Raw genomic sequence first — 56,739 nt, forward strand, 5'->3', positions numbered from 1 at the left:
GGCTCATCGGGACCTTGGAGGAACCGAGCGCACCCGGTGCGCTGCTTGATCTGGCCCAGCTAATGGGCGAGGGAAACGCGGGCCATGCCCGCATCCCGGGCAAACACGGCGCCCCGCCGCAGGCCTTCGCGCTGGTCACCGTGGTGGTCCAGGACCGCCCCGGGCAGATCTCGGCGCTGCTGTCCGATATCGGTGCAGCGGGAATCAACGTGGAGGACCTGCGCATGGAACACTCGGCCGGCCACCAGGTGGGCCTCGTGGACGTCTCGGTCATCCCGGGACGCCGCCAAGAATTGATCGACGTGCTCACGGCACTCGAATGGAAGGTAGTGCAGTAATGGAACGACTCGTAATCGCGGTCGACGGACCCTCGGGCAGCGGCAAGTCCTCGGTCTCCAAGGAGACGGCGCGCCGATTGGACGCCGTCTATCTGGACACCGGCGCCATGTACCGGGCAGTGACCTGGCATGCGTTGGATGCCGGAACGGACCTGAGCGACGCAGCGGCGGTTGCCGATGCAGTGCGTGCCGCCGATCTGGAAATCAGCACGGACCCGGACCTCGAATCGGTGAAGATCCACGGTACCGATGTCACCGAGGCCATCCGCGAGCCGTTCGTCTCGGAGGCGGTTTCCGCCGTAGCCACCAATCTGGAGGCGCGTGCAGAACTGGTCCGCCGACAGCGCGAGATCATCGCGGCGAACCCGCGCATCGTTGCCGAGGGACGGGATATCACCACCGTGGTGGCCCCCGATGCCGACGCGCGGATCCTGCTCACGGCATCCGAGGAGGCGCGCATGCGCCGCCGCGGACTGCAGCTGGGTGGAACCCAGAGCGCGCAGGACCTGCAGCGCCAGGTCGTGGCCCGTGATGCAAAGGATTCGACAGTCTCGAGCTTCCTTATCGCTTCCGATGGGGTCGCCACCGTCGATTCCTCGGACCTGGACTTCGAGGAGACGGTGCAGGCTGTGCTTGCTGCCGTCACTGCGCAGTCCAACTAGTTTCCCCATGACGAGCGGCCACCGGTTCCAACCCTGGAACCGTCGGCCGCCCACCATGCTTAATGCTTGAATGTAAAGGTGCTTCCGCGTTAGGTGGGAGCGACAAACAAAGGAACCCCTCACCATGAGCGACAGCTCCTTCCCGGTCGACGGCGACGAGTACGTCCCGTCGGTCGAGGACAACATCGCCGAACGCCTGCTGGAAATCTCCGACGAGGATGCAGACCAGCGCGCTCAGTCCCTCCTTGTGGGTCTGGGCGACTACGAACTCGACGACGAAGACGCGGCTCTGCTGGCCCGCGGCGACGCCGAGTACGACGACGATGAGGACGAACTCATCCCCCCGGTGCTGGCCATCATCGGCCGCCCAAACGTGGGCAAGTCGACGCTGGTCAACCGAATCCTGGGCCGCCGCGAGGCAGTGGTCGAGGACGTTCCCGGCGTGACCCGCGACCGAGTGTCCTACCAGGCCGAATGGAACGGCCGTGATTTCACGGTCGTTGACACCGGTGGCTGGGAGCACGACGCCAAGGGCCTCCACGCCCGTGTCGCCGAGCAGGCCGAAATCGCCGCCGACGTCGCGGACGTGATCCTCTTCGTCGTCGATGCGCGCGTCGGGGCCACGGCCACCGACGAGGCAGTCGTGAAGATGCTGCGCAAGAAGAAGAAGCCGGTCCTGTTGGTCGCCAACAAGATCGATGACTTCAACCAGGAATCTGAAGCGGCAACACTCTGGGGCCTGGGCTTCGGACAGCCCTGGCCGGTTTCGGCGCTGCACGGCCGCGGCGCGGCCGACCTGCTCGACGAAGCCGTGTCAAAGATGCCCGAGCACTCGGCCTACGGCGGACTGATCCCACGTGGCGGCCCGCGCCGCATCGCGCTGATCGGTCGCCCGAATGTCGGCAAGTCCTCGCTGCTGAACAAGCTGGCCGGTTCCAACCGCGTCGTCGTCGACAACACCGCCGGCACCACCCGCGACCCGGTTGATGAGCTCGTGGAGCTTGGCGGACGCGTCTGGCGCTTCGTTGACACCGCAGGCATCCGCCGCCGCCAGCACATGGCTCACGGCTCGGACTACTACGCTTCGTTGCGCACCCAGTCCGCGCTGGACAAGGCGGAAGTGGCCGTCGTGCTGCTCGCCGTCGATGAGGTCCTTTCGGAGCAGGATGTGCGTATCCTGCAGATGACCATCGACTCGGGCCGCGCCCTGGTGATCGCCTTCAACAAGTGGGATCTGCTCGAAGAAGAGCGCCGCCGCTACCTGGAACGCGAAATCGACACCGACCTCAGCCACGTTGAGTGGGCGCCCACCGTGAACATCTCGGCAAAGACCGGCTGGCACAAGGACAAGCTCGTCCCGGCATTGGATCGCGCCCTGGAATCGTGGGACAAGCGGATCTCCACAGGCAAGCTGAACACCTTCCTCGGTGAGCTCGTCGCGGCGCACCCGCACCCGTTGCGTGGTGGCAAGCAGCCGCGCATCCTGTTCGGTACGCAGGTCTCCTCGCGTCCGCCACGTTTTGTGCTGTTCACCACCGGTTTCCTCGATCCGGGCTACCGTCGATTCATCACCAGGCGCCTGCGTGAGACGTTTGGCTTCGATGGCACGCCGATCGAGGTCTCGATGCGCGTGCGTGAAAAGCGGGCGCGTAAAAAGTAGTCCCGAAAGTGGGGTAAGCTTCTCACGGAGCTTTTCGCAGACGGCACCCGCACGCAAGTGATCGGGAGAACGGCTGCGAAAACCACCGGGCTATGGCGCAGCTTGGTAGCGCGCCTGACTGGGGGTCAGGAGGCCGTGGGTTCGAATCCCGCTAGCCCGACCGGTGGAAACCCCGGGAAATTACGGAATGATCCGTGATTTCCCGGGGTTTTTCTGGTTTCCTGGAAAGACTGCCCCGTTTATACAAGGCCAGTGTTGTCCCCAGGGTCCCGGCGGCAGGACCTGGCGACGGAGTGCCGCTCATGGGCCCGGTACGTCGGGCCCATGAGCGGAGGCGGGCTGCCATGCGCGGATATGGGCGGTGACAACGCCTTTGCGACGTCCGGCGTGTCCGGCTGGTGGTGGCATAGGTCACGTTCGGGCCTGGCCTCGGGTGTGTGCATGATCCGCTGGCACGCCAGGACCGGAGCCGGGGGAGTCGTCTAGCACTAGCCTCCGGTGTTTGCCGAATGCGGATAACCTTAATGCTGTGCCGAGCGAGCGCCGGCGGCAACGAATAGCGGAGGATCATGGACTTCACGGCAATCGACTTCGAGACGGCCAATAGGCAACGCGGATCCGTGTGTGCCGTGGGCATTACCCAGGTGCGGGGTGGACGAATTGTCGAAACCGTCGAATGGCTGGTGGTTCCCCCGACCGGTCTGACTGCGTTCGAGGACATCAACATCTCGATCCATGGCATCACTCCGGAAATGGCGGCCACCGGCAGCTCCTGGACGGACTCGCTCTCGCGGATCGGCGATCTGGCCGGTGATGGGCCGCTTGTTGCATTCAATGTCCCCTTTGACCGCTCAGTCATGAAGGGTTCAAGTGAGATGACGGGCCTGTCACCGCTGGCGAACCCCTGGCACTGCGCGCTCGAGCTTTCCCGCAGGCATCTGACTCTTGATTCATACAAGCTGAACGTCGTTGGCGGGTTCCTGGGCGTCGACGCCTTCGAGCACCACCAGGCCGGCGCGGATGCACTGGCCTGTGCCCAGGTCGTGCTCGCGCTGTCCGACAGGCTACGGCAGCCGACGTTGGCTGGGCTGTGGCCCGACGCGGGGCCGGCTCCCGCGCCCGTGGACAACGGGGCCTCGAAGTTCTTTGGCCGTGGCTACAGCTCGAAGGTTTCCGACCTTCCGGCGGCCAATCCGGCGGCCTCCCCGAGCCACCCGCTCTTCGGACAACACGTCATCTTTACCGGAGACTTGAAGTCCATGGGTCGATGGGAGGCGATGGAGGCGGCAGCGCGGTGTGGCGCCCATAACGGCGCGGGCGTCACGAAGAAGACCACTGTGTTGGTCGTCTGTGGTGTGACCGGATTCGCCCCGGGTTACGACCCGGCCCGTGGTTCTTCCAAGGAGCGAAAGGCGCAGGCGTACCGGGACAAGGGGCAGGACATCGTGATGATCACCGAGGACGACTTCCTGTTGCTTACCGCCATCTGAGGCTACCTGTGGCTGCTATCGTGCGGACGAGCCGTCGTTCTCCTCGGGGAGCCACGACAATGGTGAGTCGTTCCCGGATTCGGCCTGAGCATCGCCTGCAGCGACCGGGGTCGTGGGCGCGGTCGCTGCAGGGGAACCGGAAACCGGCTTCTCGGAATTCCTGCGGTCAGCATGATCGACGAGGTTCCGGGCCTGCTTCAGTTCCTTGAGCTTCTTGCCGCGGGATCGCCAGACCTCCCAGGCGATTGCCGCGGCAATGAACATCATCGCGGCGGCAATGGCGGCGCCCAGGCTCCATCCGGGGAACCACGTCGCATCGTTGTCAATCATGTTTCTGGCCTTGAGCGCGGAGGCGGAATTGCTGGCGTAGATGCCAAGAGTCAGCAGGTTGGGTGTCGCCAGCAGAACGGCGGCGCCGAGGATGACTGCTTTCCATGGCCAACTGATCTTCCGGTGGCGCGCTTGCCACAGGAGCAGTAGCGGTACGAAGGTAAAGACGAAACCGTAGAAAAGTCCAAGCAGCAAGCCGGTACCCAGATCGCCGTTGGCTTGGCTCTTGATGGTGGTCGCCCACCAGGTCTGAAGGAAAGTTGGGAGGATGACGTAGGTGGCCACTGCCACTGCCACCCCGGCGATGCCAAGCCCGATGCGCAGCCCCCAGCGCGGGGTGGGGAGCGTTTCGGTGGTGACGACTACTTTTTCTGGTCCTGCCGTTGGTGATTCGCTCATGGGGGCATCATCCCACGACAGGACAAGATTCAGTGGTCCAACTTCATGAAATGAGCGACAACCGGGCATGGGTATGTAGGCTAATGTTGTAGTAGAGGTTGAGTCCGCCTGTTCCCCCAAGGGGATCGGTCCAACCGACAAGCAAAGATGTTGAAAAAGCGGGAGGAAACAGGCATGGCTGGAGAGCACGAGGCACGTCTGGCAAATGGTCATGACGAGCCCGCAACGGAGACGACCGGCATCGCACTGCCGCCCGTTGTACATGCTCCGACGGCTCAGTATGCCTTGAGCGCCGAAGAACGGGCAGCTATTTCCGCCCTTCCGGCTGGTTCGGCACTGCTGATCGCCCATTCGGGCCCCAATCAGGGAGCCCGCTTCCTGCTGGACCAGGACATTACCCAGGCCGGACGCCATCCGGACGTCGATGTTTTCCTCGACGACGTCACCGTATCCCGCAAGCACGCCCAGTTCCGCCGCACCGCGGAGGGGTTCGTCCTGGTCGATTCTGGCAGCCTGAACGGCACTTACGTCAATCAGGACCGCGTCGACTCGGTGCGCCTAGCCAACGGCGCCGAGGTGCAGATCGGCAAATTCCGCCTAACGTTCTATGTCGGTTCGCCGCAGCCGAGCGCTGCCACCGGAGACTAGCGGGACGGTCAGTGACTTCCACCGCTCATACCCGCAGACTGACGGCACTGGGTGCCGAGCCAGTCCGCCTCGCCGCTCTGAATATCGGCGAGGTACTTTCCGAGCTCAACGGCGACTTCCCGCAGATCACCGCATCGAAGATTCGTTTCCTCGAGGAAAAGGGGCTCATCACCCCGCAGCGGACCTCCGCGGGATACCGCAAGTACCTGCCAGGGGACGTGGGCAGGTTGCGCTTCATTCTGGGCTTGCAGCGGGACCAGTACCTACCACTGAAGGTCATCAAGGATCACCTTGATGCAGTGGATCGAGGTGAGGCGCCCGAGCAGCTGCCCGGTGGAGTGGCGTTGGCTCCGCGAGGCGTCACCGATGCGATGGCGCAGAAGATCGCCGGCCACAGCCGCCCGTTGACCCGGGCGGAGCTGCAGGGGTCAACTGGAGCCAGCGCTGAGCTGATCGCCGACCTGCTCTCCTTCGGTATGATCGCCGAGGAAAACGACCGTTTCGGTGAACACGCCCAGCGGATTACCGAGGCCAGCGCCAAGCTTGCCGCACACGGTATCGAGCCTCGCCACCTTCGCGCCTTCCGCGCCGCCGCTGATCGTGAACTCGGGCTGGTGGAACGCGCAGTGGCTCCTTTGAGCGCACGCCGCGACGTCGCGTCCCGAGCCCGCGCGGCCGATACGGCCCGCGAGATCACCGATGCCTGCATGGCGCTTCACGGCGCACTGGTCAACGGTGCGATCGCCAAGCTCGATCACTAGCCCGATGCGCCCGGAACGGGCGCGGAAAGGAATGGATCATGCGTGAACTGGAAATCGTCGGCGTTCGCATTGAACTGCCGTCGAATCAGCCGCTCGTGCTGCTGAAGGAGGTTGACGGACCCCGTCATCTTCCGATCTGGATCGGCGCCCCGGAAGCCTCCGCTATCGCGATGAGCCAGCAGGGCATTGAGCCGCCGCGACCCATGACGCACGACCTGCTCATCAACGTACTGCAGGCCCTGGGCAAACCACTGCTGCGCGCCGAACTTATCTCCGTCGAGGACACCATCTTCAAGGCCAGCCTGGTCTTCGCCGACGGCGTGAGTGTTGATGCGCGCGCCTCGGATGCGGTGGCCCTGGTACTGCGGGCCGGTTGCCCGCTGCTCTGCGCCGAGGAAGTGCTTGCCGATGCCGGCGTCCTGGTGGGTAACGGCGGGGAATCGGTCGATGGTGAAGAGGAGAGGATCCGCGAGTTCCGCGAATTCCTTGACGACGTCGAGCCCGAGGATTTCGAAACCTGATCCGCTGCGTCTGCGACACGCCCTCAAGTTAAGCTTGAAGGTCTTTGACCTTGCCCCGAAGTGGCCGTACCGTCGAAACATAGGTTTCCCACTGTGCGCGGGATACTGACCGGCACCCTTTCCCGCCGGGCGGCCCCTCGTTACACTTCCCTTTGGGGAGGCTTCAAGCAAGGAGATTCACATGAATCCCATAGGTGATCAATCCCGGTCGGTTCCGGTCCGCACCGGAACAAAGAGCGGCAACACCCAGGGACTGCTCTTCACCGAGGATCTGCCGGTCCTTGACGAGGATGCGGGCTACCGCGGTCCGATCGTCTGCAAGGCGGCTGGAATCACCTACCGCCAGCTCGACTACTGGGCACGTACCGGACTCGTGGAGCCGGCCGTGCGCGGAGCCAAGGGCTCCGGATCGCAGCGCCTTTATGGCTTCCGTGACATCCTGGTGCTCAAGGTCGTCAAGCGGCTGTTGGATACGGGAGTCTCGCTGCAGCAGATCCGCACCGCCGTCAGCCACCTGCGTGAGCATGGTGTTGAGGATCTGGCCCAGATCACCCTGATGAGCGACGGGGCGTCGGTCTACGAGTGCACCTCGGCCGATGAGGTCATCGACCTGGTCCAGGGTGGACAGGGAGTATTCGGCATTGCTGTGGGCAGGGTGTGGCGCGAGGTCGAGGGAAGCCTCTCGCAGCTGCCCAGCGAGCACGCCGAGACGTTCCCCGAGGACGAGCTGGCCATGCGCCGGGCCGCCAAGAAGAACGCCAGCTGATACCGAACGGCAACCTTAGGGCATCGAAAACCCCGGCAAACCGAACCGGTTTGCCGGTGATTTTTCGTTGCCCACCCATGAACAGATGAGCCCTGCTATCAATTCATGGGTGGGCGGAAGGCCGAAGTTCATGGCATGCGGCTTCCCGTCCGAGGCACAGGTGAAATGCTCGGAATCCGTGGGAAAAGTCAGGAAATTTCTGGCTGGCGTTTCCAGCCTTGCCCAGTGGATGACTGTTGGAGCCTGAGCCGGTGCCATTGACCCGCGTGAGGGCTGGTCCCGCAACGAGAGTGCCGAAGCCGCTGGAGCGTCGGTGGGCAATAACGGAACGCCGACGAGCAGCTGCCGTGGAAGATCAGTCGCGGGCCGGTCGGCTGCGCTTGGAACCGGTATCGACTAGGTTCGCCAGCAGGTCATCGAAGTGCCCCGCCGTGGTTCGGGCACCTTTGCCAGGCCACTGGTGCACCGAGTAGGCGGCACCTTGGATCTGCTGCCATTCGGACATTTCCGGCAGCTCGGGCTTAAGCAGTGCCGAACCGAACATGGTGCGCATTTCGTTCAGCCGGTAGGTGTGCTCGGCGGAATCCTTGCGGACGCGGTTTGCCACGACGTCGACTGCGCCGAGGTCGGGTGCGAACTCCTTGCGGAACAGTTCCAGCGCGCGTTGGGTGCGCTCGGTACCGGCGACGGAGAAGAGGCTGGGTTCCGCTACGAGCAGGACCCGGTTGCTGGCGGTCCAGGCAATGCGGGTCAGGCCGTTGAGGGAAGGCGGGCAATCGATGAGCACCAGGGCGTAGCCCGAGGTGCGGGCCAGCAGCTGGGACAGGCGACGCAGGTCGCGTGCGCGGAGGTCGGGGCGGTCGTAGATACCCGAATAGGCTCCTCCGACTGCCACGTCGAGGACCGGAACGCGAGTCAGCGAGGCCTTGTCGGCGGCCTTCGACTGCCAGGCGCTTGGCGCGATGTTTGCGGCGATATCGCCCCGACGGCCCTTCTTGAGGAGGTGGCCGATGGTTTCGCGAGAGTCTGCGCTGACGCCCAGTCCGGTACTGGCATCCGCGTGCGGATCCAGATCGATCACCAGGGTGGGTATGCCTGCGGCCAACGCGGCCGATGCGAGCCCCAAGGTGACTGAGGTCTTACCCACGCCACCCTTCAAGCTGCTGATGCTCACTACCTGCACGGAACGGACCACGTCCTTTTCTGCTTCACTAACCTCATCGACCCTCGAATGGTTCCCCTCATATCATAATCGGGTGGCCAGCCGTTCGCTGACACTTGCCCCCGGGATGGCGTTTCCCTATCGGGTCGAAGTGTTTCTTCGACTCAATGAAAGATTTTAGACTGTGTGCCACGCCACGGTAGGGTTCATTTTGGGTCGCCGACATGGCCGTGCGCCCGGCGGACGCGGATCATGCCTATGAAGCCCGCGACGTCTCATCTTCATGAATTCGCAGGAGTCCCATGTTTTCGAAGATCCTGGTAGCCAACCGCGGTGAAATTGCCATTCGAGCCTTCCGTGCCGGCTATGAGCTGGGCGCAAAGACCGTGGCAGTCTATCCGTACGAAGACCGCAATTCGATCCACCGGCAAAAGGCCGACGAGGCCTACCGCATCGGTGAAGAGGGCCATCCCGTCCGCGCCTATTTGGATGTCGCGGAGGTGGTCCGGGTCGCCAAGGAATCCGGAGCCGATGCCATCTATCCCGGGTACGGATTCCTCTCAGAGAACCCCGACCTGGCCCAGGCTGCGGCCGATGCGGGCATCAAATTCATCGGCCCGCCGGCCTCAGTGCTCGAACTCACCGGCAACAAGGTCCAGGCGCTGAAGGCAGCACGGGCCGCCGGCATCCCGGTGCTGAACTCCTCCGAGCCCAGCGATGACGTCGAGTACCTGACCTCGGCTGCGGAGAAGATCGGCTTCCCGGTCTTCGTCAAGGCCGTGGCCGGCGGCGGCGGACGCGGCATGCGCCGGGTCGACACCCGTGAGATGCTCGCCGAATCCCTCGCAGCTGCCATGCGCGAGGCCGGAAGCGCGTTCGGGGACCCGACGGTCTTCCTGGAACAGGCAGTGCTCCGCCCGCGCCACATCGAGGTCCAGATCCTCGCCGATGAGCACGGAAACGTGGTCCACCTCTTCGAGCGCGACTGCTCGCTTCAGCGCCGCCATCAGAAGGTCATCGAGATCGCTCCGGCGCAGAACCTGGACGAGGGCATCCGCCAGGCCCTGTATGCCGACGCCGTGAAGTTTGCCAAGGCGATGAAATACCAGAATGCGGGCACCGTTGAATTCCTCGTCGACACGGTGGGGGAGCGCGCCGGACAACACGTGTTCATTGAGATGAACCCGCGCATCCAGGTCGAGCACACCGTCACCGAGGAAATCACCGACGTCGACCTGGTGCAAGCGCAGATGCGCATCGCGGCCGGTGCGAGTCTCGAGGACCTGGGTATCCGCCAGGACGAACTGAAGATCCGTGGCGTGGCACTGCAGTCGCGCATCACTACCGAGGATCCTGCGAACGGCTTCCGCCCGGATGTGGGAACCATCAATGTGTACCGCTCCGCCGGTGGTTCGGGCGTGCGCCTGGACGGTGGCACCATTTACACCGGCGCGGAGGTCTCACCGCACTTCGACTCGATGCTGGTCAAGCTGACCTGCCGTGGACGCGACTACCCCACGGCCGTGGCACGCGCCCGCCGGGCGCTGGCCGAATTCCGCGTCCGCGGCGTCACCACAAATATCCCGTTCCTGATGAACGTGCTAGCCGACCCGCAATTCATTGCCGGAAACGTGGCTACCGACTTCATCGATTCGCGACCGGACCTGCTCGAGGGAAACAAGTCCCAGGACCGCGGCACCAAGGCGCTCTCCTTCCTGGCCGACGTCACGGTGAACCGGCCCAACGGGCCGCGCATCGAGGGCATCGACCCGCGTCGAAAGCTTCCGGCCTTCCCGGGGGACAAGCTGTCCGAACCGGACCGCAGCCCCTTTGACGGTCCTTCCCAGCAGGAACCGGCGCCGGGTTGGCGCCAGCGACTGCTGGAGCTGGGCCCGGAAGGATTCGCCAAGGCGCTGCGCAACGAAACCGCAGTAGCGGTCACGGACACCACCTTCCGTGACGCACACCAGTCACTGCTGGCCACCCGCGTGCGCACCCGCGACCTGATCGCGGCGGCACCAGCCTACGCGCACATCATGCCGCAGCTGTTCTCGATGGAGGTCTGGGGCGGGGCAACCTACGACGTATCGCTGCGCTTCCTGGGCGAGGACCCGTGGAAGCGCCTCGATCTGCTGCGTGCCGAACTGCCGAACATCCCGCTGCAGATGCTGCTGCGCGGCCGCAACACGGTCGGCTACACACCGTACCCGACCGAGGTCACTGACGCCTTCGTGAAGGAGGCGGCGGCCAGCGGCATCGACATCTTCCGTATCTTCGACGCGCTGAACGACGTCTCGCAGATGGCCCCGGCGATCAAGGCGGTCCGGGAGACCGGTACCGCGGTGGCCGAGGTGGCGCTGTGCTACACCGGCAACCTGCTGGATCCGAACGAGGACCTGTACACGCTTGACTACTACCTGAACCTCGCACAGCAGATCGTCGACGCCGGGGCGCACATCCTGGCGATCAAGGACATGGCCGGGTTGCTGCGTCCGGCGGCCGCCGCGAAGCTGGTCCGTGCCCTGCGTGAGCGTTTCGATTTGCCGGTCCACCTGCACACGCACGACACGGCCGGCGGACAGCTGGCCACGCTCATGGCGGCGATCGACGCCGGGGTGGACGCGGTGGACGTCGCCGCGGCATCGATGGCCGGAACCACGTCCCAGCCCTCGTCCTCGGCACTGATTGCGGCACTGGAGAACACCGAGCGTGATACCGGTATCTCGCTGGAGGCTGCGGCATCGCTTGAGCCGTACTGGGAATCGGTGCGGGCCATGTACGCCCCGTTTGAATCGGGGCTGACCGCCCCGACAGGTCGGGTCTACCGGCACGAGATCCCCGGCGGGCAGCTCTCGAACCTGCGCCAGCAGGCCATCGCGCTGGGTCTGGGCGAGCGCTTCGAAGCCATCGAGGACATGTACACGGCGGCGAACAAGATCCTGGGCCGCTTGGTCAAGGTCACGCCCTCATCCAAGGTGGTCGGCGACCTGGCCCTGCAGCTGGTCGGCATGAATGTGGACCCGGCCGAGTTCGAGAAGGACCCGGCGTCCTTCGACATCCCGGACTCGGTGATCCAGTTCCTCTCCGGAGAGCTCGGCGATCCCCCAGGAGGCTGGCCGGAGCCGTTCCGGTCCAAGGCGCTCGAGGGCCGCGTCGTACGCCCGGGTGCGGAGGTGCTAGAGCCGGCTGACTCGGCCGCGCTGGCAGCCGATTCGGCGACGCGTCGGGCGACACTGAACCGGTTGCTCTTTGCCGGTCCGACCCGCGACTTCGAGGCAACGGTCGCCAGCTACGGCGACGTGTCCCCGTTGCATACCCGCGATTACCTCTATGGGTTGGTCAAGGGCAAGGAGCACGTGATCTCCCTGGGCAAGGGCGTGCGCCTCCTGGTCACCCTGCAGGCCGTTTCCGAGCCCGATGAAAAGGGCCTTCGTGCCGTGTTGTGCACGCTCAACGGGCAGATGCGCCAGCTGATGATCCGGGACAAGAACGTCCAGTCGACGGTCAAGGCGGCGGAGAAGGCCGACCCGGGAACCGCTGGCCATGTGGCTGCGCCGTTTGCCGGTGCCGTCTCGCCGACGGTCCAGGTCGGCGACGTGGTCCAGGTCGGCGACACGGTGGCGACGATAGAGGCGATGAAGATGGAAGCCGGAATCACCACCACCGTCGCCGGAACGGTCTCCCGGCTGGCCATTGCCGGCACCACCCCGGTGCAGGGCGGAGACCTGCTGATCGTCATCGACGAGGGCTAGTAATCGGCTGACAGCGAAGCGGGGGCGGGTGCCATATGGGGCCCGTCCCCCATCGTGTTAGGGTGCGGATGGACGACAGGACGCTGACGTCTTTTTTGAGTGAGGAAAGAATTGCGATCATTAGGTCCGACATGGCGTGGAATCAGATCCCGCCTGCGGAGGAACAACCCGGCCAAGACGGTGACCCCGGCAGCCGAGCCGGAAGCGCCCGCGCAGCCCGAGACGGCCTCCGAGCGGCCCGAAGCGCAGGCTGCTTCCCCGGTGGCGGAACGCCCGCGGGCCGAGGTGCGCGCCGCCGGCTCGCCGGGCACCACCGTCACCCGGGTCATTGCCGTGGTCTCCACCCGTCCCGGAAACGGGACGAGCACCGTCAGCTCATTGCTGGCGCGGCGCTATGACCCGGTGAACACGATCATCAACGAGGCGGGCCCCGGACTCACCCGGGCTGCCTTCACCGGAGCGTTGCAGGTCGCCGACGCCATCGTCCTGGTGACCTCGCCGGATCCCACCGAAACGCAGGCACTGAACGAGTCGCTGCAATGGTTGCGGGCCAACGGCCGTGGCCACCTAGTCGAACGCTGCGTCTTCGTGGTGAACCTCGGCGCCTCCGACGCAGCTCCCGGCCCGCTGGTGCTGCCGGCAGACCTGGACCGCCCGGTCATCGTGCTGCCGGTGGATCCGGCCCTTGGGCAGCTCGGCAGCGCCTCGCGCCAGCCGCGCCGCGCGACCCGCTCCGCCATCAACCAGCTCGGCAACGAGCTCAGCAACAGCATCCAGGAGAAATGACGTGACGCATTACGATTTGGCCATCATCGGTTCGGGCTCCGGGAACTCGGTGATCACCGGGTACTGGGACGATAAGAAGGTTGCCTTGATCGATGGCGGCATCTTTGGCGGGACCTGCCTGAACGTTGGTTGCATCCCCACCAAGATGTACGTCTACCCGGCGCAGCTCGCCGCCTCCGCGGCCGAGGCGAAGAAGCTCGGCGTGGACTTGGAGTTCAAGGGTGCAGACTGGGTCGGGATCCGCGACAGGATCTTCGGTCGCATCGATGCCATCTCCGAGGGCGGGCGCCGCTACCGCGACCTCGAGCTGGAGAACGTTGACCTGTACTCCGAATACGCGACTTTCACCGGCGAGAAGGAACTCACCATGGCGTCCGGAGCCGTCATCACGGCGGACAACATCGTAGTGGCCAGCGGGTCGCGCGCCGTGTTGCCCCAGGTGCGCGGGATCGACCTGCCCGGTGTGCACACCTCCGACACGATCATGCGCCTGGACGAGCTGCCCGAACGCATCGTGATAGTCGGTGGCGGTTACATCGCCTCCGAATTCGCTGCGGTGTTCTCCGGGCTGGGTTCGAGCGTCACCCAGGTGAACCGCTCCGGCGCGTTGATGCGCCACCAGGACGCCGACATTTCCACCGCGTTCACGAAGGCCGCCGCGGCGCGCTGGAACGTCGAACTCAACTCCCATTTGACCGGGATCCGGACAGCCGACCGCGGCCTGGTCGTGGAGTTCGAAGGAACCGACGGGAAAAAGCTGGAGCTGGTGGCCGACGTGGTGCTGGTGGCCGCGGGCCGGGTCCCGAACACCGATACCCTCGGCGTTGCGGGGATCGGGCTGGACCAGCGCGAGGATGGAACGCTGCTGGTCGATGAATACCAGCGCCTGCTGCGCGGCGGCGAGCCGGTTCCGGGTATGTTCGCGATGGGTGATGTGGCAAACCTGGAGCAGCTCAAGCACGTGGCGAACCGCGAGACCCGCGTGGTCGTCCACAACCTGGAAAATCCTTCGGACCTGCGTCCCATGGACCGCCGCGCGGTGGCTGCCGCAGTCTTCACCAACCCGCAGATCGCCACCGTCGGGCTCTCCGAGGCCGAGGCCCGGTTCGCGCACCCGGAACGCGAGCTGGCAGTGGCGATCCAGGAGTACGGTTCCACCGCCTACGGCTGGGCCATGGATGACACGGAAGGCTTCGTGAAGATCGTTGCGGACAAGCACACCGGTGAGATCCTGGGCGGGCACATCATGGGCCACGAGGCGTCGCTGCTCATCCAGCCGCTGATCCAGGCCATGGTCAACGGGACCACGGTGGCCCAGCTGGCCCGCGGCCCGTACTGGATCCACCCGGCGCTCACCGAGGTCGTGGAGAACGCGCTCTTGTCCCTGGGCGTCGATCCCCAAGCAGGCGACCCGCTGTAAGCGGGAACCGGCCATGCGAAAGGGCACGTACCGCAAGGTACGTGCCCTTTCGCGTTGAGGCCGGGCGTCAGGCGACCGGCTTGGAGTAGATCTCCTCCACGACCTGGCCGAAGTCCTTGAGCACCTGTGCGCGCTTGATCTTCATCGACGGGGTCAGGTGGCCGGAGTCCTCGGTGAAGTCGGTGGGCACGATGCGGAACTCCCGGATCGCCTCGGCCTGCGAGACTACCGTATTCGCCTTGGCCACCAGCACGGCGACGGCCTCCCGGACCTGCGGCAGTTCGGAGGCGCGGGCCACCGTGGTGTCGGCCGGCAGCTGGTGGCGCTCCAGCCAGCCCGGCAGCGCCTCGGCGTCGAGGGTGATCAGTGCGGAGATGAACGGGCGGGCATCGCCCACGACGACGCACTGGGAAATCAGCGCGTCCGAACGGATCTGGTCCTCGAGCATCGCCGGAACCACGTTCTTGCCGCTGGCCGTGACGATGATCTCCTTCTTGCGTCCGGTGATGCGCAGGAAGCCCTCGGCGTCGAGCTCGCCGATGTCGCCGGTGCGGAACCATCCGTCGACGAACGTCTCCTCGGCCAGATCCGGGCGATTGAAGTAGCCGCGCATCACGCAGGCGCCCTTGGCCAGGATCTCCCCGTCGTCGGCGATGCGCACCGCGTTGCCCGGCAGCGGGCGCCCCACTGAACCGATCTTGATCTTCTTCGGAGTGTTCACGGTGATCGGGGCGGTGGTCTCGGTCAGTCCGTAGCCCTCGAGGATCGTCAGCCCGATGCCGTGGAAGAAGTGGCCCAGGCGTTCACCCAGCGGTGCGCCGCCGGAAACGGCGTAGACGATCTCCCCGCCCATGGCGGCCCGGATCTTCTTGTAGAGCAGCACGTCGAAGAGCTGGTGCTTCAGGGTCAGGCCCAGCGGAACCTTGCCTGCTTCGGAGGCCCGGGACCAGGCGATGGCGGTGGCCGATGCCGCGTGGAAGATCTTGCCCTTGCCGCCGTCCTCTGCCTTGAGCATCGAGGAGTTGTAGACCTTCTCGAAGACGCGGGGCACGGCGAGGATGAAGGTCGGTTTGAACGACTGCAGGTCGGCCATCAGGTTCTTCACATCCGGGGTATGGCCGACGCGCACGCCGGCGCAGACGCAGAGCACCGAGATGTAGCGGGCGAAGACGTGGGCCAGGGGGAGGAACATGATGGTCGAGGCACCCTGGTGCACGCATTCGGGCAGGGCCACCGCAGCATTCTCGGAGAGCTCGACGAAGTTGCTGTGCATCAGCTCGCAGCCCTTGGGCCGCCCGGTGGTTCCGGAGGTGTAGATGATGGTGGCCAGGGAGTCCATTCCGGCCGACGTGCGGCGTTTTTCGAGCGCCTCGTCCGAGACGGTGGCGCCGGCCTCGCGCAGCGGATCCAGTCCGTTGCCGTCCATCTGCCAGAGGTGCTTGATCTCCGCCAGGCCCTCCTGATGGGCCGCCTGGCGGACCACGTTCTCATGCCGGGGGGCCTCGACAATGACGGCTGCCGCGCCGGAGTCGCCCAGGATCCACGCGACCTGGCTGGGGGAGGAAGTCTCGTAGACGGGAACCGAGACGCAGCCGGCGAACCAGATGGCGAAGTCGACCAGCGCCCATTCGTAGCGGGTGCTGGCCATCAGCCCTATGCGTGCCCCGGATTCGAGCCCGCTGGCGATCAGGCCCTTGGCGAGCAGGGAGGCGTCAGCTGCGAATTCCTTGGCCGAGACATCGGACCAGGTTCCGTCCTGGTTGGGCCGTGAAAAGAGCACGGGGTTCGATGTAGAAGTCGCGTGGCGCAGCACCAGGTCAGTAATATTCATCTGGGGTTGGTTGACTACCAGGGGTGGAACGCTGAATTCGCGCACTGCGACTCCTTCTCGAGGTAAGTGGCCCGTGGCGAACAGGTGAACTGCCCGGGCCATGAATCAATCCTAGTGGTTTAAGTCACACTTTATACTCATCGGTAACAAAAATTTTCGGCATACACCCGCAGGAGTAGGAATGCACGTGGAAAACGAGCTCGCCATTGGCATCGACATCGGCGGAACGAAGATCGCCGCGGGGCTGGTCGACGCCGAGGGGCGAGTGGTCGAGGAAGTGCGCCGTGCCACGCCGGGGCACGACGCCCGCGCCGTGGAGCGGACCGTTGCGGCGCTGGTCGCCGAGCTCGGAGCCCAGGCCCCCGGGGCTGCGGTGGGAGTCGGTGCAGCCGGCTGGATGGACCTCAGTGGTTCCACAGTGCTCTTCAGTCCGCATTTGGCCTGGCGCAACGAGCCGCTGCGCGCCCGGCTCGAGGAGATGGTGGGGCGCCGGGTCCTGCTGTGTAACGACGCGGATGCCGCAGGCTGGGCCGAGTACCGCTACGGCGCCGCGGCCGGGGAGTCCCATGCAGTGGTACTGACGCTGGGCACCGGCATCGGCGGGGCCATGGTCACCGACGGGGTGCTGCAGCGCGGACGTTTCGGGGTGGCGGGGGAGTTCGGCCACCAGACGCTGGTACACGAAGGGCACCGCTGCGCCTGTGGAAACCGTGGCTGCTGGGAGCAGTACGCCTCGGGCAACGCGCTGGGCAGGGAGGGGCGGGGCCTGTTGGCCGCCGGTTCACCGGTGGCCCATGCGCTGCGCGATGCCGCCGGTGGGAACGCCGACGCTGTGACCGGCGAGTTGGTGACCCGGCTCGCAGCGTCGGGCGATGCGGCGTGCCGCGACCTGCTGGTTGACGCCGGTCATTGGCTGGGCATCGGCATTGCGAACCTCGCGGCTGTGCTTGATCCCGGGATCGTCGTGATTGGCGGCGGTCTGGGGTCGGCCGCCCCGCTGCTGATCGACACGGCGGCGGACACCTACCGACGTACCCTTTCCGGGCGCAGCTACCGGCCGTTCGCCCGGGTCGTTCGAGCTGCCCTGGGTCCGGCCGCCGGGCTCATCGGTGCTGCCGACCTGGCCCGCCGTGCGCCCGCCGAAGATTAGACGGGGAAGGGGCCTGGTTAGATCCGGGCCCCGTCGTCCCCGTTGTCCGCGCGGTGCCGCGGCAGCTTCCACATCAGGAATCCCACAGACAGCAGGAACACTGCAATCAGCCCAATCCACAGTGGCGTCGGCGACCTCCGCAGGAACATCGCGGCGAGCAGCAACACGATAGGCGCACCGGTGGCGCCACACCAGGCCAGGACCAGCAGCGGGTTTCCGAAGCCCAGCGGCGGGGGATCTTCGGGAACGAACTCGCCGTCATCGGTATCGTCGACCTCGTAGTCGCGGGGACCGACGAGTGCCGGATGCATCCTGAAGACGCCCGGATCCACCGGGGTCGGGGTGGGGGGCGCCAGCGGTTCCGCCGGATCGGCCGGTCGGTCGGCCGTGGGATCGTCCTCCTCCAGACGCCGCACGAGGTCGGCCCATGCGGCGTCGTCTCCGGTGGGGTCGTGCGGGGTTTCGGCTGGATTTTGTTCAGGCACGTTCGGTCCCTCCCAGGGACTGGATGAATGAAATGGATCCGGCAAAGATCTCCTGTGCATCGTAGTCCAGTGTCGCCACATGGTAGCTGCGGGCCAGTCGCCTGATCGTCAAGGGGGCGGCCGGGCCCAGCCCGCTGCGCAGTGCCGCGATGCTGCTTTCCGGGACCACGTGGTCGGCATCCGAGCGGTACACCAGCACCGGGCAGGATATGCGCGGCAGTCGATCGATGGTGGCCCGGAACAGCTTGCCCAGCTGATGTACCCCGGCAACCGGCGTGCGGGAGTAGGCCCCCTCGCTTACCCCGGGCATCGCTATGTCATCGGCGATGGCGTTCACCGACGGCACCACGAAGCGCAGCACCCCGGCGAACTTGGCCGTCGCCTGGCCGAAGGTCAGCGCGGGGTTCACCAGTATTAGGCCGGCGGGGGAATGGGTGGCCGCCAGATACAGCGCCAGTGCCCCGCCCATGGACAATCCGCAGACGTACACCCGCGCATGGCGGGCTGCCAGCGCCTCGTATTCCCGGGCGACGGCGGCGACGATGTCGGTATAGGTAGTGGCGGCCAGATCCTGCCACCGGGTCCCGTGCCCCGGCAGCAGCGGCAGCGCAACGCTGTAGCCGGCGGCGGACAGCGCATCGGCCCAGGGGCGCATGCCCGACGGTCCAGCGGTGAACCCGTGGATGACCAGTACGGCCTCCCCATTGGAGCCCTGGTGCTTGAACGGAGTCTGGTCAAGGGCCGCGGCCCCGCCTGTGTCTTGCATTATCTGCCCCCATGAAGGGCCCGCGGGATAGGCCCGGGGCCGAGATATGCCTAAGGTTAGAGCCTAACCGACCCCGGGTACCAGCATCCGGTATCCCCACGACACCGACCCCGGAGGGGCGGAAGGCCAGCACATTGTTCTACTGGATCATGAAACGGTTGTTCATCGCACCGTTCGTCAACATCGTTTTCAGGCCCTGGGTCAAGGGTCTGGAGCGGATCCCTGCGCAGGGCGGCGCAATCCTGGCCAGCAACCACCTCTCCGTCTCCGACTCCATTTTCCTGCCTGTCGCCGTATCGCGCCCGGTGGTGTTCCTGGCCAAGAGCGACTACTTCACCGGCCGCGGCATCAAGGGCAGGGCGACGGCGCTGTTTTTCCGCCTCTCCAACCAGTTGCCGATGGACCGCTCCGGTGGCACCGCATCGGCGAATTCGCTGGGGGTCGGCGCCCAGGCGCTGCTCGACGGACAACTGCTGGGCATCTACCCCGAGGGCACGCGCAGCCCAGACGGCCGGCTGTATCGCGGGAAGCTCGGCGTCGCAAAGCTGGCATTGGAGACCGGTGTCCCGGTGATCCCCATCGCGATGATCGGCACCGACAAGGTGCAGCCGATCGGCAAGCGCCTGCCGAACATCCGCCGGGTGGGCATGATCGTCGGTGAACCGCTGGACTTCAGCAGGTACGCCGGGCTGGCCGAGGACCGCTTCGTGCAGCGTTCGGTGGCGGACGAGATCATGTACGCGATCATGCGGCTCTCCGGCCAGGAATACGCCGATACCTATGCGGCGACGGTCAAGGCGCGCATGGATGCCGAACGCCAGGCTGCCCGTCATGTCTCGAAACGCCGTCCGGGCAGGAAATCAGTTTCCGACTAGGACTTTGGCGCCCCGGGGTGGTAGCCCCGCCAGCAGCCCCGGTCATTGAGTGTTAACGTGGGTGCGCCCAGATGACGGGAGAAGTGCGGCACCACACGCAGGAGGTCTACGCTGGGAAGGTGACTCAGACTTCCTCCGCCCCCCTGTTCCCCGGCAGCTCGCCTGCCGGACCCGCCGTCGACCCGGATCTGGATCTCTGGCGCTCGCTGCCCATCGCCCAGCAGCCCAGCTGGAGTGGCACGCCTGCCTATGACTCGGCGATCGCCGAACTGGGCTCACGCCCACCGCTGGTCTTCGCCGGCGAGGTCGACGTCCTGCGGGAGCGCCTCGCGGCAGCGGCCAACGGCAAGGCCTTCCTGCTCCAGGGAGGGGATTGCGCCGAGACCTTCGACGGCGCCACTGCCGACAAGATCAGCGCCCGCGTGAAGACCATCCTGCAGATGTCCGTCGTGCTCACCTACGGCGCCTCGATGCCCGTGGTGAAGATGGGCCGCATGGCCGGGCAGTTCGCCAAGCCGCGCTCCTCCAACGACGAGACCCGCGACGGTGTCACGCTGCCGGCCTTCCGCGGCGACATCGTCAACGGTTACGACTTCACCCCCGAATCCCGGGCCCATGACCCGCAGCGCATGGTCCACGCGTACCACACCTCCGCCTCCACGCTGAACCTGATTCGTGCCTTCACCCAGGGTGGATTCGCCGACCTTCGTTCGGTGCACTCCTGGAACAAGGGCTTCACCTCCAACCCGGCACACAGCCGCTACGAACAGCTGGCCGGCGAGATCGACCGCGCCGTGCGCTTCATGAATGCCTGCGGAACCGACTTCGAGGCGCTCAAGCGCACCGAGTTCTTCGCCAGCCACGAGGCCCTGCTGCTTGACTACGAGCGCGCATTGACCCGCACCGATTCGCGGACCGGACAGCCATACGACACCTCCGGCCACTTCCTGTGGATCGGGGAGCGCACCCGCCAGCTGGACGGCGCCCACGTGGACTTCCTCTCGCGCGTGCGCAACCCGATCGGTGTGAAGCTCGGCCCGACGACGTCGCCGGACGATGCGCTGGCCCTGATCGAGAAGCTTGATCCGAACCGCGAACCAGGCCGCCTGACCTTCATCACCCGCATGGGCGCGAAGAACATCCGCGAGAAGCTGCCGAACCTGGTCGAGAAGGTCACCGCCTCCGGCGCCAAGGTGCTGTGGGTGACCGACCCGATGCATGGAAACACGGTCACCAGCGGCAACGGCTACAAGACCCGCAACTTCGACGACGTCATGGACGAGGTCCGCGGCTTCTTCGAGGTACACGACGCGCTGGGCACCTTCCCCGGTGGCCTGCACGTGGAGATGACCGGCGACGACGTGGCCGAGTGCCTCGGTGGAGCCGACCCGATCCGCCAGGAGCAGTTCGAGGACCTCTACGAGTCGGTCTGCGATCCGCGCTTGAATCACCGCCAGTCGCTGGAGATGGCCTTCTTGGTTTCCGGGGCCCTGGCCAAGCGCGGCGAAGCCAAGTAACCAGGCGCCGACCTCGACAGCCGCCGGCACCCGGAAGGGAGCAGGCGGCTGTTGCTGTTGTCGGATCCACTTCACCGCCAAGAGGGCCGCGTTCAGTGTCGATATGGCGTACGCCACGCATACGCAATGGCCGGGCGGTCAAGGTGGCGAAGGTATCTCGTTTCATGCTTGCCGGCGGCCTCGTCCGGGCGCTTAGCTCGTGTTCGGTCGACGGTCTGCTCTCGGCACACCACCGCATCCGCGCAGAAGTGCCGTAAAGGAGGCCTCTGCTGCCAATCGAAGCATCGTTTTCCCGGCCAGTCTGCCGGTGCCGGAGAACCTCGAATTGCTCGAGAGCTCGCTGCGGAACCTCACCGAGCAGATGCCGCTGGCCCTTTGCGCTCCGGAAGCTGCCGACGAGATCCGGAACGGCTGGAAGAAGTGCGTTCCCGTCAGCTCATGGCCGCTCACCGAGCCCGAAACCATCCTGGTCAACACCGTCAGGCGCATGGATCAGTCCGGGCCGGACGGATCGGCCCAGGGGTTCGAACTCGGTTACCGATCCGGCGGGAGCAACCACGCCATGACCAGTGTGCTGGGCGTCCGGTCCGCAGCCGCCGATTGTTCCTCCGGCGACTGATGCTCCCGGAGGGCTTCCCCCGGTGTTAAGCGGCGCGGCCGCCACGGGCGCTGAACTCGTGGACCTAGACGACGACCAGTCTGATTATCGATTTTTCGGGCGCCGTGCCCGATGCCGGATCCTGGGAGCGCACCGTCCCGAAGAACCCGCCCAGCAGCTTCTCTACCTCGACGGTGAAGCCCAGGCGTTCAAGTTCAGCCTTGGCTTCATCCAGCTGTTTGCCCTGGAAATTGGGGACTTCGATCATCTTCGGGCCCAACGAGAGCACATACTCGACGATGGAGCCCCGCTCGACCTTGCCTGCGGAGGGGGTCTGTGACAGCACGAGGCCGGCGGCCACCGTACCGTCGTTCGCCGGGGTGCCGGACTTGCCCTTCAAACCCGCCTTCTTCAGCGCTGCCATGGCCTGTTCTTCGGTGATCCCGCGCAATTCCGGGACCTTGACCGGCGCCGGTCCCTTGGACACCACCAGGTCAACGACCGAGGCCCGGCGCAGATCGGCACCGGCAGCTGGATCGGTGGAAATGATCAGGCCCTTGGCCACCTTCTCGGAGTACTTCCCGGTGGACGTGCCCGGCGCGAGGTTCACGGCGCCGAGGGCCTTGGGTGCGTCGGCGGATTCGGTCCCGCCAAGATTCGGTACTGAGAACAGCTCGGGGCCCTGCGAGACGATGACCTGGACCGGCTCGTAGCGCCTGATCACCGAACCGGCGACCGGGTCGGTGGAGACCACCAGACCGGTCTTGAACCGTTCGTCAAAGACCTTCTGGGTGTGCGACTTGATACCCAGAGCTGTCAGCTGCTCGATGGCGACGGTGGCGCTCTTTCCACCGAGTTGGGGCAGCTGAACCCGTGCTCCCGGTCCGAACCCGAAGAACAGGCTGGAGGCCGTGATCAGCACTGCCAGCAGGGCCAGGACGGTGCCTAGGATCCAGCGGCGACGGGTGGACATGCGCGGGGCCAGTGTTTCCGTGGGAATCTGGGCATCCTTCTTCCACCGCTTGTCGGCGGCGCGCTGCTCCCGCTTGGACGGCAGCGCAGCCAATTCGTCATGGACTTCCAGCTCCGTGTCCTCGGTGATCCGGCCGGTGTCGTCCGAGGACTGCGGCCTGAACCCCGGGAAGACCTCGGTCCGGTCCCGGCCAGCGGTCAACGGAGTCGTGGCGTCCGTGTCGATGGCAGCAAGCCCCGGGGGCAGTGGCGGTGGCGGTCCCAACACTGTGGTGCCAGCAGTATGTCCGTCGGCCATCGACAATGTCTTGTCACCGGCCTCCGCATCGACATGGATCACGGGTTCAGGGGGAGCCGCGGGGACCAGATCGGAAAGGGTGCCGAGCAGTTCGGAGTCGAAGTCGAGGTCGCCGGGATCCATGGTGGAGAGAATATGGCGGACCTCGCCCAGTAGCGCTTGGGCATCCTGGGGCCGGTTCTCTGGGTCTTTTTCGGTGCAGCAGCGCACTAGTTCGTCCAGGTCCGAGTGAAGGCCGGGGATCAGGCGCGATGGTGCCGGAACTTCGGAACCGACGTGCTGCAATGCGATCTGGAACTGGGATTCGCCGGTAAAGGGCTGGTGCCCGGTGAGCAGTTCGTAGGCAATGATGCCCACGGCATAAACGTCGCTGCGTTCGTCGGAGGGCTTGCCTTCAACCAGCTCGGGGGAGATGTAGGCGGCCGTGCCCATGAGGTTCGAGGCCGAGGTCTGCTGCGTCGTGGCGCGGGCCAGTCCGAAGTCGGCGACTTTGATGTCACCAGTGTCCGAGAGCAGCACATTGGCCGGTTTCATGTCCCGGTGGACGATGCCGCGCTCGTGGGCGGCGGCGAGGCCAGCCGAAATGTCGTTCAGCACTGTCAGTGCCTGACGCGGGGTCATGCGCCCGCGTTCCCGCAGCAGGTCACGCAGCGTCATCCCGCGTACGTACTCCATGACGAGGTAGGCGTCCGGGCCGTCGACCCCCTGGTCCGTCACGCGCACGATGTTGGGGTGGGAGAGCCCTGCCGAGAGGATCGCCTCGGATTCGAAGCGTCTGACTGTATCGGGGTCGGCTGCCAACTGGGGGAGCAGCACCTTGATGGCCACTTGGCGTCGCAAGCGAATATGGGTCGCCAAATAGACCCTGGACATTCCGCCGGTTTCGATTAATCGGTGGATCCGGTATCGGTCGTCGAGGGTAGCGCCGATCAATGGGTCTTTACGGTGATCCGTCACCATTTGATCGTAGCGATTCCGCCGACGGGCCGCCGCATCAACACGAGACTTGCCCGGGTATGCCGAAGGGGCCCGGCTCCATGATGGAACCGGCCCCCTTCGGATTGCCGAGTTGATACGGCGTCGTGGAACCTAGGATGCGCGCCGAGCACGGGCGGCGCGGCGCTTCAAGGCGCGGCGCTCGTCCTCGCTCATGCCGCCCCAAACACCGGCGTCCTGGCCGGACTCGATGGCCCATTGCAGGCAGGTGTCAACAACCGGGCAACGGCGGCATACACTCTTTGCCTCTTCGATCTGGAGCAGTGCTGGACCGGTATTTCCAACCGGGAAAAAGAGCTCCGGGTCCTTGTCCAGACAAGCTGCGCGGCTACGCCAATCCATGCTTGGTGATGCTCCTTGAGTGTAGGTCTGTGGGATGCGCCTGCCGCGAGTAAACAGCGGCAAACAGCAGAGAAACGGGAGGATATCCCTCTCCCGTTCACCTGCCTAACAAGGTTTTCATGTTACGTTCACGTAAACAAGGGGCCGGGGATGGAAATACCCCGCTGTACGTGAGCGCTTTGTCACAATCCGCCGGTGGCGGCTTTCAAGTAGCAGTAGCGTCCGTTGTTGACAAGGGATGTCTTGGCCACATCGGACCCTTCCGGTTAGCCGGGGACCTGCGAATGGGGCTAGGTTTTAAGCGTGATGAACGACAAGAGCCAGCCCCAGCGAACCCCTCGGACCAGACCCGTCTCGGTCGTGGTGATAGCCGTCCTGTTGTTGGCCGAGGCGCTAGGTGTCCTGTACTACGCATTGGTCTATGCCTTGCAGCTTGGCACTCCGGGCCCGCTGTCCATGGGAGGACGTCTGTTCATGCTCGGTCTGATCGTCGCCGCCGGAATCTGGCAGTGCTCCGTTGCCTGGAACCTGTTCCGGGGACGGGCCTGGACCCGGGCCGCCGCCATTACCTGGCAGCTGATCCAGGTCATTGTCGCCATCCCCTTCTTCGGCGTCGGGGGTGCCTTGACGGGGACGCTTCTGCTGCTTCCGGCAGCGGCCATCATCGTCCTGTTGTTCGACCCGCGCACGACGGCCTTCTTCGGGGACCGGCAAAGCGGCAGTACGGCAGCCCGGAGCTAGTCCGGATCAACGGGAAACAGGCATTGGATCCTGCGTACCCGGCCCTCATCCAGTGCCACGCCGCGTCCGGGCACATCCCGCGAAAGTTCGGGCACCCGAAACCCCAACTGGTCTGCCTCGGCGCGCCCGATGGGCCCGAGCACCAAGACCGATTCGCCTGAACGCAATACGGATCCCACGGGCAACGCATAACCGAGCGACGCCGAGGGACGCGCAGTCAGCACGACAGACAAACCCTGTGATGCGGCACGTTCCAGCAACCGTGTAGCCCGGGATGGATCCCGATCGGCATCGTCGATCAAGATGAAACGGACCTCCTTGCCCGGGTCATCGGGAGTGCCGCCCTCTTCCGCAGTCGCTGCCTGGCCCAGCCGGAACAGCCGTGCCGCCGACCCCAGATTCGCTGCCAGCAGGAGCAACAACGTGCTCTTGCCCATTCCCTCTCGGCCTAGTACCAGACCAACGGCTCCAGGTCCCCACGACCACCACCGGTTATCCGGGCCAGTCACTCCCACCAAGTAGCGGCCCGAAGCACATTCGGCGCTCCTGGAGTTCACTGGCAGTTCGGCCGCCGTGATTCGGTGTGGCAAGGGAAGGCAATATGGGCGCCGTTGCTGATCCCCGGCATGCCACTGATCGGGAGCCGGCGGTGTCGCCGGAACGGTCAATAGTTGGACGGCATGGCCCGTAAGGGGTGTTTCCGGGCCAACCCACACCGACCGCCCGGGGATTTTAGCCACCGACCGTAGCCGGGGCCACCCGATGGTGGTTTCCGGGCCGCTTCCCAGCGGCAGGAAAAGCCGGTGCTCGCAGAGCGCATAGGCCTTGGCAGCCCCCGCATCCCTGTCTCCGGCCAGCACCAGCGCGGGCCCCGGCCCACGGCTTCGACGCGCCTGGGCCGCTAGGAACCCATCGAGTTCGGCGTAGGCCTGGGAATCCATGGTGCCTGCCCAACCAGCCATGCCGGTCACCAACAGCACAAGCGCCGGGTCCGTGTCGGCTCCCGCCAGCAGCCCGATGACATCGGCTACCCGCTCCGGTTCGGCAGCTCCCACATAACCGGCAATCTGCGGCGCGGTGGCCCAGCCCGCGAGGTAACCGGCGCCGTCTAATACGAAGGCGCGGGCCCCGATCCGGGGTAAGCCGGCCAGCAAATTCCCCAAGAGCGGGCCGACGCCAGACGCTGGATGGCCGATGACAGCCAGTCGCCGCATGGTTCCCGGGGACCACCACCAGCCTGTGCTGCGCTGTTCGGCCACCAGATCCACCAGCCCCAGACCGATACCCGTCCCCGGTACGGTGCCGAGGATTCGTCGCGGCAGAAAAGGGAGCAATTGTGGCAAGGGTCGGGGAAAGGGGTTCTCCGGAATCTCCGAGGGTGCAAAACGTCGGGCCGCCGTTGCCACCAGCTCGTCCAAGGGGTGCTCCCGGGGCGGCATCTGCCCGGTCGCCGCCCGTGGTTGGCCCAGACGCGAACCATAAACGAGCAGCTTCGGCGGGTTTCCGCGGCTGGCGCGGTCGTCGACCCTGAACCCCACGACCATCCCGGTGCCGCGGCGTAAGAGTGCGCTACCAGGCATCGCCGGGTCAAGCCCGGCGGCAGCCGGGGTTCCCAGCAGTTCGGAGGACTCGAACTCGCTTTGCAGTCGAAGGCACAACACGCTATTGATGTTGGCCCGAAGTTCTGCTGGTACCGCGCCCTGGGGGCGTTGGGTGGCAAGGACCAGATGTACGCCAAGGGACCGGCCGATGGTCGCAAGCCGCACGATCCGATCGGTGGCATCGGGCAGTTCTGTGCCTAGAACCCGGAACTCGTCAATGACAACGACCAGACGTGGAAGCGGCAGACGACCGGCGCCGGCCTCGGAGCGGTACTCGGCATAGTCCCCGGCACCCGCTGCGGCCAACAATGCCTCGCGTCTCCGCAATTCGGCACCCAGGGACTCCAACGCACGCGATGCCCCGTCGCCGTCGAGGTCGGTGGCCAGGGATTGCACATGCGGCAATGCTCCCAAAGGCCCCAACGCGGACCCGCCCTTGAAATCGACGAGCATCAGGGCCAATTCGGCAGCCGAATACTCTTGGCACCAGCCCAGGACCAGGCTGCGGAGCAATTCGGATTTTCCCGAGCCGGTAGTCCCTGCGACCAGTAGGTGGGGCCCGTCTGCGACAAGATCCAGCTCGACCGGGTCCGGGCCGTTGCAGCCGATCCTGCAGGCGAGACGGCGGGTAGCATCAGCGCCATGCGGACGTGGTTCCGGTACGGTGTCAGGAAGCGGACCGAACCCGGGTTCCGGAAGGACGCTTACCAACAGCGTGCGCAGTACTTCTGTCCCCAATCTGTCGGGCCGGATGAACGATGTTTCTTGTCCTCGGACGACGCGGCCTGATCCGGCATCCACGCTCCAAGTGGCCGATTGTGACCCGTCCCGTGGACACACCAGCACCACGCCCGGGCCAGAAGGGGCGGCGGCAAGATTCTTGGCCGCGGCACACGCCGAAGCATCAGGCCCTAGCGACAGCACCAGAGTCCGCGTCGAGAATCCGTGGGAGCTCGGTAACCTGTCGAGCACCGATACCCCCGGCATGCGGCGGACCTCCACCGGCAGGAAGGAGGCGTCGCCGGTCAGGATCAGCGTGGTGGTCCCGTTGAAGAGCTCGGGTGCCAGCCGCAATATGAGTGACCGAACCAGAGCATGTGCGGCTGGCACGGACCCCTCCAGAATGCCGAGGCTGCCCGGACCGCAGGGCAGGAAACACGGAACGTTGCGGGCAAGGGGAGGGGCCGCACCTCGGATCCGCGCCCCCGAAGGAACGTTTGCTGCGGCATCTCCGCGGCCCACGCAGAATACTGCGGAGTCCGGCCCTGTCGGGCTGGTCGGGTTAGCTCGGAAGCGATGGGCGGCTTCGCCTGGTGGAAGTGCCAGTGCACGGCGGCGGCCCTCGTCAACCAGAACTGCGGCCTTGAGGGAAAACAGATGCCGTCGTCTTTCGCGTAGCCCGGACAGCGCTGATACCCCTCCAGTGGCGAGCCCGATGACGCAGAAGGCCAGGAAGTACCAGCTGCCAGTGGCCACAAAAAGACCTAGGCCCACCGCCATCGGCAACAGCGCGCCCAGGGCCTGGGGCAGGACGCGTCCGGTGGGTGGCGGTGCCTCGACAGGCAGCGGTTCCTGTGGCCACGATCGGTCTGCAGATGCAGTGTCGGTGGCAGCTCCCATCACCGTGAATGTGCTTTCCCCGGCGCTGAAGCCGCCGCCCTCCACCAAAATGGACTCGGAAACGCGTTGGCCGTCAATGCTTATCCCGTTGCCGGAGTCCAGGTCGTAGACCCTTACGCCAAGCGCATCAACGACGAGTCGGGCGTGGATCCGGGACAGTCCCGGATCGGCCACGCACATGTCTGCGCCAGCACGGCCGATCGTGTGTTCGCCGCGCAGCAACGGTAGCCGCGGCCCCGGATCCGGGCCCTCTACGACGACCAGATGCAATGCCCGGGCGTCTGGCTGCGCCGGGGCCAAGTCAGACCGGGGGAGGGGCAGGGCCGTAGTGCTTAGCAGCAGATGTCCGTGCACCGGCAGCCGCCCGATCCTCTGAATTGGCACCGGGCCCAAGAACCAGATGCAGAGGCCCGTGGTCTCGGCCAGCAGCGCCGCCAACCCGGCGCCGGAAGAGGGTACGTCACCCTCTAGACATGCTTCCCACGCAACCTCCGGACTGCATCCGGTCAGAGTCAATTGAAGCGCCATGGGGGTCTTCCTCTCGTGTCGGGCAGCCCCGGTCGTGGCAAGACTATCGACGGGCCGGGGTCGTCCGGCTATGTTGTCGGCAGTCTTGTGGAATTTCATGAAGTGGCGACAACGGTTATCCACACTTCTGTTCCTGCCCTTGTGGAGCTGGGCCCCGGCTCTGTAGTCTCGGCGCTAACTCGCCTCGGCGGTGCCATCGCGGGTGATGGCACCGGCCGGGCCATTCGGAGGCGGACCGTGGATGGCATTCGAATCGTTGAAGATGAAGTCCGGGAGCTGATCCGGCGGCAGGGCCTTGACCCCGCGCTGCAGGGAACCGAGATCAGGCGCCTGGTCGATGATGCCGTGCGCGATTACGACGAGCGTTCTATGCTTGGTTCGCTGCCGATGTTGACCGACCCGATGACAGCACGACGCAGGATCTTTGACGCGGTTGCGGGGCTCGGGGCGCTGCAACCGTTGCTCGATGACCCGGAAGTCGAGGAAATCTGGATCAACGGGCCCAGCGAGGTCTATTCGGCCAGATCGGGTGTTTCGGAGCTAACCTCGATCCGTCTCGAAGAGGTCGAGGTGCGCAACCTCGTCGAACGCATGCTGAAGGCATCGGGCCGCAGACTGGATCTCTCCCAGCCCTTCGTCGACTGTCAACTGTCCGACGGATCGCGCCTGCATGTGGTGATCCCAGATATCACACGTCGACATTGGGCGGTGAATATTCGCAAGTTCGTTGCCCGTGCCAGCAAGCTGGAACATCTCGTGGATCTCGGTTCGATCAGCCGTGGCGCCGCCCATTATCTGGACATGGCAGTCGGGGCCGGTCTGAACGTTCTGATTTCGGGGGCGACGCACGCGGGAAAGACCACGATGCTCAACTGCCTGTCGGGATCCATTGGGCCGCGGGAACGGGTGGTCACCATCGAGGAGATCTTCGAGTTGAAGATCCCGCTGCGTGACGTGGTCGGGCTCCAATGCCGTCAGCCGAACCTAGAGGGCCAAGGAGAAATTAACATGCGCCGGCTCGTCAAGGAGGCCCTGAGGATGCGCCCGGATCGATTGATCGTCGGCGAGGTACGCGAGGCGGAGGCACTGGACATGCTGATCGCGCTGAACGCCGGTATGCCTGGGCTATGTACCATCCACGCAAATGACGCCCGATCTGCAGTTACGAAAATTTGCACGTTGCCGCTGCTCGCCGGGGAAAACATCTCCTCGAGTTTCGTGGTGCCCACTGTGGCCGCCTGCATCGACCTAGTGGTCCATTGCTCGCGTACCCCCGACGGGCACCGGTACGTCTCCGAAATACTGGCCCTGGGCCGACGTGTGGAGAACGGGGCCATTGAAACGAACTGTGTATTTGCCATGGAAGGCGGGGAATTGGTGCTGCAGCAGGCGGCTGACCTGTCCCATGGAAAATTCATTGCTGCGGGGATCGACGTAGCGGCCCTGGGGAGGGCAGTGGCGTGAGTCTGCTGCTGGGTCTGGGCCTCGGGATGGGACTGTTTCTGGTGTGGGAGTCCTGTTGGAGCCGGCCGGCCATCGACCGACGTCCGCGGCAGGGACGCCTGGAACTGCTGCTGGTGCACGCCGGCATGGAGAAGATCAGCCGCGGAGGCTTCGTCTATGCCACAGCGACAAGCGCGGTGCTGGCAGGGCTGTTGGTCCTGATCCTGACCGGGGCACCGCTGATCGCGGCGACGTTTGCACTGTTTGGTGCACTGCTCCCGCTCACGGTCATCCGATGGCGGGCGAGGAAACGAACAGCGGATCTTCGCGAGCAATGGCCCGATGTGGTCGATCACCTGCGCTCGGCGATCAGGGCGGGTCTCTCGCTGCCAGAAGCGCTCGTCCAACTCGGACAACTCGGCCCCGAGTCGTTGCGTCCGGCATTTGTAGAATTCGCCCTTGACTACCGTGCCACAGCTCGATTCGAGGAATCCGTCGAACGACTGAGATTACGCCTGGCCGACCCGGTATCGGACAAGATCATCGCCGCACTGCTCATCACTCGGGAGGTCGGCGGTTCGGACTTGGGTGAAATGCTCGGGACGCTCTCCTCATTCTTGCGCGACAGTGCCCGCACCCGCGGTGAACTCGAGGCCCGCCAGTCATGGACGGTCAGTGCAGCCCGGCTGGCAATCGCCGCGCCATGGGTCATCCTGTTGTTGCTGGCAAGCCAACCGGCAGCGGTGCGGGCCTACTCGTCTGTCGCCGGATCGCTAGTGCTGCTCTCCGGCTTGGCCATCTCCGTGATCTGCTATCGCGCCATGCTCAGCATCGGAACCCTGCCGACCGAAGAACGAGTCATTCGGTGAGCCCCGTGGTGGCGTTATCCCTGGTGACGGGTCTGGGGCTCGGCCTCGGACTGTGGCTGATCCTAGTCAGGCTGCCGATAATGCGCAGAGTGTCCTTTTCCGAGCGCATGGCTCCATATCTGCGCAGCGGACGCGTCGACTCCCGGTTGCTGAACGAACCACTGTCCGCCCAGACGCCGTTCGGACCCTTGGGTCGCATCCTGGCGCCTGTGCTCGGCGACGTGGTCAAACGGATCAACAGGTACAACCCGACCAGTGAGTCTCTTGCCCGCCGCCTCCGGCGCGCCGGGCTTGAGCTGAGCGCCTCCGATTTCCGGGCCAGGCAGCTGATCTGGGCCGCGGTTTCCGCGTTTTGCTGTTCGGTGCTCATTGGCCTCGGCATCGCTGCGGGCAACTTCAACCCGACCCTAGCCGTCGTCCTTTTGATCGGTTCATGTTTGGGCGGATATCTGCTGCGCGACTGGTGGCTGGGGGAGCAGATCACCCGGCGCTCCCGGCGCATCCTTGCCCAATTCCCCACGATCGCAGAACTCATGGCGCTGGCCGTCGGTGCGGGGGAGAGCACGCTAGGCGCGGTGGAGCGCGTTTGCCGGATCTCCAGAGGGGATCTGCGCGATGAATTCGCTGCAACCTTGGCCGATGTACGTTCGGGGAGATCGCTGGTTGCCGCGATGCAGGGCATGTCCGACAGAGTCCGGTTGACCGCCATGACCCGCTTCGTCGACGCAATTGTCGTGGCCACTGAGCGGGGAACCCCGATCGCAGCAGTCATGCGTGCCCAAGCACAGGACGTGCGCGATACGGCCAAGCGGGAACTGATGGAGACAGCCGGGCGGAAGGAGATTTCGATGATGGTTCCGGTGGTGTTCGGGATCCTGCCACTAACCATCGTTTTTGCGGTTTTCCCGGGAATTTCGCTGATCGACATGAACTACTAGGTGACATGAATGCCTGGAACACAGACCGAATGGATGCAAGCAAAGCAAGTGGAAGGAACGAGGATGAACAAGCTGGGATTACGTGAGTTGGGTACGACTGCGATATTGCTCTGCTCGGCCCGAATCGTTGGGCTGGTGGAGCGGATCAAGCGCGATGAACGGGGAGACGTGCCGGGGTGGGTCATGATCACCCTCATGTCGGCAGTCCTGGTAGCCGCACTGCTGGCCATCGCCGGGCCGCGGCTCGAGGGCCTGTTCAACCAAGCCATCAACAGGGTCTCCGGACTGGACTGAACCGGGCATGGAGCAGATGGGTCAACAGGCACCGCCTGGTCGGAGGGGCGGTACCAGACGCGGAGACATCGAACAGGGTTCGGCCATCGCGGAGTTCGTGATGGTTTCAGGGCTGTTGCTTGCCGTCTTCGCCTCGGTGCTGCAGCTGACCCTGGTGCTGCATGTGCGCAATACGTTGCTCGACGCGGCTGCTACCGGCGCCCGCTACGGGACGCTGGCCGACCGCGGCCCCGGTGACGGGGCCCAACTGACCCGGGAGTTGGTCTCCAGCGCGCTCAGTCCCCGCTTTGCGTCAGATGTGCGGGCGGTCAGCCGCGAGATCGGCGGGCGGCAGGGGCTGGAAATATCCATCAATACCGGACTTCCACTCGTCGGTTTTTTCGCCCTGGGAGCCGAATTGCGCGTCACTGGAGAGGCAGTGCGCTATGGCGGAGGATGAGCCGGGGACTCCGGCGGGAGAATCAGGTTCGGCGATGATCGAGTTCGTATTCCTTGTCCTGTTACTTCTGGTGCCGCTGGTCTATCTGGTTGTAGCCTCATCCCAGCTCCAGGCCGCAAGCTATGCGGCTGTCGGGGCTGCAGATCATGCGGCAAAGGTCTTCGTTTCCGCATCCAACCCCACCGCGGGCAAGGCTGCCGCTCAGGACGCCATAGCGGTGGCCCTGGGAAACATGGGCATTGCTGCATCGCGGGCTGAGGTCGACTACTTCTGCTCAGCAACCTGCCTGAGCCCCGGCAGCACGGTGACCGTCAGCGTGCGCATCGCCACCGTGCTCCCCTTCCTGCCCGATGGTGTCGCGCTGAACACGGGATACGTCGGCGCCACTGCTACGCATCGGATCGACCGGTTCGGATGAGCAAGGAGAAAGGGGCGCCATCGGGCATCGAATCGGGGCAAGCGACGGTGCTGATCATAGGCATGATCGCGATTTGCCTGCTGGCCATCAGCGCCACTCTGGCCGCCACGGCGGTGAACTCCGCTTCCCGGGCCCTGCTTGCCGTTGCGGATGGGGCGGTGGCAGCCGCCGCGGACAGTTACACGCTGAGCACCGTCGGCCGGTCCCCGGCCAGGCTGCGGCTGAGCCCGGTCGACGTGCACAATGCAGCATCCGATTATCTCGCCGATACCGGGGCAGGCGAACGGTTTGCCGCGCTGCGGATCACTGATGCGACGGTCGACCCGGACGGGATCACCGCGCGCCTGTCACTAGGGGCAACCGTCCACCCGCCCATCGTCGGATGGTTCGTCCCCTCTGGGGTGGGGATTACGGTCGACGTCCGCGCCCGCACCGTCCTGACGCGCTAATGCCGTAGGCTGGAGACACCATGGCTTCTACTGACTTTCCCGCCGAAATCCGTTCGCTCCGTAACACCTTCCAGACCATCGAGAAGGTCTCCGACGTGGAGCGCATCCGCGCCGACATTGAAATGCTGTCCGAGGAGGCCGGCGTCCCCGACCTCTGGGACAACCCCGCCGCGGCACAGGTTGTCACCTCGAAACTCTCGCATCGGCAGTCCGAGCTCGAAAGACTGGAATCCATCGGTTCGCGCATCGAAGACCTCGAGGTGCTGGTGGAGCTGGCCGCCGATGAGGGCGACGCCGATTCTCTGGCGGAGGCGGAAAAGGAGCTCGTCTCCGTCCGCAAGGCGCTCGCCGACTTGGAAGTCGTCACTCTGCTCTCGGGCGAATACGATTCCCGCGAGGCCGTGGTGACCATTCGTTCCGGTGCCGGCGGCGTCGATGCGGCGGACTTTGCCGAAATGCTGTTGCGCATGTACCTGCGCTGGGCCGAAAAGCGCGGTTACCCCACCAGGGTCATGGACACCTCCTATGCCGAAGAAGCCGGGCTGAAGTCCGCCACGTTCGAGGTCAACGCGCCCTACGCATTTGGCACCCTATCCGTCGAGGCGGGCACCCACCGGCTCGTGCGGATCAGCCCGTTCGACAACCAGGGCCGCCGCCAGACCTCGTTCGCCGCTGTCGAGGTCATCCCACTGATTGAACAGAACGACTCGGTGGAGATCCCCGAAAACGAGATCAAGGTCGATGTCTTCCGTTCCTCGGGCCCCGGGGGCCAGTCGGTGAACACCACCGACTCCGCCGTGCGCATGACTCACATCCCCACGGGCATCGTGGTCTCGATGCAGAACGAGAAGTCGCAGATTCAGAACCGTGCCGCCGCACTGCGTGTGCTGCAGTCCCGCCTGCTGCTGGTCCGCAAGGAGGAGCAAGACGCGAAGAAGAAGGCACTCGCAGGTGACGTGAAGGCGTCGTGGGGCGATCAGATGCGCTCCTACGTGCTGAATCCATACCAGATGGTCAAGGACCTGCGCACCGAACACGAGGTCGGAAACACGTCGGCCGTGCTCGACGGTGAAATTGACGACTTCATCAACGCCGGCATCCGCTGGCGCGCCGAGGGCCGCCGGGCCTAACCTCCCGGCATTGTTGCGTCCACCGACTTCCAAGGCTTCTCACAGGTTGTCAGACACGCTGCGTAAGTGCCGTTACCCGGGCCCCGATGCCCGATAGGCTGAAACAGCCGATGCAGCACCACCCCCACTCCCGAACCAAGTCCCGAATCCGCCACCGCATGCCGGTGGTTATTCGGGCGGAACCGTGATGATTAGATTCGAGCACGTCACCAAGGTCTACGATGCGAAGACCCGTCCCGGTCTCGATGACATCGACATCGAGATCAACCGCGGCGACTTCGCCTTCCTTGTCGGGGCCTCCGGCTCCGGAAAGTCCACCTTCTTGCGTCTGGTCCTGCGTGAAATCACCGCGACCAACGGATCCGTCCACGTCGCGGGTCAGAATGTCGCCCGGATTCCATCTTGGCGTGTGCCCAAGCTGCGCCGCGGCCTCGGTGTGGTTTTTCAGGACTTCCGACTGCTGCCCAACAAGAACGTTTTCGAGAATGTCGCCTTCGCGCTGCAGGTCATCGGTACCAACCGCAGCGTGATCCGCGAGCAGGTCCCGGAGACCCTCAGGCTGGTCGGTCTCGAGGGCAAGGGCAAGCGGATGCCCCACGAGCTTTCCGGCGGAGAGCAGCAGCGCGTGGGCATTGCCCGGGCCATCGTGAACAAGCCAGCCATCCTGCTGGCCGATGAGCCCACCGGCAACCTGGACCCCGCCACGAGCGTCGAGATCATGAACGTGTTGGACAGGATCAATCAGAACGGCACCACGGTCCTCATGGCCACGCACGACAACGACATCGTGAACACCATGCGCCGCCGGGTCATTGAACTCTCCGCCGGAAAAATCGTGCGTGACGAGGTCGCCGGCGAATACACCACGATGATTCCGATCATCAACCAGGACGGCAGCCGTCAATTGCGCAAGGCAAACCCCAAGGACCAGGCAATCGCCCCCTTCGATCCGGAAGATGAAGCACTGTGAGGCTTGGATTCATCCTGCGCGAGGTCGGCTCCGGCCTTCGCCGTAACCTTTCCATGGTCATCTCCGTGGTGCTCGTGACCTTCGTTTCGCTGACGTTCGTCGGTGCGGCGGGCCTGCTCCAATTGCAGATCACGCAGATGAAGGGCTTTTGGTATGACAAGGTTCAGGTGGCAGTGTTCCTGTGTGACGAGAACTCCGCGTCGGTGACCTGTGCCGACGGCAAGGTCACCGACACCCAGCGCGGGGAGATCAAATCGGCCTTGGACTCGGATGTACTCAAGCCGTATGTGGATACCTACGACTACGAGTCGAAGGATCAAGCGTTGGCGCACTTCCGCGAGCAGTTCCAGAACTCGCCGATCGTCGACAGTGTGACGGCCGACCAGCTGCCCGAGTCCTTCCGCGTCTCGCTGCTGGACCCGGAAAAGTACGGCGTGGTCAACGAGGTCTTCTCGTCGATGAAGGGCGTTGACGTGGTTGTCGACCAGCGTGAATTGCTGGAAACAGTCTTCTCGATGATTAATATCGCCTCCTATGTGGCATTGGGCATCGCCGGGGTGATGATTGTGTGCGCTGTGCTGCTGATCGCCACCACAATCCGGTTGTCCGCGTATAGCAGGCGCTTGGAAACGGGCATCATGCGCCTTGTTGGCGCGTCTAAGACTGCCATCCAACTACCGTTCGTGCTTGAGGGCGTCATCGCCGGTTTGATCGGCGCTGTGCTGGCGTCGGGCGTCTTATGGGCGATGACGGAATTTCTCATCGACGGCAAATTGGCCAAGGACTATCCCGACACGGCGTTCATTTCCACCGGTGAGATTTTCCTGATCGCACCCGGGTTGTTGCTGCTGGGAGCGGTATTGGCTGGTGTATCGTCGATCGTGACCTTACGGCGTTACTTGAAGGTTTAGTGGCGCCGGTCCCCGGATCGGCTTCGAAGTAGTGAACTCATAGATGAGGGAGTACCCGTTGGGTGAAGGTTATTGGTGCCGCATGGGCCGGTCCGGAGTGGCTGGAGCCATGGCTGCAGCCTTGGTCATGTCCATGGCATCGGGCGCAGCCGCGGACGAACTCGATGACCGCAAGACGGCCATTGAGAAGAACCTCGAGACCTTCGAAGAGGACCTGGACTTCCTGGACGACGACATCGTCCAGACCGGAGCCAAGCTACAGGAATTCCAGGCCCAGCTGCCCGCTGCCCAGAAGGCCCTGGCCGAGGCCCAGGGGCGCGTCCAGCGTGCCTCCGACGAGGTAACCGATCTCGGGCGCCGGCTCCAGGGTGCCAAGGACTCCCGCGATGGGATCCTGCTTCAGATGGCCAAGGACAAGGTCGCCGCCGATGAGTCCCGCAAGATTATCGGTCAGATTGCCACCCAGGCATACAAACAGGGCGGCTTGTCGAGCAACCTGAGCTTGATCCTGGGCGCCGGCGCCGACGGAAACTTGGCCACCGGCATGGATCTGGCAGACCAGGCCATGCGTAGCCAGAACGCCGTCTTGGGCAAGCTCTCGCAAAAGGGAGCCACCGACGCGAACTCGCAGCTACGTCTCGGGGCCGTCGAGGAGGATATCTCCGGACTCAAGGGAATGGCTGATGCCGCCTTGGCGCGCGAGCAGGTCGAGCGTGACGATGCCGAAGCCAAGAAGACGGCCGTCGACGGACTGATCTCCCAAACCGAGTCGCTTAGCGCCAAGTTGCTGGCGGAACGGCCGCGGATCCAGCAAAAACTCGATGCCCAGCAGGCCGATTACGACAAGGTCAATCTGGACATCAAGAAGCGCCAGGACAGGCTGATTGCCGAAGCCGCCGCCAAGAAGCTGCGAGAAGAAGCTGCGGAAGCCAAGCGCGTGGCAGCTGCCAAGATCGCATGGGAGCGTGCCCAAGCGAAGAAGGCCGCCGAAGCAAAGCGGATTGCCGATGCGGCGAACCGGAAGAAGGCCCCCTCCGAGAAAAAGGTCGCCAGCACATACAAGAAGCCTACTTATGTGCCGCCGGTGCCAGTGGCTAAGCCCGAGCGTAGTTCGTGGGGCCTGATCAAGCCCGTCGCCGGTGGGCGCCAGACTTCGAGCTACGGATGGCGTCCGACGCCTGCCGGCACCATCGACTACGGTGGGCGCGGTGGCTACGTGCACGCAGGTGTCGACTGGGGCTTCGGCGGCGTGTGCGGTGCCCCGGTCATGGCTGCAGCCGACGGCGAGGTCTGGGTTGCCGGGTTCAGCGGAACCTCGGGCAATAAGGTCACCATCAGCCATGGCGTGGTGCGGGGCAAGGCCCTGGCTACGAACTACCACCACATGCGAAGCATCACGGTGTCAGTCGGCCAGCATGTCCGCCAAGGCCAGATCATCGGATATGTCGGTACCACCGGAAACTCCACCGGCTGCCACATGCACTTTGAGACAGTGGTCAATGGGTCGACGGTAAATCCGCTGGGCCTGCTGTAGCGGTAGGCTAGTACTTTCGATCAATTCAGCATCGGGCAAGAGAGGATTCCCCATGGCCAAGGACAAAGACACCGGCGAAAAAGTGGTTGCCACCAACCGCAAGGCTCGGCATGACTATGAAATCCTCGACACTTACGAGGCCGGCATGGTGCTCAGCGGTACCGAGGTGAAGTCATTGCGCGAGGGCAAAGCCTCGTTGGTGGACGGTTTCGCTATCTTCTACCGTGACGAGCTCTACCTGGAAAACGTCTACATTCCCGAATACCTGAACGGCTCCTGGACGAACCATGCGGCCCGGCGCCGGCGCAAGCTGTTGCTGCATCGTCAGGAACTCACGAAGATTTCACGCAAGATCATGGAATCCGGCTTCAGCATCGTACCGCTGCGTCTGTACTTCAAGGGCGGACGGGCCAAGGTCGAGATCGGCATTGGCCGGGGCAAGAAGGACTACGACAAGCGCCAGTCGTTGCGCGAGCAGCAGGATAACCGCGAGGCATTGCGGGTGATGCGCGACCGCAACCGCGGAGTGCGCGACTAACCATCTACGGGTGTGCGGAATACACGGATGCACATTTGGGTTACTATAGGTATCTGCGGTCTTGATCGCAGGTGTTGGGGAGGCGTAAGCCGCCCATTGACAACAAAATACGGGGATGATCGGTTTCGACGGTGTGAGTCGCGACATGTGAAGCGGGCCGAGGATGCAAAGTTATCTCGTAAACGCTCTTTGCAAAACAATAAGTGCCGACTCAAAGCGCACTGACTTCGCTCTCGCTGCCTAAGCAGCCAGACCAGTCCGTTAGCCAGGGGATGCTATCGCCCCTGATCCTAACGTCATTTAGATAGCCACTGCGGGAAGTCAACGTTACCGGGACGACTCGCATAATTTAGGTAACTGTGCCCGGATCAGCTGCTTGTTTGCATGACGGCTGGGGCAGAGAAATTCCAACGCAAACTGCGCCCGGAGAAGACCTGGCAACACCACATCGGACGGGAGTTCAATTCTCCCCATCTCCACTTAAAAGCCCCCGGCGATGCCGGGGGCTTTTTTGCTATTCTGGCTCAGGGCTCTAGAAGGCGTGACCGGTCCAGAAATAGGCTAAGAGCCGGGTTGAACCGTTCCATGCATAGAATGGAAACAAGACATAGCACCGGCGAGGTGAAGCAATCGCTCCGACCCGAGCATTGAGTAAGGCAGGCATGAAAAAGAAGCTGCGCGGGAAAACACAGGGTATGAAGCAGGCCGTTGGCAGTAGGCCGGAAGCTGCCAAGATAAAGCCCGGTGTGCCAGTATCCTCGGAATCAACTGGTTCACAGAAGATCCCCTCGACCTCACAGCCGTTCCCCGAAGAAGTCACGCTGAAGACGACGAAAGATGAAGCGGGACCCACGGAGGGGGCGTCTGGGGCCGGTGATGCCGATGCAGGCGGGATCCTGGAGCATAAGCCGAGATCATCTCCAGGAAACGTTGGTGCCGGTAAACCTCAGGCTGGTTCCAACGCGAGCCTAACCTCGGAAGAGTCGAAGACCGGCTTGGTGGCGGAGGCGCCTAGTGGTGTGACCGCGGCCCGAGTCGATGTTGCCAATTCAGGCAAGCCTCGCATTGATGCAAATATCGATTTGCCGGTATCGCTCTCCTCGGCTGAGCCCGTCACCGATAAATCCCCGGGGGTGGGATGGAAGGCATCAGTCGCGGATGTTAAAGCCAAGAAGGAAGCAGGCGATCAGGCCGTTCTGGCCGGCCATGTCGATCAGGAGGAACCGGCCACCGCTTTAACCTTGGAGTCGCAAAATACTGCAGAAGTAGTTGTTGCGACTCCTTCCGAAGTGGAAAAAGTTACCGCGAAGGGAGAACAAGGGGCGGAGCACAGAACCGTCGGCGCCAAGGACCCGATGTTGCATGTACACGCTGAAGGTGGAGTCGTTCCAGCTAATCAGCTCGGAGCCGCATCCAGGTTGCCTGAATCGGCTGTTGATGTGGAAATGGAAACCGTCGATATTTGCGGGAAGACACCTGGAAGGGACGCAGTGGTCGAGTCCGTTGCGCGTTTTACGGATGCCTCTGGGCCAACACATGTCAATGAGCCCAAACCCGCCCCGGAAATGATGATTTCGGAGCGTGTACCTTCCGTGGGCAACGGCTCGGCCTATCGTGCCCTGGCTTTCGTGCTTGAGGTGGCCATGCTGGGCTCCGTAAGTCTTTGGGCTATCAGCGCGTTACCTTTCTCGGTGCTCCTCTCGGTGCTGGTGGTGGCCTTGCCGCTGGTGATCTTCTGGGCTGTGTTCATGTCGCCTCAGGCCCCCATCCGATTGCGCTGGCCAGTCCAACCCATAGTCGCCCATCTGTTGTTCGCCGGGGGAGCCGGGCTGCTCTTTGCTGCGAACCAGCCGACCATTGGTCTGACGATGGGTGCGCTGACGCTGTTCAGTGCGATCCTGACCGTCGTCCAACGAGCGATGCTGCTTGAAACCGGAATTGTTGCTCCTCCTTACCAAAAACCCGCTGGTCGGCGCGCTGCACGCTAGAAAGGGGTCCGGTGGTTCGCTGCAACGTCCATGGCTGTCGGCAATTGCATTCAGTTCCCGGCCACGGATCAGCTAGAGCAGCAAGGCCAGGCCAGCTCCGGCGAATGCAGCGAGTACACCGGCCGCCATAGTTCCCAGGGCATTGATCAAGGCTAGCGTGGTCCTTCGCGATTGAATTAGCCTTACGGTTTCAACACTGGCGGTGCTGAACGTGGTGTACCCGCCCAACAATCCGGTTCCGAGAATCAGGGCAACGGTTGGGGTGAGACAATGGAGCGCGCCAAGCCCCGTAACGAAACCGAGAAGTACCGATCCCGAGACATTGATGAGTATCGTTCCTACTGGGAGCGCTGTACGGAACCTTGCCCTCACCAATCCGTCGATCATGAAACGGAGCCCGGCGCCGAGCCCGCCAGCGAGAGCGAGCAGCAGGACGGTCATTGCTGCCCCCGACTTAAGCCCAGCGGATCGACGTCATGGCCGGGGGGCTGACGATATTGCCTCGCGGCAGCCCAGATTCCGACGAAAGCAGCTCCGGTTCCTAGAAGGAGGCTTGCTCCGAGATACAGAAAAGCCACTAGCCCGCGGCCAGCATCAAATAAATGCATGGCATCTACGGACAGGCTGCTGTAGGTGGTGAATGCTCCCATGAAGCCGGTGCCCACCAGCAGACGGAGGAAACGTCGTCGTCCCGTATCCGGGCCTCGTCGGACCAGGCCCTCGAGTAGTACGCCCAAGAGAAAGGCACCGAAAACGTTGATGATCAAGGTCGGAACGGGCCAACCGTACGGGGCTGGCAGGAGTAATTCCAAACCGTAGCGGGCAGATGCGCCGAAACAACCGCCTGCCATGACCAGCAAAACATAGCCGGGATGCAGATGGATGGGGCGTTGGGGCGGGACCGTGAGAGCGACGTCAATTTCTCTCGGGAGGTGTTCCCGGTCCGGGCCAGGGTCCGCGGGAGAAGGCTTGCCCTGTTCCATCAAAGCCGCTCATGCTCCGGTTGCGGGTCCAGCGGGACGATCATCACCGGACGGGCCTGGTGGTGGGCAAGATGCACGGCAACGGAACCCATTACGAGTTCCTCCAGTAACGCTTCAACCCCGCGTTCGCGGGTGCCCACGAGGATCACGGACGCCTGGACCCTATCCGCCAGGCGGTTCAGGGAACGAGCGGGTTCTCCAGCCTCCGAAACCAAGGCCCAGTCGATGGCAGTGCCTGCCAGCTCGACGTCGATCCTTTGGCGGAGTAGCCCTATAAGGCGATCGCCATCGCCGGGCTCATCGATCCCATCGGGGTCGATGAGGGCCGAAGTATCACCCTTCTCTTTCACGAGATAGCGGCTGGCATCCACATAGACGAAGACGATGCCAACGTTCAGCCCGCTGGCAAGCGCTGCACAGTGGCGAACGACGGCGAGCGGCTGACCCGGCATTATCCCCGCGACAATGGGGCCGGTCATCGGCAGTACACGGGATATTCCTGCTGTCTCGGGAGGAAGCGGGTGCTGTGTCATGGATTCCACTTCCTCTCGGGCAGCAGGGGAAGCCCCTCGGGGAGTCCGGGCCTGCCACTGGCCATTGCCAATGGGTCGATTATACTTGGCCACGCGTTCTCTGCGGGCCGGATCCCCGGAATTGAGATGGGAGCAACCGGATTCAACCACCAGATCCGCAATGACATTGTTTGTGCTTTCCCCGGATCGGTGCGAAACCATCGCGACGGATCTGCCAGTCAGAGCTAAACCAAGCTATCGACTATCTGGCTCAAACTGCCTGCCGGACTTAGCTTGAGCAAAACGGATATTGCCGAAGTATCTCTCTCGTCAACAGCGATTGGTTCCGCTAGAGAAAAGAACTCGTCCTCGCTGATTAGTTGTTCGGCTGCACCCAAGGATGTGACCATGCCCATCCAGAAGGTCGCCTCGTGTTTAGACGGAGCTTTTGGTAGCACGTGCGTAACGATCCGGTAGCACGCGTGTAAGCAACCGGTAGCGCTTCGGGACGTTCAAAGTCAGGATTGCTTTCACCCACGACACCAGGTCGGGGACAGTGAAAGGAAGACTGACGGTAATGGCTGACTACAGACACATCATGGCCCTGCTGGTGCAGGGCCATTCGTACCGACAGGTCCAAGGCAGGGCAGGCTGCTCGCACCGCACGATCGCCAAGGCCAGCCGGGTCCTTGCCGATCAAAAGCTGACCACCCGTGAGCAGATCGACGCGCTCACCGATGAGGACCTCGACCGGCTGTTCGACGACGGCCGCAAGGCCGTGAGCGGTGAGTTCGTCCCCGTCAATGTCGAGGCCGTGGTGAAGGCACGCATCGGTCGGAAGAAGCCACCGTTGAAAGTCTTGTGGGCCCGCTACCTGGACACCGCGCACACAGACTCCGCCCGGTTTTACGGCTATGAGCGGTTCTGCCAGATTATTGCCGAGCACGTCAAGGTCAACGACCTGACCAGCCCGCTGTCCCACGAACCCGGACACACGATGCAGGTCGACTGGGCCGGCACCAAGATGCAGCTGACCGATCCGATCACCCAGGAAACCACGAAGGTCTCGCTCTTCGTGGCGTCCTTACCGTATTCGGGAATGATCTTCGCCTACGGGTCCCTGGATGAGAAGCTTCCCGCCTGGTGCCAGCTGCACCGGAAGGCCTTTGAATACTTTGAGGGTGTCAGCCAGCTGGTCATTCCCGATAACGCCTCGACCGCATCGAACCAGATCAGCCGGTATGAAAAGGCCCGGGATGTGAACCAATCCTATGAGGCCTTCCTTGAGTACTATCAAACCGCGGCAGTCCCGACCGGCGCGTATAAGCCGCAGGAGAAAGGCAACGTCGAGGCGGGGGTTAAGGTCTCGACCAATTGGATCATCCACTACCTGCAGGGGCGGCGTTTCGCGGGTCTGGATGAGCTGAACGAGGCCGTGGCCGAACAGGTGGAGATGATCAATGACCGCACGCCCTTTCGCGGGGAGAACCGCTCCCGACGCGATTGGTTCCAGGATGCTGAACGCCACGAACTCATCGGCCTCCCGGCCGAGCCGTGGCAGCAGGTTTACTGGCGCAAGGCGAAAGTCTCCAGGGACTGGCACGTGCAGGTCGACACGGTTAAATATTCGGTTCCGCACCAGCTCGCCGGGCAGATCCTGGACGTGCGGATCGTGGGTGAGCAGGTCACCGTGCTTGCCGGTGGGCTCGTGGTTGCTTCGCACCGGCGTGGTGCGCAGCGTCATTCCTACGTCACCGATCCCGAACATGCGCCGCACGGGTATGAGGACATCTCACTGCTCTGGACCCGTGCCTATTTCATCCGGCAAGCAACAAAGGTCGGCCCCTACACGGTTCAGGCGCTGGCTCGGTTGCTGGATCGGAAAAAGATCGAAGCGCAGGGCTACCGCTCCTGCATGAACATCCTGGCACTGGGCAAGGGCAACAACCGCGCCCTGCTGGAGCAGGCCTGCCATGACCTCTGCGTGCAAGACGAGCGGAACCCTGTCAGTTATACCGCGCTCAAACATCGCATCACCGCCCTGCGGGCGGCCTACGCCGGGCGTCCGGGCGTGAGCGCACCGGCATCGCCGCAGTCCGGCGCGGGGCCGGTGACCGCGGGTGCCAGGGATACCAGCAGCGCCCATCTGGGCGGGATCTCGCAGTTCAGTCTCGAGGCCTTGAGAAGCACCGCCGCAACCGAGGAAACGAAGGAGGAGGACCATGCTTGATCATCATCTGACCGACGATGACATGGGGCTGTTTACCGGGTTGCGGATGACAGCGTTCGGCCAAAGCGTCATCGACATCGCCAACGACTCGGCCTATGACGAATGGACGTTTTCGCGCAAGGTCCGTCATGCACTGGATCAGGAGATCGCGGCCCGGGCCCAGCGTCGGGTGGTGAAGCTGCTCAAGGAATCGAAAACGCCGAACCCTGCTGCCTGTGTTGAAGACATCCACTACCTGCCGGACCGGAGCCTGAACCGGGAGGTCGTGGCACGGCTCGCGTCCTGCCAGTGGATCGAGCACACCACGAACCTGGTGATCCTGGGCAAATCAAGCGTCGGCAAATCGTATTTGGCCCAAGCCCTGGTCAACGCGGCCTGCCGGCACGACTACACGGCTCGCTACTTCCGACTTGATGACCTGGCGAACAAGCTCGCGGTTTATCGTCGGGGTGATGCCGAACGGCTGACGTTCCTGGGCAGCCTGCACGACTGCGATGTTCTGGTCCTGGATGACTTCTTGACCACGCCGATTAGCCCGGAGACCGCGAGCGAACTGCTCAATATCCTGGCGGGGCGCGAACACCGTGGCGCCACGGTGGTGACTTCTCAGTTCGATCCCGAGGACTGGTACAAGTCGCTGCATGATGCGGTGATCGCCGAATCGATCCTCAACCGCATCGTTTCCAGCAGTGAGTTGGTCCAGCTTGATGGGCCCAATATGCGTCGGCGTAAGCATACGGGTCCGGGAGATGAGCCGGTGAGCTGAAGCGATCGGTGCTGGCGCGAGGGCTCGGTGCTACCGGGTCCTCGCACCGGTGCTACCGTTTCGCTCCACATGCGCTACCGAAAGCTCCGTCTATACACGCCTCGTTTCGGCCATGGGATCTACGAGGTTTCGAATTGGGTGGTCATCCCGACATTTCCTGGGGGAGGCGACCAGCTCGACCAGGCGATGGAAATGTCTATTGAAAAGATGCTCTCCGAGCTCGAAGAATGAGTTGGCGACCGGTTCTGCGGCTCGGTCCATGCGCGATGTGCCAGATTGCAGTCCAATGGCTTCGGTTGCCTCGCCGCTCAGGTCTAAGACACTCTTCAGCGTCGGAACGCTTAGGTGCGTCCTCGCCATCAGTGGCCAAACCGATGTTGAATCCTCAGCTGCCGGGGACTGGCGTCGTGAACGCGACAAATCTCCATGCACCATTCAAGCGTTTGCGGATATGTATCTGCACCGACTGGAGCGATCATGAATTCTTGGAGGGCCCAGGCTCGACTGTATGCGCTCCGCCGGTGCTGAGATTAAATGCGGTACGGTAATTAGCCTCGGGCTGCCAGCTGATCGCAAGATCCACGTTTGTGCTTCCAGCCCGGACTGATTCTTGATCCCATCCGAGAAGCGTAGCGCGCTGCCCAGAGGCTCTTGTACGGACCAAGGGCGTTAGCATGGCAAGGTTCCGATCCCGTCCGCTACCCCAGCCAATGTCTCTGCACCCCCTGCCCCGGCCATGCAGGTCCGTCGTCACACAGATTCTTGGCTTCCGGGACACCGGTGGAGCCTCCCTCGGGGACCGAGCGGTCGAACACGAGCCCGCCGATGGAGTGGAGCTTGACCTGAAGGGTCGGAAATCCACGGGAATCAAGGATCGGCCAGGCGCTGACAGGGAAGAGACTAAGTTCGCTCATCGTCTGCTCCTGATTGCTTGGTTGGCGATGGAGGCGTTGAAGAAACGGGTGAGCGGTATACCAGCGTGAACGTGAATCCGCGGCTCTCCGCAGGCTGGCAGGTTCGTGGTGCAGTTTCTAGGCGGCCGGTGCACTGGTTGGGGGAATACGAGCGGCGAGCCGTGGGGAAACTGCGCGGATATGTTCTGCATCGGCCGTTGAAAGGATCGGGAACTTCATTATCGATTGAACCGGTGGCGTGGATCTTAGAATGACAAACATACCTCCCATCAAGTAAAGGCAGGAACCATTAGCCGAAAAGGCGGTTCGGGCCACGAGCGGCTCCGGTGGGATCCATCACCTCTATTGACAGTACAGTCTCTGGCAGCTGGCACGATCGATGATGGCGGAACTATCAGCAAAGACCACCAACCAGGCTCATCAGGGTCGTATTGGCTCGGTTCCGACCACCCATAGGGCCTGGCGGATTTCCGGGTCTAGGCCCGGGGCAGTTGTATCTATGGTGCTGCCCGGAGCGATGCCTGCGGCAAGGCATTGGCGAAGTGCTTGGGGGGCGGCATCGTTGATCCGCACCACCATCACGAGGCCTGCTGCTGCGCGGTCGAGCCTGATCGCTGTTCGGTGTTCCATGGAGCCGTCGGCTGCGGGGATCGGATCCCCATGCGGGTCGGCGGTGGGGAACCCTAGGCGCTCCTCGAGCCTGCGCACGAATTGCTCGGAGACCGCGTGTTCGATCCGCTCCGCCTCGTCGTGGACCTCATCCCAGCCGTAGCCGAGCTCGTTGACCAAGAACGTCTCCACCAGCCGGTGTCGGCGGACAACCGATAGAGCCGCATCGAGCCCGAGGGCGGTGAGCGTCACTGCGCCGTAGGGCGGGTGCACCAGGAGGCCCTTGCCCACGAGCTTGCGCACCATCATAGTGACCGAGGCGGGGGCGAGCTCTAATTTCACCGCCAACGCGCCAGTGGTCACCGGAGTGTCTTCCCATTCTGTGAGCCCGTACACGGTCTTGAGGTAGTCCTCCTCGCTGCTGCTCAGTCGATCGGGACTCATGAGCTCACCCCCATTGTTGTCCGAACTGCTGCCGCTGTGTCTGCTGCGGCCTGCCTGCGCCGACGTATCACTGCCGCGACTCTACCCTCGCGTGGGGCGAACAGATAGGCGAGCAGGAAGAATCCGGCCTGGGTCAGCACCACCGAGGCTCCGGTGGACAGGTCAAGGTGGTAGCTGGCGTAGATGCCGATGACTGCCGCGCCGCAGCCGAGCCCGGCTGAGATCAGCAGCATCTTGTTGAAGGAGCGAGTCAGTAGGAATGCCGTCGCACCGGGGGTAATCAGCATCGCCACGACCAGGATGATGCCCATGGCCTGCAGGCTCGCCACGACGGTGAGGGCCAGGAGCCCTAGCAGGATCGCGTTCAAGGCCCGTGCGTTGAGCCCGATGGCGTGTGCATGGACCGGGTCGAAGGCCAGCAGAGTGAGGTCCTTGCGCAGATAGAGCACGGTGCCCAACGTGATGGCGCCGAGCACCAGCACCTGGATCAGTTCCGGGCCGCCGGCACCGAGCACGTTGCCGAAGAGGATATGGCCCAGATCGACCTGTGATGGGGTCTTGGCGACGATGGCCAGACCGAGCGCGAAGAGCGTGGTAAACACGATCCCGGTCACTGTGTCGGGTTTCAGCGAGGTGGTGGAGCGCAGCGAGCCGATCAGGTAGACGGCGCCGAGCCCGAAGACCAGTGCGCCGACGGTAAAGGGCAGTCCGGCCAGGTAGGACAGCGCCACGCCCGGCAGTACCGCATGGGAGATCGCGTCACCCATCAGCGACCATCCCATGAGCACCAGCCAACAGGAGAGCACCGAGCAGACCAACGCAGCGGCGAGCGTGACCAGCAGGGCGTTGGTCATGAAGCCGTAGCCGAAGGGCTCGGTCAGGAAATCGATCGGGTTCACGGCTACCGCGTTTCGCTCGGCGCATGGCCGAAGGTGAGGGCCAGGTTGGCGTCGGTGAGGACCGCGGCTGGGGCGCCGGAGGCCAACACCCGACGGTGCAGCAGCAGTGCGCTGCTGCACAGCCGCGGGACCTGGGCCAGGTCGTGGGTGGAGATCAGGATGGTGGTGCCGGTCCGGTTCAGTTCCCGCAACTGGTCGGTGATCAGTTGTTCGGAGCCGATATCCACCCCGGCGAAGGGCTCGTCGAGCAGCATCAGCTTCGCGCCCTGGGCGATGCCGCGGGCGACGAACGCGCGCTTCTTCTGCCCGCCGGAGAGCTCGCCGATCTGACGGTGGGCCAGGGCTGTGAGGTCAACGCGTTCGAGCGCCTCGGCCACGGCTGCCTTGTCCGCGTGGCCCGGGCGGCGGGTGCGGCCCATATAGCCGTAGCGGCCCATCATCACCACCTCGCGCACGCTCACCGGGAAGGTCCAGTCCACGGCCTCGGCCTGTGGCACGTAGCCCAGAAGTCCGAGCTTGCGGGCTGCTGCGGGGGAGTGGCCGAAGAGCCGCACGCTGCCGCTGCTGGGCGCCTGGAGGCCCATGATCGACTTGAACAGCGTCGATTTGCCGCTGCCGTTGACTCCGATCAGTCCGCAGAGTTCACCGCCGGCCAGCTCATAGTCGATTCGCTCCAGCGCGGTGTTCCCGCCGTAGCGCACGGTGAGCCCGGTGATGGTGATGGCATCGTTTGCGCGGTCAGTCCGCATGGCGCTGGCCTTCCAGGATGAGGTTGAGGTCGTAATCGATCAGCTCCAGGAATGTCGGGACCGGCCCGTCGGGCCCCGAAAGCGAGTCGACGTAGAGTGGGCCACGCAGCGGTACCCCGGTGGCCTCTGCGACGCGTTGCTGCGCTCCGGGGTTGATCGTGGATTCGCAGAACAGCGCCGCTGGTCGAAGCCGGGTGACGAAGTCGATCTGGGTGCGGATCTGCCGGGGTGTCCCTTCCGAGTCGGAGTTCACCGGCCACAGGAAGCTTTCTTTCAGGCCCAGGTCACGGGCCAGGTAGGAGAAAGCCCCCTCGCAGGTGGCCAATGTCGGTTCGGGCACCGTGGCCAGGGCCGCGCGGGCGTCGTCGAGCATGAGTTGCAGCTTGGCGTTGGTGGCCGCGGCGCGGCCGGCGAAGTAGTCGGCTTCCCGGGGCAGCAGTGCGCTGAGGGCATCGCGGGCGTTGAGCACGTATTGCTGGGAGGCGACGGGAGACATCCATGCGTGCGGGTTGGGCCTGCCGGTGTAGGTGCCGGAGCCGATGTCGGCTGGTTCGATGCCGGCCGAGAGCACCGCATGCGGGGCATCCAGGCCCCTGACGAACGGTTCGAACCAGCGCTCGAGCCCCAAGCCGTTGTCCAGCACCAGGTCGGCCTCGTGAACCCGAACCAGGTCCGAGGGGGTGGGCTCGTAGCCGTGGATCTCCGTGCCGGGTTTGGTGATCGAGACGACCTCGACCTTCTCCCCGCCGACCTCGCGGACCAGATCGGCCAGCACGCTGAAGGTGGTCAGTACCACGGGCTTCTCCCCGCTCGCTGCCATGGGGCCGGGGGAGGCGCAGCTGGCCAGCGCCATGGCGGCGCAGGCGGCGAGCAGCGCGGGCTTCAGCGGGCGTCGTCGTTGACCGCCCAAGAATTTAGGCATGGCTAAATAGTGCTGCACGGGGTGCCAAAACGCAAATGCCGGTCCCGGAAAAGAATCCGGGACCGGCATTTGCCGTGGACGGTTGCGCGGATCAGCCGCCGTTGAAGATCTGAAGCACCGCGTCGTGCAGCAGTGAGTTGCTGGCCAGCGCATTGCCGCCGTCGCAGCCCTCAATGCCCTCGACCGAGGTGAAACGCCCGCCGGCCTCGCGTACGATCGGGACCAGCGCCGCCATGTCGTAGAGGTTCAGTTCGGGTTCGGCGGCGATATCCACCGCGCCTTCGGCGAGAAGGCAATACGACCAGAAGTCGCCGTAGGCGCGCGTGCGCCAGACCTTCTCGTGCAGCTCGAGCATGTCATCGAGTTGCCCGCGTTCCTTCCAGCCTCCGAGGCTGGAATAGGATACCGAGGCGTCGGCCAGCTCGGAGACTCCGGAGACGCGCAGCCGGGTCGCCGCGGCCATCGACTTGCCGGTGTACGCGCCCATGTCCTTGGCGGCCCACCAGCGCTTTCCTAGAGCCGGTGCGGAAACGAGCCCTACCACCGGCTCGCCGTCGTCGATCAGCGCGATCAGCGTCGCCCAGACCGGCACGCCGCGGACGAAGTTCTTGGTGCCGTCGATCGGGTCGATCACCCAGCGCCGGGTGCCATGCCCGGTGCTGCCGAACTCCTCGCCGAATACGGCGTCGCGGGGCCGGGCGCGGGAGAGATGCGAGCGGATCGACCGTTCGGCGGCACGGTCCGCGTCGGTGACCGGGCTCAGGTCCGGCTTGGTGTCGACCTGCAGGTCCACGGCCTTGAACCGGGACATCGTCAGGTCATCGACCGAATCGGCGATGACGTGGGCCAGTCGCAGATCGTCGTTATAGGTCATTGCGTCGTTGCTCATGGGATTAAACCTATCCCAGCGGGGCACCGCTCCGCCCGTTCATTGAGCCGGGTCGACACCGGTTCAGAACACCCCGAGTTCCTTGGCCTCACCGGTTTCCTCGTGTCCGAGCAGGCGGCGGAAAGAGGTCAGCCGGGCGTCGCCGGCGGAACCGGCCGAACCGGCGGCCACCCAGGTGTCCAGTGCGCATCCGGGCTCGGTGGCCTTGTGCGTGCAGCCGCGCGGACAGTCCAGCGCGCCCGGGGCCAGATCCGGGAAGGCCTGCAGGATGTTGTCGGGTTCCACCAGGGCGAGCCCGAAAGAGCGGATCCCCGGTGTGTCGATGATCCACGTGCCATCGGGAGCGTCGTCGACGCGCAACGCGAGTGCAGAGGAGGAGGTGTGGCGGCCGCGGCCGGTGACGGCGTTGACGTTTCCGGTGGCACGCTCGGCGCCGGTGAGTGCGTTGACCAGCGTGGACTTGCCGACTCCCGAGTGCCCGATGACCACCGAGACCTTGGACGCGAGCATCTCGCGCAGTTCCTCCACCGGGGTGCCGGCCAAGCGGGCCGAGAGCCCGTCGGCGCTGCGCGCGTCGATGCCAGTGGCGTCCTGGGCGGTGGTGCGGGAAATGACGATGTCCATGTCCAGGTGCCGGTAGTTGTCCAGCAGCTCGGTCGGATCCTTGACATCGGCCTTCGTCACGCACAGCAGCGGACGGATGCCCGCGTCGAAGGCAGCGACGATGGCGCGGTCGATGAACCCAGTGCGCGGCTCGGGGTTCGCCGCCGCGACGACGATCACCAACTGGTCGACATTCGCCACCACCACGCGCTCCACCGGATCGGTATCGTCCGCACTGCGGCGCAGCAGCGTACTGCGGTCCTGGATGCGCACCAGCCGGGCGAGGGTGTCCGGCTCCCCGGAGGTATCGCCAACCAGCGAAACGAAGTCGCCGGGGACCACGGGGGAGCGGCGCAGCTCGCGGGCACGGGCGGCAATGACGATCCGCTCCTCGGGGGTGTCCTCGTCGAGGATGGCCGTATAGCGGCCGCGGTCCACGGTGATGATGCGCCCGGTCAGGGCGTCCTCGTAGGCAGGCCGGTCCTTGGTGCGCGGGCGGGTGCCCTTCTTGTTCGGCCGAACCCGGACATCGGATTCGTCCCAGTCGCGTGCGTTCCGTGCCATCGTGCTAGCCTCGTGCCTTTTTGGTTCCGCCGGTGGCGGCAAGTTCTTCCCAGAGCCGGGCGAATTCCGGCATGGTCTTTGCTGTTGTTGCTATGTCCTCCACGGCGATGCCGGGCACCGCCAAGCCGACGATGGCACCTGCCGTGGCCATGCGGTGGTCGGCGTAGGAATGGAAGGTTCCGGCCTTCAACGGCCGCGGGCGGATGATCAGCCCGTCCGCCGTCTCCTCGACATCCCCGCCGAGGGCGTTGAGCTCAGCCGCCAGAGCGGCAAGCCGGTCGGTCTCGTGCCCCCGGAGGTGCGCAATGCCGGTGAGCCGCGACTCTCCCGTGGCCAGCGCGCACAACGCGGCAAGCGTCGGGGCCAGCTCGGACGATTCATCCTGCTCGATGCCGCGGATCTGGGCGCCGCCGGTCACCCGCAGCACCGAGTCTTCACCCAGCTCCACGTCGGCGCCCATGCGCGCGAGGATGCCGCGCCAGGCGTCGCCGACCTGTGTGGTCTCGCGCGGCCAATGCGGAATGCGGATCGTTCCGCCGGTGGCCAGAGCCGCTGCAAGGAACGGGCCGGCGTTGGACAGGTCGGGCTCCATGGCCAGATCGAAGGCGCGGATCGGGCCCGGGGAGACGAACCAGCGTCCCTCGGTACCGTCGTCGACCCGAACACCAAGTTCGCGCAACGTCGCAACGGTCATCCTGATGTGATCCGGGCTCGGGACCTTGTCCCCGGTGCTGATGATTTCCAGTCCGCTGAGTGTGCGTGCGCCAATGAGCAGTAAGGCGCTGATGAACTGCGAGGATTCGGTGGAATCCAGCTCGATGCGGCCGCCGGCAAGGGCACCGGTGCCGGTGAGCGTAAACGGCAGCTGCCCCGGTTCTCCGGACTCGTGCAATGCCACGCCAAGGTCTTTGAGCGCATCGATGACCGGGCGCATCGGGCGCAACCGTGCGTGTAGGTCGCCATCGAATGAAACGATCCCGTTCGCCAACGCGGCCAGCGGCGGCACGAAGCGCATGACCGTTCCGGCCAGGCCGCAGTCGATGGCCACCTCGCCCAGGTCCCTGGACTGATCGATGGGTTCGACCAGCAGGTCCACCCCGTGTTCCCCGATGACCGATTCAATCCGGGCCCCCAGTGCCCGCAACGCCTCGACCATCAGGTCGGCGTCGCGGGAAACCAGCGCATTACGCACCCGGCACGGCCCGTCGGCCATGGCCGCGAGCAACAGGTAGCGGTTGGTCAGGGATTTGGAAGCGGGTACCACTACGGTGGCGTCCACCGGTCCTGTGGGATGCGGTGCATCCCACAGGGGAAGGACGGTAGTGCTGTGGGGCATTATTTCTTGATCACCTTTTGCGCTGTCTTAACTGCTTCGTCGGCGCTTTTGCGCAATTGGCGGCCGGCGTCCTTGCCCAGGTGCTGTGTGCGCCAGGCCAGGGACGGTTTCCCGGCCGTATCGGCTGCGGCAAGAAGTACGGCGCCGACCAGCGAAAGGTTCTTTAGCAGCGATGAGCTGCGGTCCTTGAATCCGGTCTGGGCCGCTGAATCGGAGACCGCGGTCACTGCGGAGGTTCCCACCAGGAGTAGCGCAGCGGTTCGGGGGGCTTTGCCAAGGGCCAGCAGTATTCCGGCCCCGACCTGCACTCCGCCGATGATGCGGGCCATCAGCACGGGGTGCTCGGCTGCGGTGCTCGCCTGCGGCACTAGCGAGCTGACGCGACGCAGGTTCGGTTCGAGGCTGCGTGAGGTTTCCAGGGGTTTACGCAGGCGCTCGAGGCCGGCATAAACGAAGCTTGATGCGAGAAGCGGACGTGCAATCAACCGGATTAGGGACATGCGAACCTCCAAGAAGAATTCAGACTGGTCGAGACAACTCATCCTAGTCTCGCAGAAATCCCTGCCGGTGCCCGGTTCGACGCGGAATACATCGCCAGCCCGGGGCGTTGACACAATCAGCCGTGGCAATTGGGCCTGCGGAAGTAGTCCGGGGAGCCGTGGCATCGGGCAGGGCAGGAGGGACATGGGCTATGACCATATTAACGGCGTGGAAATCGATGATTCCGAGCAATCTGTCCGGCGTAGACTGGGCCGTAATGACCGAGAGCAAAGAGAGCACCGAGATCGTTCCGGTTGCCGACGAGACCGATGATCAGCGTCGCGAGCGCTTCGAGCGTGATGCGTTGCAATACGTTGACCAGTTGTATTCGGCCGCCATGCGCATGGCGCGCAATCCGGCCGATGCCGAGGACTTGGTGCAGGAGGCCTATACGAAGGCCTATTCCGCTTTCCACCAGTACAAGCCCGGCACGAACCTGAAGGCGTGGCTGTACAGGATCCTGACGAACACCTACATCAACCTCTACCGGAAGCGGCAGCGCGAACCTTTACGCACGAACACCGATCAGGTGGAGGACTGGCAGATGGCGCAGGCTGCCGAGCATTCCCCGATGGGGCTGCGCTCGGCCGAGGCCGAGGCCTTGGATCATCTGCCCGATTCCGACGTAAAGAACGCATTGCAGGCCATCCCCGAGGAGTTCCGCCTGGCTGTGTACTTTGTCGATGTCGAAGGATTCGCTTATAAGGAAGTGGCCGAGATCCTGGGTATTCCCATCGGAACGGTGATGTCCCGGCTGCACCGCGGTCGTAAGCAATTGCGTGAACTCCTCTCCGACTACGCGGCAGACCGCGGCGTTGGAAATGCCAAGAGTGAACGGGCAGAAGCGCCCGGTCAGGAGAAGAAATAATGGGTGACTGCCAATCGCTGGGCGACTGCGACGACAAGCGCATCGTACGGCTCTATGAGTATCTGGATGGTGCCTTGACGGTTCAGGACTTGAAGGACGTCAGGGAACACCTTGAGCACTGTTCGGAATGCACCGAGGAATACGATTTGGAGTGCATTATCCGTACTGTGGTGAAGCGTAGCTGCCAAGAAATCGCGCCAGCTGCCTTGAAGTCCAAGATCATCTCGCGGATCAGTGAGATTCGAGTGGAAATCGGTCACGCGTAGCGGTCACCGCAGTCGTTGAAGTCCGGCCCCGGGTTCATGAGAATCTGGGGCCGAACTCTTCAAGTGGGACGATCTTCCTTTTATTCGAACATGCACACCCTAACCACCGCGTCCACCCGCCCTCGTGCCCCTGTGAATAACCCGACAAGCCATGCCTGAACTGATCTTTCAGTGAATCATTGACATGCACAGAGGCGTTTGGGAGTCCTTCAAAATGCCGGTATGTCATCGCATGCTAGTTCCATGCTCGATACGGGAAAAACCCAGGAATCGAACCGGACGTACCGCTCCGAGGCGGACCCCGGAACCACACCTCGGAGCCCCGGGCGCGCCCGCCTCACCGCATTCACCGCCGCCTTGGCCACCCTGACCCAAGGAGGCGCCGAACGCGAACTCATCGAGCTGATCACCAAAACCGAACAGGCCAAGGCAGCCCTGGCAGCCCTCGAAGCCCGCACAGCCACCGCCCTGGACACCGCCGCCGCACCCGCCACGCACAAGCCGGGATCAAGAAAAAGGTCCAGGGCCGCGGCGTCGGCACCGAAATCGCCCTGGCTCGCCACGAGGCGCCGGCCGAGGGACGTAGACACCTCACCTGCTCACGCATCCTCACCGATGACCTGCCAGCCACCATGTACCGCTTCAGCCGCGGACGTATCACCGAGGGTCAGGCCATGGCCATCGCCCACCACGTGCGCAAACTTACCCTGTCGCCCGCGCGGAAGTTGACGAGCGACTGAACGAACAGCCCGATCTGTTCACGCGGCGAGGGAGCCAAGGCCTTGGGCAACCGGGTCCGGGTCCTGGCCCAGGAACTGGACCCCCGGGACATGCTCGAAAAGGCAGAGGGCGCCCGCTCCAAGCGCTACCTGGCCATCTACCCGGCGGCCAACGCGATGATGAAGCTCACCGGAATGATCCCGGTGGAGGCGGGCCTGCTGATCAACCAGGTTCTGGATGACCTCGCCGATTCCCTCACCACCACCGGGGCCGCCCAAGGCCGCACCCGCACCCAGTTACGCACCGACGAATGCTGCTCCCTGCTCACCGGAACTCGAACCACCGTCCCGCGGGTGGAAATCACGCTGGTCATGAGCGAACGCACCCTCTTCCGCGGAAGCCGCGAACCGGCGCACCTCACCGGCTACGGCACGGTTCCGGCGGACTGGGCCAGGGCCCTGATCCACGGACCGGATACCAGCACCGGGGACCCGGGGGCCGAGCGCTGGATCCGATGTCTCTACACCGCACCCGGCTCCGGGGAACTGATCGGCATGGACTCCACACGCCGGCTCTTCCCGGCCGGTTTGACCCGCTTCATCAAGATCCGCGACCGGTACTGCCGCACACCGGGCTGCGACGCCCGGATCCAGGACATCGACCACGTGTTCGGCTGGGTCCTGGGTGGACTGACTACAGCGAAAAACGGGAGGGGTTGTTGCAAGGGCTGCAACCTGGACAAGGAGATCCCCGACTGGTCCGCGACCGCGGTGCCCGGGGAACGACATGCGGTGGAGATAACCACTCCGACCGGGATGACATACCGCTCCACAGCGCCACCACCGCCGGGCGCCGGAATGTAACCCAAATACTACCGAGGCCGCTCCTTGGTTCCTTGCGGAACTTTGAGCCGGCGTTCGAGCTGATCATAATGGGGCATGCGAATGCCGGCCCCGGTTCCATCTGGAACCGGGGCCGGCATGATGTGC

The 56,739-nt window shown here is 64.2% G+C and carries 54 protein-coding genes, 1 tRNA gene, 1 other RNA gene, 1 pseudogene and 1 riboswitch (1 of these 58 running past the window's edge); of the genes and pseudogenes, 36 read left to right on the plus strand and 21 right to left on the minus strand.

Annotation, left to right across the window (positions count from 1 at the left end; translation table 11 throughout):
• The 5 genes from E9229_RS12120 to E9229_RS12140 form a co-directional block, all read left to right on the plus strand.
• Positions 1 to 338, plus strand: partial view of a prephenate dehydrogenase gene (locus E9229_RS12120; RefSeq protein WP_183511564.1) — the 3' portion only. 766 nt of this gene lie to the left of the window's left edge; 338 of the gene's 1,104 nt are visible here — the last part of the coding sequence; the start codon falls outside the window, past its left edge; its stop codon occupies positions 336 to 338.
• Positions 338 to 1,000, plus strand: a complete 663-nt coding sequence (cmk, locus tag E9229_RS12125) for a (d)CMP kinase (RefSeq protein WP_183511565.1) — start codon at positions 338 to 340, stop codon at positions 998 to 1,000. Before E9229_RS12120 ends, cmk begins: the two co-directional genes overlap by 1 nt.
• Positions 1,001 to 1,124: 124 nt before the next feature.
• On the plus strand, positions 1,125 to 2,660 hold the full coding sequence (der, locus tag E9229_RS12130) for a ribosome biogenesis GTPase Der (protein WP_183511566.1): 1,536 nt from the start codon (positions 1,125 to 1,127) through the stop codon (positions 2,658 to 2,660).
• Between the two features lie 86 nt (positions 2,661 to 2,746).
• Positions 2,747 to 2,820: transfer RNA gene (locus E9229_RS12135), tRNA-Pro, on the plus strand.
• Positions 2,821 to 3,229: 409 nt separating this feature from the next.
• Positions 3,230 to 4,150 carry an exonuclease domain-containing protein gene (locus E9229_RS12140; RefSeq protein WP_183511567.1) on the plus strand — a complete coding sequence of 307 codons (921 nt, stop codon included), beginning with the start codon at positions 3,230 to 3,232 and terminating at the stop codon, positions 4,148 to 4,150.
• A 15-nt stretch (positions 4,151 to 4,165) separates the two neighbouring features.
• On the opposite strand, the gene E9229_RS12145 is transcribed toward E9229_RS12140, so the two are convergent.
• On the minus strand, positions 4,166 to 4,879 hold the full coding sequence (locus E9229_RS12145; protein ID WP_183511568.1) for a hypothetical protein: 714 nt from the start codon (positions 4,877 to 4,879) through the stop codon (positions 4,166 to 4,168).
• A gap of 174 nt (positions 4,880 to 5,053) precedes the next feature.
• Between E9229_RS12145 and E9229_RS12150 the strand changes: the two genes are divergently transcribed.
• The 4 genes from E9229_RS12150 (at position 5,054) to E9229_RS12165 (ending at position 7,575) form a co-directional block, all read left to right on the plus strand.
• Positions 5,054 to 5,527 carry an FHA domain-containing protein gene (locus E9229_RS12150; protein ID WP_183511569.1) on the plus strand — a complete coding sequence of 158 codons (474 nt, stop codon included), beginning with the start codon at positions 5,054 to 5,056 and terminating at the stop codon, positions 5,525 to 5,527.
• Between the two features lie 11 nt (positions 5,528 to 5,538).
• On the plus strand, positions 5,539 to 6,288 hold the full coding sequence (gene ftsR, locus E9229_RS12155; RefSeq protein WP_407671341.1) for a transcriptional regulator FtsR: 750 nt from the start codon (positions 5,539 to 5,541) through the stop codon (positions 6,286 to 6,288).
• Positions 6,289 to 6,326: 38 nt separating this feature from the next.
• Complete coding sequence (locus E9229_RS12160) at positions 6,327 to 6,809, plus strand: bifunctional nuclease family protein (protein WP_183511570.1); 483 nt, start codon at positions 6,327 to 6,329, stop codon at positions 6,807 to 6,809.
• Positions 6,810 to 6,990: 181 nt separating this feature from the next.
• On the plus strand, positions 6,991 to 7,575 hold the full coding sequence (locus tag E9229_RS12165) for a MerR family transcriptional regulator (protein ID WP_183511571.1): 585 nt from the start codon (positions 6,991 to 6,993) through the stop codon (positions 7,573 to 7,575).
• Positions 7,576 to 7,930: 355 nt separating this feature from the next.
• Here the strand turns inward: E9229_RS12165 and E9229_RS12170 are convergent, their stop codons facing one another.
• Positions 7,931 to 8,758, minus strand: coding sequence for a ParA family protein (locus E9229_RS12170; protein WP_183511572.1), 828 nt, complete (start codon positions 8,756 to 8,758; stop codon positions 7,931 to 7,933).
• 281 nt (positions 8,759 to 9,039) lie between these two features.
• On the opposite strand from E9229_RS12170, the gene E9229_RS12175 reads away from it, so the two are divergent.
• From E9229_RS12175 to E9229_RS12185, 3 genes are all read left to right on the plus strand, one after another.
• A complete protein-coding gene (locus tag E9229_RS12175) occupies positions 9,040 to 12,489 on the plus strand; it encodes a pyruvate carboxylase (RefSeq protein ID WP_183511573.1) in 3,450 nt (1,149 codons plus the stop codon).
• Between the two features lie 111 nt (positions 12,490 to 12,600).
• Entirely contained in the window at positions 12,601 to 13,275 is a 675-nt protein-coding gene (locus tag E9229_RS12180; RefSeq protein WP_183511575.1) for a hypothetical protein, read from the plus strand.
• Between the two features lies 1 nt (position 13,276).
• Positions 13,277 to 14,695: a mycothione reductase gene (locus E9229_RS12185; RefSeq protein WP_183511576.1), complete on the plus strand. Its 1,419-nt coding sequence runs from the start codon at positions 13,277 to 13,279 to the stop codon at positions 14,693 to 14,695.
• 67 nt (positions 14,696 to 14,762) lie between these two features.
• Here the strand turns inward: E9229_RS12185 and E9229_RS12190 are convergent, their stop codons facing one another.
• Positions 14,763 to 16,628 (minus strand): AMP-dependent synthetase/ligase, encoded by a 1,866-nt coding sequence (locus tag E9229_RS12190; protein ID WP_221184448.1) that lies wholly within the window; start codon positions 16,626 to 16,628, stop codon positions 14,763 to 14,765.
• An 85-nt stretch (positions 16,629 to 16,713) separates the two neighbouring features.
• On the opposite strand from E9229_RS12190, the gene E9229_RS12195 reads away from it, so the two are divergent.
• Positions 16,714 to 17,676, plus strand: a complete 963-nt coding sequence (locus tag E9229_RS12195) for an ROK family protein (protein ID WP_407671342.1) — start codon at positions 16,714 to 16,716, stop codon at positions 17,674 to 17,676.
• Positions 17,677 to 17,693: 17 nt separating this feature from the next.
• Here E9229_RS12195 and E9229_RS12200 read toward each other — a convergent pair whose 3' ends face one another.
• Positions 17,694 to 18,161, minus strand: a complete 468-nt coding sequence (locus tag E9229_RS12200; protein ID WP_183511578.1) for a hypothetical protein — start codon at positions 18,159 to 18,161, stop codon at positions 17,694 to 17,696.
• Entirely contained in the window at positions 18,154 to 18,927 is a 774-nt protein-coding gene (locus E9229_RS12205; RefSeq protein ID WP_183511579.1) for an alpha/beta hydrolase, read from the minus strand. Before E9229_RS12205 ends, E9229_RS12200 begins: the two co-directional genes overlap by 8 nt.
• A 134-nt stretch (positions 18,928 to 19,061) precedes the next feature.
• Between E9229_RS12205 and E9229_RS12210 the strand changes: the two genes are divergently transcribed.
• From E9229_RS12210 to E9229_RS12220, 3 genes are all read left to right on the plus strand, one after another.
• Positions 19,062 to 19,802 carry a lysophospholipid acyltransferase family protein gene (locus E9229_RS12210; RefSeq protein ID WP_183511580.1) on the plus strand — a complete coding sequence of 247 codons (741 nt, stop codon included), beginning with the start codon at positions 19,062 to 19,064 and terminating at the stop codon, positions 19,800 to 19,802.
• 119 nt (positions 19,803 to 19,921) lie between these two features.
• Positions 19,922 to 21,319 (plus strand): class II 3-deoxy-7-phosphoheptulonate synthase, encoded by a 1,398-nt coding sequence (locus E9229_RS12215; protein ID WP_183511581.1) that lies wholly within the window; start codon positions 19,922 to 19,924, stop codon positions 21,317 to 21,319.
• 307 nt (positions 21,320 to 21,626) lie between these two features.
• Positions 21,627 to 21,938, plus strand: a complete 312-nt coding sequence (locus E9229_RS12220; protein WP_221184449.1) for a hypothetical protein — start codon at positions 21,627 to 21,629, stop codon at positions 21,936 to 21,938.
• Between the two features lie 64 nt (positions 21,939 to 22,002).
• On the opposite strand, the gene E9229_RS12225 is transcribed toward E9229_RS12220, so the two are convergent.
• Positions 22,003 to 24,147, minus strand: coding sequence for a Stk1 family PASTA domain-containing Ser/Thr kinase (locus tag E9229_RS12225; RefSeq protein WP_281369528.1), 2,145 nt, complete (start codon positions 24,145 to 24,147; stop codon positions 22,003 to 22,005).
• A 129-nt stretch (positions 24,148 to 24,276) separates the two neighbouring features.
• Positions 24,277 to 24,525 carry a WhiB family transcriptional regulator gene (locus E9229_RS12230; RefSeq protein ID WP_068738138.1) on the minus strand — a complete coding sequence of 83 codons (249 nt, stop codon included), beginning with the start codon at positions 24,523 to 24,525 and terminating at the stop codon, positions 24,277 to 24,279.
• A gap of 303 nt (positions 24,526 to 24,828) precedes the next feature.
• Between E9229_RS12230 and E9229_RS12235 the strand changes: the two genes are divergently transcribed.
• Positions 24,829 to 25,266: a hypothetical protein gene (locus tag E9229_RS12235; RefSeq protein ID WP_183511584.1), complete on the plus strand. Its 438-nt coding sequence runs from the start codon at positions 24,829 to 24,831 to the stop codon at positions 25,264 to 25,266.
• Here the strand turns inward: E9229_RS12235 and E9229_RS12240 are convergent.
• Positions 25,263 to 29,015 carry an FHA domain-containing protein gene (locus E9229_RS12240; protein ID WP_183511585.1) on the minus strand — a complete coding sequence of 1,251 codons (3,753 nt, stop codon included), beginning with the start codon at positions 29,013 to 29,015 and terminating at the stop codon, positions 25,263 to 25,265. The two genes, E9229_RS12235 and E9229_RS12240, sit on opposite strands and share 4 nt — an antisense overlap.
• Positions 29,016 to 29,252: 237 nt before the next feature.
• Here E9229_RS12240 and E9229_RS12245 point away from each other — a divergent pair, with 237 nt between their 5' ends.
• From E9229_RS12245 to E9229_RS12310, 14 genes are all read left to right on the plus strand, one after another.
• Positions 29,253 to 30,479, plus strand: a complete 1,227-nt coding sequence (locus tag E9229_RS12245; RefSeq protein WP_183512039.1) for a CpaF family protein — start codon at positions 29,253 to 29,255, stop codon at positions 30,477 to 30,479.
• The gene (locus E9229_RS12250) at positions 30,476 to 31,327 is read left to right on the plus strand and encodes a type II secretion system F family protein (protein WP_183511587.1); all 852 of its coding nucleotides are present in this window, start codon (positions 30,476 to 30,478) and stop codon (positions 31,325 to 31,327) included. Before E9229_RS12245 ends, E9229_RS12250 begins: the two co-directional genes overlap by 4 nt.
• An 80-nt stretch (positions 31,328 to 31,407) precedes the next feature.
• Positions 31,408 to 32,265 (plus strand): type II secretion system F family protein, encoded by an 858-nt coding sequence (locus E9229_RS12255; protein WP_183511588.1) that lies wholly within the window; start codon positions 31,408 to 31,410, stop codon positions 32,263 to 32,265.
• 63 nt (positions 32,266 to 32,328) lie between these two features.
• Positions 32,329 to 32,559 (plus strand): hypothetical protein, encoded by a 231-nt coding sequence (locus tag E9229_RS12260; protein ID WP_183511589.1) that lies wholly within the window; start codon positions 32,329 to 32,331, stop codon positions 32,557 to 32,559.
• Positions 32,560 to 32,575: 16 nt separating this feature from the next.
• Positions 32,576 to 32,998 carry a TadE family protein gene (locus E9229_RS12265; RefSeq protein WP_246380484.1) on the plus strand — a complete coding sequence of 141 codons (423 nt, stop codon included), beginning with the start codon at positions 32,576 to 32,578 and terminating at the stop codon, positions 32,996 to 32,998.
• Between the two features lie 34 nt (positions 32,999 to 33,032).
• Positions 33,033 to 33,416 (plus strand): hypothetical protein, encoded by a 384-nt coding sequence (locus E9229_RS12270; RefSeq protein WP_183511591.1) that lies wholly within the window; start codon positions 33,033 to 33,035, stop codon positions 33,414 to 33,416.
• A complete protein-coding gene (locus E9229_RS12275) occupies positions 33,413 to 33,865 on the plus strand; it encodes a hypothetical protein (RefSeq protein WP_183511592.1) in 453 nt (150 codons plus the stop codon). The genes E9229_RS12270 and E9229_RS12275 overlap by 4 nt, the downstream gene beginning before the upstream one ends.
• A 20-nt stretch (positions 33,866 to 33,885) precedes the next feature.
• Positions 33,886 to 34,995: a peptide chain release factor 2 gene (prfB, locus tag E9229_RS12280; protein ID WP_183511594.1), complete on the plus strand. Its 1,110-nt coding sequence runs from the start codon at positions 33,886 to 33,888 to the stop codon at positions 34,993 to 34,995.
• 187 nt (positions 34,996 to 35,182) lie between these two features.
• A complete protein-coding gene (gene ftsE, locus E9229_RS12285; protein WP_183512040.1) occupies positions 35,183 to 35,965 on the plus strand; it encodes a cell division ATP-binding protein FtsE in 783 nt (260 codons plus the stop codon).
• The gene (gene ftsX / locus E9229_RS12290; protein WP_183511595.1) at positions 35,962 to 36,876 is read left to right on the plus strand and encodes a permease-like cell division protein FtsX; all 915 of its coding nucleotides are present in this window, start codon (positions 35,962 to 35,964) and stop codon (positions 36,874 to 36,876) included. Before ftsE ends, ftsX begins: the two co-directional genes overlap by 4 nt.
• Before the next feature lie 109 nt (positions 36,877 to 36,985).
• On the plus strand, positions 36,986 to 38,410 hold the full coding sequence (locus tag E9229_RS12295) for a M23 family metallopeptidase (RefSeq protein WP_246380485.1): 1,425 nt from the start codon (positions 36,986 to 36,988) through the stop codon (positions 38,408 to 38,410).
• Between the two features lie 52 nt (positions 38,411 to 38,462).
• Positions 38,463 to 38,948 (plus strand): SsrA-binding protein SmpB, encoded by a 486-nt coding sequence (gene smpB / locus E9229_RS12300; protein WP_183511597.1) that lies wholly within the window; start codon positions 38,463 to 38,465, stop codon positions 38,946 to 38,948.
• 111 nt (positions 38,949 to 39,059) lie between these two features.
• Positions 39,060 to 39,430: a transfer-messenger RNA gene (ssrA, locus tag E9229_RS12305) on the plus strand.
• A 180-nt stretch (positions 39,431 to 39,610) separates the two neighbouring features.
• Complete coding sequence (locus tag E9229_RS12310; RefSeq protein ID WP_183511598.1) at positions 39,611 to 40,936, plus strand: YrdB family protein; 1,326 nt, start codon at positions 39,611 to 39,613, stop codon at positions 40,934 to 40,936.
• 72 nt (positions 40,937 to 41,008) lie between these two features.
• On the opposite strand, the gene crcB is transcribed toward E9229_RS12310, so the two are convergent.
• The 4 genes and pseudogenes from crcB to E9229_RS20085 all read right to left on the minus strand — a co-directional run.
• The gene (crcB, locus tag E9229_RS12315; RefSeq protein WP_183511599.1) at positions 41,009 to 41,377 is read right to left on the minus strand and encodes a fluoride efflux transporter CrcB; all 369 of its coding nucleotides are present in this window, start codon (positions 41,375 to 41,377) and stop codon (positions 41,009 to 41,011) included.
• Entirely contained in the window at positions 41,374 to 41,919 is a 546-nt protein-coding gene (locus E9229_RS12320; protein ID WP_183511601.1) for a fluoride efflux transporter FluC, read from the minus strand. Before E9229_RS12320 ends, crcB begins: the two co-directional genes overlap by 4 nt.
• Positions 41,919 to 42,398 (minus strand): universal stress protein, encoded by a 480-nt coding sequence (locus E9229_RS12325; RefSeq protein WP_246380486.1) that lies wholly within the window; start codon positions 42,396 to 42,398, stop codon positions 41,919 to 41,921. The genes E9229_RS12320 and E9229_RS12325 overlap by 1 nt, the downstream gene beginning before the upstream one ends.
• A 141-nt stretch (positions 42,399 to 42,539) precedes the next feature.
• Positions 42,540 to 42,653, minus strand: a pseudogene (locus E9229_RS20085) (hypothetical protein); the annotation flags it as partial.
• Positions 42,654 to 43,008: 355 nt separating this feature from the next.
• Here E9229_RS20085 and istA point away from each other — a divergent pair.
• Both istA and E9229_RS12335 read left to right on the plus strand, forming a co-directional pair.
• Entirely contained in the window at positions 43,009 to 44,661 is a 1,653-nt protein-coding gene (gene istA / locus E9229_RS12330) for an IS21 family transposase (RefSeq protein WP_183510647.1), read from the plus strand.
• Positions 44,654 to 45,427, plus strand: coding sequence for an ATP-binding protein (locus tag E9229_RS12335; protein ID WP_183510337.1), 774 nt, complete (start codon positions 44,654 to 44,656; stop codon positions 45,425 to 45,427). The genes istA and E9229_RS12335 overlap by 8 nt, the downstream gene beginning before the upstream one ends.
• Before the next feature lie 698 nt (positions 45,428 to 46,125).
• Here E9229_RS12335 and E9229_RS12340 read toward each other — a convergent pair.
• The 9 genes from E9229_RS12340 to E9229_RS12380 form a co-directional block, all read right to left on the minus strand.
• Positions 46,126 to 46,341, minus strand: coding sequence for a hypothetical protein (locus tag E9229_RS12340; RefSeq protein WP_183511603.1), 216 nt, complete (start codon positions 46,339 to 46,341; stop codon positions 46,126 to 46,128).
• A gap of 273 nt (positions 46,342 to 46,614) precedes the next feature.
• Positions 46,615 to 46,691: riboswitch (Fluoride riboswitch) on the minus strand.
• A gap of 70 nt (positions 46,692 to 46,761) precedes the next feature.
• Positions 46,762 to 47,394, minus strand: a complete 633-nt coding sequence (locus E9229_RS12345) for a metal-dependent transcriptional regulator (RefSeq protein WP_183511604.1) — start codon at positions 47,392 to 47,394, stop codon at positions 46,762 to 46,764.
• Positions 47,391 to 48,293 (minus strand): metal ABC transporter permease, encoded by a 903-nt coding sequence (locus E9229_RS12350; protein ID WP_183511605.1) that lies wholly within the window; start codon positions 48,291 to 48,293, stop codon positions 47,391 to 47,393. Before E9229_RS12350 ends, E9229_RS12345 begins: the two co-directional genes overlap by 4 nt.
• 2 nt (positions 48,294 to 48,295) lie before the next feature.
• Positions 48,296 to 49,042, minus strand: coding sequence for a metal ABC transporter ATP-binding protein (locus E9229_RS12355; RefSeq protein WP_183511606.1), 747 nt, complete (start codon positions 49,040 to 49,042; stop codon positions 48,296 to 48,298).
• On the minus strand, positions 49,032 to 49,964 hold the full coding sequence (locus E9229_RS12360) for a metal ABC transporter solute-binding protein, Zn/Mn family (protein WP_221184450.1): 933 nt from the start codon (positions 49,962 to 49,964) through the stop codon (positions 49,032 to 49,034). The genes E9229_RS12355 and E9229_RS12360 overlap by 11 nt, the downstream gene beginning before the upstream one ends.
• A 91-nt stretch (positions 49,965 to 50,055) precedes the next feature.
• Positions 50,056 to 50,853 (minus strand): histidinol-phosphatase, encoded by a 798-nt coding sequence (gene hisN / locus E9229_RS12365; RefSeq protein WP_183511607.1) that lies wholly within the window; start codon positions 50,851 to 50,853, stop codon positions 50,056 to 50,058.
• 63 nt (positions 50,854 to 50,916) lie between these two features.
• Positions 50,917 to 52,020 (minus strand): ribosome small subunit-dependent GTPase A, encoded by a 1,104-nt coding sequence (gene rsgA / locus E9229_RS12370; protein WP_183511608.1) that lies wholly within the window; start codon positions 52,018 to 52,020, stop codon positions 50,917 to 50,919.
• 4 nt (positions 52,021 to 52,024) lie between these two features.
• On the minus strand, positions 52,025 to 53,356 hold the full coding sequence (gene aroA, locus E9229_RS12375; RefSeq protein WP_183511609.1) for a 3-phosphoshikimate 1-carboxyvinyltransferase: 1,332 nt from the start codon (positions 53,354 to 53,356) through the stop codon (positions 52,025 to 52,027).
• Positions 53,356 to 53,856, minus strand: a complete 501-nt coding sequence (locus tag E9229_RS12380; protein ID WP_183511610.1) for a DoxX family protein — start codon at positions 53,854 to 53,856, stop codon at positions 53,356 to 53,358. Before E9229_RS12380 ends, aroA begins: the two co-directional genes overlap by 1 nt.
• A gap of 257 nt (positions 53,857 to 54,113) precedes the next feature.
• Here E9229_RS12380 and E9229_RS12385 point away from each other — a divergent pair, with 257 nt between their 5' ends.
• The 3 genes from E9229_RS12385 to E9229_RS12395 all read left to right on the plus strand — a co-directional run bounded on the left by E9229_RS12385 (position 54,114) and on the right by E9229_RS12395 (position 56,613).
• Positions 54,114 to 54,764: a sigma-70 family RNA polymerase sigma factor gene (locus tag E9229_RS12385; RefSeq protein WP_183511611.1), complete on the plus strand. Its 651-nt coding sequence runs from the start codon at positions 54,114 to 54,116 to the stop codon at positions 54,762 to 54,764.
• On the plus strand, positions 54,764 to 55,030 hold the full coding sequence (gene rsrA / locus E9229_RS12390; RefSeq protein ID WP_183511612.1) for a mycothiol system anti-sigma-R factor: 267 nt from the start codon (positions 54,764 to 54,766) through the stop codon (positions 55,028 to 55,030). The genes E9229_RS12385 and rsrA overlap by 1 nt, the downstream gene beginning before the upstream one ends.
• Positions 55,031 to 55,812: 782 nt before the next feature.
• Positions 55,813 to 56,613 (plus strand): HNH endonuclease, encoded by an 801-nt coding sequence (locus E9229_RS12395; protein ID WP_183511614.1) that lies wholly within the window; start codon positions 55,813 to 55,815, stop codon positions 56,611 to 56,613.
• Positions 56,614 to 56,739: the final 126 nt, after the last annotated feature.

This window comes from Paeniglutamicibacter cryotolerans (assembly GCF_014190875.1).
GTDB lineage: Bacteria > Actinomycetota > Actinomycetes > Actinomycetales > Micrococcaceae > Paeniglutamicibacter > Paeniglutamicibacter cryotolerans.

What these genes read in the sequence shown, in the direction of transcription:
- E9229_RS12320 (WP_183511601.1), bottom strand. Translation starts at nt 41,919, where the DNA reads ATGGAACAGGGCAAGCCTTCTCCCGCGGACCCTGGCCCGGACCGGGAA.
- E9229_RS12160 (WP_183511570.1), top strand. Translation starts at nt 6,327, where the DNA reads ATGCGTGAACTGGAAATCGTCGGCGTTCGCATTGAACTGCCGTCGAAT.
- E9229_RS12190 (WP_221184448.1), bottom strand. Translation starts at nt 16,628, where the DNA reads ATGGCCCGGGCAGTTCACCTGTTCGCCACGGGCCACTTACCTCGAGAA.
- cmk (WP_183511565.1), top strand. Translation starts at nt 338, where the DNA reads ATGGAACGACTCGTAATCGCGGTCGACGGACCCTCGGGCAGCGGCAAG.
- ftsE (WP_183512040.1), top strand. Translation starts at nt 35,183, where the DNA reads ATGATTAGATTCGAGCACGTCACCAAGGTCTACGATGCGAAGACCCGT.
- E9229_RS12355 (WP_183511606.1), bottom strand. Translation starts at nt 49,042, where the DNA reads ATGCGGACTGACCGCGCAAACGATGCCATCACCATCACCGGGCTCACC.
- crcB (WP_183511599.1), bottom strand. Translation starts at nt 41,377, where the DNA reads ATGACCGTCCTGCTGCTCGCTCTCGCTGGCGGGCTCGGCGCCGGGCTC.
- E9229_RS12255 (WP_183511588.1), top strand. Translation starts at nt 31,408, where the DNA reads ATGCGCAGAGTGTCCTTTTCCGAGCGCATGGCTCCATATCTGCGCAGC.
- E9229_RS12230 (WP_068738138.1), bottom strand. Translation starts at nt 24,525, where the DNA reads ATGGATTGGCGTAGCCGCGCAGCTTGTCTGGACAAGGACCCGGAGCTC.
- E9229_RS12150 (WP_183511569.1), top strand. Translation starts at nt 5,054, where the DNA reads ATGGCTGGAGAGCACGAGGCACGTCTGGCAAATGGTCATGACGAGCCC.
- aroA (WP_183511609.1), bottom strand. Translation starts at nt 53,356, where the DNA reads ATGCCCCACAGCACTACCGTCCTTCCCCTGTGGGATGCACCGCATCCC.
- E9229_RS12340 (WP_183511603.1), bottom strand. Translation starts at nt 46,341, where the DNA reads ATGAGCGAACTTAGTCTCTTCCCTGTCAGCGCCTGGCCGATCCTTGAT.
- E9229_RS12260 (WP_183511589.1), top strand. Translation starts at nt 32,329, where the DNA reads ATGAACAAGCTGGGATTACGTGAGTTGGGTACGACTGCGATATTGCTC.
- E9229_RS12335 (WP_183510337.1), top strand. Translation starts at nt 44,654, where the DNA reads ATGCTTGATCATCATCTGACCGACGATGACATGGGGCTGTTTACCGGG.
- E9229_RS12380 (WP_183511610.1), bottom strand. Translation starts at nt 53,856, where the DNA reads ATGTCCCTAATCCGGTTGATTGCACGTCCGCTTCTCGCATCAAGCTTC.
- E9229_RS12225 (WP_281369528.1), bottom strand. Translation starts at nt 24,147, where the DNA reads ATGGTGACGGATCACCGTAAAGACCCATTGATCGGCGCTACCCTCGAC.
- rsrA (WP_183511612.1), top strand. Translation starts at nt 54,764, where the DNA reads ATGGGTGACTGCCAATCGCTGGGCGACTGCGACGACAAGCGCATCGTA.
- E9229_RS12145 (WP_183511568.1), bottom strand. Translation starts at nt 4,879, where the DNA reads ATGAGCGAATCACCAACGGCAGGACCAGAAAAAGTAGTCGTCACCACC.
- E9229_RS12265 (WP_246380484.1), top strand. Translation starts at nt 32,576, where the DNA reads ATGGGTCAACAGGCACCGCCTGGTCGGAGGGGCGGTACCAGACGCGGA.
- E9229_RS12270 (WP_183511591.1), top strand. Translation starts at nt 33,033, where the DNA reads ATGATCGAGTTCGTATTCCTTGTCCTGTTACTTCTGGTGCCGCTGGTC.
- der (WP_183511566.1), top strand. Translation starts at nt 1,125, where the DNA reads ATGAGCGACAGCTCCTTCCCGGTCGACGGCGACGAGTACGTCCCGTCG.
- E9229_RS12310 (WP_183511598.1), top strand. Translation starts at nt 39,611, where the DNA reads ATGAAAAAGAAGCTGCGCGGGAAAACACAGGGTATGAAGCAGGCCGTT.
- E9229_RS12325 (WP_246380486.1), bottom strand. Translation starts at nt 42,398, where the DNA reads ATGACCGGCCCCATTGTCGCGGGGATAATGCCGGGTCAGCCGCTCGCC.
- E9229_RS12205 (WP_183511579.1), bottom strand. Translation starts at nt 18,927, where the DNA reads ATGCAAGACACAGGCGGGGCCGCGGCCCTTGACCAGACTCCGTTCAAG.
- E9229_RS12165 (WP_183511571.1), top strand. Translation starts at nt 6,991, where the DNA reads ATGAATCCCATAGGTGATCAATCCCGGTCGGTTCCGGTCCGCACCGGA.
- smpB (WP_183511597.1), top strand. Translation starts at nt 38,463, where the DNA reads ATGGCCAAGGACAAAGACACCGGCGAAAAAGTGGTTGCCACCAACCGC.
- E9229_RS12345 (WP_183511604.1), bottom strand. Translation starts at nt 47,394, where the DNA reads ATGAGTCCCGATCGACTGAGCAGCAGCGAGGAGGACTACCTCAAGACC.
- E9229_RS12240 (WP_183511585.1), bottom strand. Translation starts at nt 29,015, where the DNA reads ATGGCGCTTCAATTGACTCTGACCGGATGCAGTCCGGAGGTTGCGTGG.
- E9229_RS12295 (WP_246380485.1), top strand. Translation starts at nt 36,986, where the DNA reads ATGGCTGCAGCCTTGGTCATGTCCATGGCATCGGGCGCAGCCGCGGAC.
- E9229_RS12175 (WP_183511573.1), top strand. Translation starts at nt 9,040, where the DNA reads ATGTTTTCGAAGATCCTGGTAGCCAACCGCGGTGAAATTGCCATTCGA.
- E9229_RS12275 (WP_183511592.1), top strand. Translation starts at nt 33,413, where the DNA reads ATGAGCAAGGAGAAAGGGGCGCCATCGGGCATCGAATCGGGGCAAGCG.
- E9229_RS12360 (WP_221184450.1), bottom strand. Translation starts at nt 49,964, where the DNA reads ATGCCTAAATTCTTGGGCGGTCAACGACGACGCCCGCTGAAGCCCGCG.
- E9229_RS12140 (WP_183511567.1), top strand. Translation starts at nt 3,230, where the DNA reads ATGGACTTCACGGCAATCGACTTCGAGACGGCCAATAGGCAACGCGGA.
- hisN (WP_183511607.1), bottom strand. Translation starts at nt 50,853, where the DNA reads ATGAGCAACGACGCAATGACCTATAACGACGATCTGCGACTGGCCCAC.
- rsgA (WP_183511608.1), bottom strand. Translation starts at nt 52,020, where the DNA reads ATGGCACGGAACGCACGCGACTGGGACGAATCCGATGTCCGGGTTCGG.
- istA (WP_183510647.1), top strand. Translation starts at nt 43,009, where the DNA reads ATGGCTGACTACAGACACATCATGGCCCTGCTGGTGCAGGGCCATTCG.
- prfB (WP_183511594.1), top strand. Translation starts at nt 33,886, where the DNA reads ATGGCTTCTACTGACTTTCCCGCCGAAATCCGTTCGCTCCGTAACACC.
- E9229_RS12385 (WP_183511611.1), top strand. Translation starts at nt 54,114, where the DNA reads ATGACCGAGAGCAAAGAGAGCACCGAGATCGTTCCGGTTGCCGACGAG.